The 56,776-nt window shown below is 35.5% G+C and carries 67 protein-coding genes, 1 tRNA gene and 4 riboswitches (1 of these 72 cut by a window edge); of the genes, 49 read left to right on the plus strand and 19 right to left on the minus strand.

Translation table 11 applies throughout. The features are described 5' to 3' along the window. Positions 1–66: 66 nt before the first annotated feature. The 3 genes from CER22_RS06615 to CER22_RS06625 all read left to right on the plus strand — a co-directional run bounded on the left by CER22_RS06615 (position 67) and on the right by CER22_RS06625 (position 2,135). Positions 67–138: transfer RNA gene (locus CER22_RS06615), tRNA-Glu, on the plus strand. Between the two features lie 131 nt (positions 139–269). Next, positions 270–689: a CBS domain-containing protein gene (locus CER22_RS06620; RefSeq protein ID WP_087985846.1), complete on the plus strand. Its 420-nt coding sequence runs from the start codon at positions 270–272 to the stop codon at positions 687–689. 294 nt (positions 690–983) lie between these two features. Then, positions 984–2,135 (plus strand): DUF3965 domain-containing protein, encoded by a 1,152-nt coding sequence (locus CER22_RS06625; protein ID WP_088061960.1) that lies wholly within the window; start codon positions 984–986, stop codon positions 2,133–2,135. A gap of 228 nt (positions 2,136–2,363) precedes the next feature. Here the strand turns inward: CER22_RS06625 and CER22_RS06635 are convergent, their stop codons facing one another. After that, positions 2,364–2,702 (minus strand): hypothetical protein, encoded by a 339-nt coding sequence (locus CER22_RS06635; protein WP_088061961.1) that lies wholly within the window; start codon positions 2,700–2,702, stop codon positions 2,364–2,366. 5 nt (positions 2,703–2,707) lie between these two features. Further along, positions 2,708–3,868: an SH3 domain-containing protein gene (locus CER22_RS06640; RefSeq protein WP_088061963.1), complete on the minus strand. Its 1,161-nt coding sequence runs from the start codon at positions 3,866–3,868 to the stop codon at positions 2,708–2,710. Positions 3,869–4,137: 269 nt separating this feature from the next. After that, positions 4,138–4,249: riboswitch (TPP riboswitch) on the plus strand. 60 nt (positions 4,250–4,309) lie between these two features. Continuing rightward, positions 4,310–4,412: riboswitch (TPP riboswitch) on the plus strand. Positions 4,413–4,494: 82 nt separating this feature from the next. On the opposite strand from CER22_RS06640, the gene tenA reads away from it, so the two are divergent. The 18 genes from tenA to kdpDN all read left to right on the plus strand — a co-directional run bounded on the left by tenA (position 4,495) and on the right by kdpDN (position 19,464). Further along, the gene (gene tenA / locus CER22_RS06645) at positions 4,495–5,190 is read left to right on the plus strand and encodes a thiaminase II (RefSeq protein ID WP_000666832.1); all 696 of its coding nucleotides are present in this window, start codon (positions 4,495–4,497) and stop codon (positions 5,188–5,190) included. Then, positions 5,159–5,908 (plus strand): ABC transporter ATP-binding protein, encoded by a 750-nt coding sequence (locus tag CER22_RS06650; RefSeq protein WP_088608403.1) that lies wholly within the window; start codon positions 5,159–5,161, stop codon positions 5,906–5,908. The genes tenA and CER22_RS06650 overlap by 32 nt, the downstream gene beginning before the upstream one ends. Beyond that, a complete protein-coding gene (locus tag CER22_RS06655) occupies positions 5,908–6,660 on the plus strand; it encodes an ABC transporter permease (RefSeq protein WP_088608516.1) in 753 nt (250 codons plus the stop codon). The genes CER22_RS06650 and CER22_RS06655 overlap by 1 nt, the downstream gene beginning before the upstream one ends. Beyond that, on the plus strand, positions 6,657–7,658 hold the full coding sequence (locus CER22_RS06660) for an ABC transporter substrate-binding protein (RefSeq protein WP_088608404.1): 1,002 nt from the start codon (positions 6,657–6,659) through the stop codon (positions 7,656–7,658). The genes CER22_RS06655 and CER22_RS06660 overlap by 4 nt, the downstream gene beginning before the upstream one ends. 10 nt (positions 7,659–7,668) lie before the next feature. After that, positions 7,669–8,289, plus strand: coding sequence for a thiazole tautomerase TenI (tenI, locus tag CER22_RS06665; RefSeq protein ID WP_000787186.1), 621 nt, complete (start codon positions 7,669–7,671; stop codon positions 8,287–8,289). Beyond that, entirely contained in the window at positions 8,282–9,391 is a 1,110-nt protein-coding gene (thiO, locus tag CER22_RS06670; RefSeq protein ID WP_000335169.1) for a glycine oxidase ThiO, read from the plus strand. The genes tenI and thiO overlap by 8 nt, the downstream gene beginning before the upstream one ends. A 15-nt stretch (positions 9,392–9,406) precedes the next feature. Continuing rightward, positions 9,407–9,610: a sulfur carrier protein ThiS gene (gene thiS, locus CER22_RS06675; protein ID WP_001049513.1), complete on the plus strand. Its 204-nt coding sequence runs from the start codon at positions 9,407–9,409 to the stop codon at positions 9,608–9,610. Between the two features lie 2 nt (positions 9,611–9,612). Then, on the plus strand, positions 9,613–10,383 hold the full coding sequence (thiG, locus tag CER22_RS06680; protein ID WP_000931990.1) for a thiazole synthase: 771 nt from the start codon (positions 9,613–9,615) through the stop codon (positions 10,381–10,383). Continuing rightward, the gene (gene thiF, locus CER22_RS06685; protein WP_001065458.1) at positions 10,376–11,395 is read left to right on the plus strand and encodes a thiazole biosynthesis adenylyltransferase ThiF; all 1,020 of its coding nucleotides are present in this window, start codon (positions 10,376–10,378) and stop codon (positions 11,393–11,395) included. The genes thiG and thiF overlap by 8 nt, the downstream gene beginning before the upstream one ends. A gap of 6 nt (positions 11,396–11,401) precedes the next feature. Then, entirely contained in the window at positions 11,402–12,223 is an 822-nt protein-coding gene (thiD, locus tag CER22_RS06690) for a bifunctional hydroxymethylpyrimidine kinase/phosphomethylpyrimidine kinase (RefSeq protein ID WP_002006945.1), read from the plus strand. Between the two features lie 85 nt (positions 12,224–12,308). Further along, a riboswitch (cyclic di-AMP (ydaO/yuaA leader) is annotated at positions 12,309–12,456 on the plus strand. A 93-nt stretch (positions 12,457–12,549) separates the two neighbouring features. Beyond that, positions 12,550–12,936 carry a hypothetical protein gene (locus CER22_RS06695; RefSeq protein WP_000424084.1) on the plus strand — a complete coding sequence of 129 codons (387 nt, stop codon included), beginning with the start codon at positions 12,550–12,552 and terminating at the stop codon, positions 12,934–12,936. 14 nt (positions 12,937–12,950) lie between these two features. Continuing rightward, complete coding sequence (locus CER22_RS06700; RefSeq protein ID WP_000866315.1) at positions 12,951–13,181, plus strand: hypothetical protein; 231 nt, start codon at positions 12,951–12,953, stop codon at positions 13,179–13,181. Between the two features lie 259 nt (positions 13,182–13,440). Continuing rightward, positions 13,441–13,586, plus strand: a riboswitch (cyclic di-AMP (ydaO/yuaA leader). A gap of 96 nt (positions 13,587–13,682) precedes the next feature. Beyond that, positions 13,683–13,787, plus strand: coding sequence for a SipW-dependent-type signal peptide-containing protein (locus tag CER22_RS06710; RefSeq protein WP_000887892.1), 105 nt, complete (start codon positions 13,683–13,685; stop codon positions 13,785–13,787). Then, positions 13,784–13,864 carry a K(+)-transporting ATPase subunit F gene (kdpF, locus tag CER22_RS06715; RefSeq protein WP_000214976.1) on the plus strand — a complete coding sequence of 27 codons (81 nt, stop codon included), beginning with the start codon at positions 13,784–13,786 and terminating at the stop codon, positions 13,862–13,864. Before CER22_RS06710 ends, kdpF begins: the two co-directional genes overlap by 4 nt. A gap of 19 nt (positions 13,865–13,883) precedes the next feature. After that, on the plus strand, positions 13,884–15,551 hold the full coding sequence (gene kdpA, locus CER22_RS06720) for a potassium-transporting ATPase subunit KdpA (RefSeq protein ID WP_088061982.1): 1,668 nt from the start codon (positions 13,884–13,886) through the stop codon (positions 15,549–15,551). 13 nt (positions 15,552–15,564) lie between these two features. Continuing rightward, positions 15,565–17,655, plus strand: a complete 2,091-nt coding sequence (kdpB, locus tag CER22_RS06725; protein WP_141555594.1) for a potassium-transporting ATPase subunit KdpB — start codon at positions 15,565–15,567, stop codon at positions 17,653–17,655. A gap of 16 nt (positions 17,656–17,671) precedes the next feature. Further along, positions 17,672–18,253: a K(+)-transporting ATPase subunit C gene (kdpC, locus tag CER22_RS06730; protein WP_088608406.1), complete on the plus strand. Its 582-nt coding sequence runs from the start codon at positions 17,672–17,674 to the stop codon at positions 18,251–18,253. Between the two features lie 56 nt (positions 18,254–18,309). Then, a complete protein-coding gene (kdpDN, locus tag CER22_RS06735; RefSeq protein ID WP_088608407.1) occupies positions 18,310–19,464 on the plus strand; it encodes a KdpD-like non-kinase potassium sensor in 1,155 nt (384 codons plus the stop codon). Positions 19,465–19,486: 22 nt separating this feature from the next. Here the strand turns inward: kdpDN and CER22_RS06740 are convergent, their stop codons facing one another. Beyond that, positions 19,487–20,668 (minus strand): MFS transporter, encoded by a 1,182-nt coding sequence (locus CER22_RS06740; protein ID WP_088061990.1) that lies wholly within the window; start codon positions 20,666–20,668, stop codon positions 19,487–19,489. 140 nt (positions 20,669–20,808) lie between these two features. Here CER22_RS06740 and CER22_RS06745 point away from each other — a divergent pair, with 140 nt between their 5' ends. The 8 genes from CER22_RS06745 (at position 20,809) to CER22_RS06780 (ending at position 26,467) form a co-directional block, all read left to right on the plus strand. Continuing rightward, a complete protein-coding gene (locus CER22_RS06745; protein WP_088608408.1) occupies positions 20,809–21,270 on the plus strand; it encodes a MarR family transcriptional regulator in 462 nt (153 codons plus the stop codon). A gap of 128 nt (positions 21,271–21,398) precedes the next feature. After that, complete coding sequence (locus CER22_RS06750) at positions 21,399–22,253, plus strand: patatin-like phospholipase family protein (protein ID WP_087985830.1); 855 nt, start codon at positions 21,399–21,401, stop codon at positions 22,251–22,253. A 200-nt stretch (positions 22,254–22,453) separates the two neighbouring features. Continuing rightward, positions 22,454–22,849 carry a hypothetical protein gene (locus CER22_RS06755; protein ID WP_137012262.1) on the plus strand — a complete coding sequence of 132 codons (396 nt, stop codon included), beginning with the start codon at positions 22,454–22,456 and terminating at the stop codon, positions 22,847–22,849. An 87-nt stretch (positions 22,850–22,936) separates the two neighbouring features. Continuing rightward, positions 22,937–24,010: an ABC transporter permease gene (locus CER22_RS06760; protein WP_088608409.1), complete on the plus strand. Its 1,074-nt coding sequence runs from the start codon at positions 22,937–22,939 to the stop codon at positions 24,008–24,010. 141 nt (positions 24,011–24,151) lie between these two features. Beyond that, positions 24,152–25,252: an FtsX-like permease family protein gene (locus tag CER22_RS06765; protein ID WP_088608410.1), complete on the plus strand. Its 1,101-nt coding sequence runs from the start codon at positions 24,152–24,154 to the stop codon at positions 25,250–25,252. Beyond that, the gene (locus tag CER22_RS06770; protein ID WP_088061998.1) at positions 25,253–25,903 is read left to right on the plus strand and encodes an ABC transporter ATP-binding protein; all 651 of its coding nucleotides are present in this window, start codon (positions 25,253–25,255) and stop codon (positions 25,901–25,903) included. It abuts the gene before it with no gap. Next, positions 25,891–26,139, plus strand: coding sequence for a hypothetical protein (locus tag CER22_RS06775; protein ID WP_088608411.1), 249 nt, complete (start codon positions 25,891–25,893; stop codon positions 26,137–26,139). Before CER22_RS06770 ends, CER22_RS06775 begins: the two co-directional genes overlap by 13 nt. Positions 26,140–26,194: 55 nt before the next feature. Continuing rightward, positions 26,195–26,467 carry a hypothetical protein gene (locus CER22_RS06780; protein ID WP_000576485.1) on the plus strand — a complete coding sequence of 91 codons (273 nt, stop codon included), beginning with the start codon at positions 26,195–26,197 and terminating at the stop codon, positions 26,465–26,467. A 62-nt stretch (positions 26,468–26,529) separates the two neighbouring features. Here the strand turns inward: CER22_RS06780 and CER22_RS06785 are convergent, their stop codons facing one another. Beyond that, complete coding sequence (locus tag CER22_RS06785) at positions 26,530–27,831, minus strand: NCS2 family permease (protein ID WP_088608412.1); 1,302 nt, start codon at positions 27,829–27,831, stop codon at positions 26,530–26,532. 203 nt (positions 27,832–28,034) lie between these two features. On the opposite strand from CER22_RS06785, the gene CER22_RS06790 reads away from it, so the two are divergent. From CER22_RS06790 to CER22_RS06800, 3 genes are all read left to right on the plus strand, one after another. Beyond that, complete coding sequence (locus tag CER22_RS06790; protein WP_088608413.1) at positions 28,035–28,901, plus strand: SDR family oxidoreductase; 867 nt, start codon at positions 28,035–28,037, stop codon at positions 28,899–28,901. A gap of 68 nt (positions 28,902–28,969) precedes the next feature. Further along, entirely contained in the window at positions 28,970–29,731 is a 762-nt protein-coding gene (locus CER22_RS06795; RefSeq protein WP_088062006.1) for a L,D-transpeptidase, read from the plus strand. A 103-nt stretch (positions 29,732–29,834) separates the two neighbouring features. Next, positions 29,835–30,086, plus strand: a complete 252-nt coding sequence (locus tag CER22_RS06800) for a hypothetical protein (RefSeq protein ID WP_088062008.1) — start codon at positions 29,835–29,837, stop codon at positions 30,084–30,086. A gap of 34 nt (positions 30,087–30,120) precedes the next feature. Here CER22_RS06800 and CER22_RS06805 read toward each other — a convergent pair whose 3' ends face one another. The 9 genes from CER22_RS06805 to CER22_RS06845 form a co-directional block, all read right to left on the minus strand. Beyond that, positions 30,121–30,336 carry a DUF1540 domain-containing protein gene (locus CER22_RS06805; protein WP_088062010.1) on the minus strand — a complete coding sequence of 72 codons (216 nt, stop codon included), beginning with the start codon at positions 30,334–30,336 and terminating at the stop codon, positions 30,121–30,123. A gap of 72 nt (positions 30,337–30,408) precedes the next feature. Beyond that, positions 30,409–30,861, minus strand: a complete 453-nt coding sequence (locus tag CER22_RS06810) for a thioredoxin family protein (RefSeq protein ID WP_088608414.1) — start codon at positions 30,859–30,861, stop codon at positions 30,409–30,411. Between the two features lie 12 nt (positions 30,862–30,873). Next, positions 30,874–31,293 carry a disulfide formation protein C gene (locus CER22_RS06815; protein ID WP_088608415.1) on the minus strand — a complete coding sequence of 140 codons (420 nt, stop codon included), beginning with the start codon at positions 31,291–31,293 and terminating at the stop codon, positions 30,874–30,876. 165 nt (positions 31,294–31,458) lie between these two features. Further along, positions 31,459–31,707, minus strand: a complete 249-nt coding sequence (locus tag CER22_RS06820) for a YhdB family protein (protein WP_001195461.1) — start codon at positions 31,705–31,707, stop codon at positions 31,459–31,461. Positions 31,708–31,827: 120 nt separating this feature from the next. Next, the gene (locus tag CER22_RS06825; RefSeq protein ID WP_048545771.1) at positions 31,828–32,337 is read right to left on the minus strand and encodes a PCYCGC domain-containing protein; all 510 of its coding nucleotides are present in this window, start codon (positions 32,335–32,337) and stop codon (positions 31,828–31,830) included. Between the two features lie 45 nt (positions 32,338–32,382). After that, complete coding sequence (locus tag CER22_RS06830) at positions 32,383–33,492, minus strand: GerAB/ArcD/ProY family transporter (protein ID WP_088608416.1); 1,110 nt, start codon at positions 33,490–33,492, stop codon at positions 32,383–32,385. A gap of 16 nt (positions 33,493–33,508) precedes the next feature. Then, entirely contained in the window at positions 33,509–34,591 is a 1,083-nt protein-coding gene (locus tag CER22_RS06835) for a Ger(x)C family spore germination protein (protein ID WP_060487580.1), read from the minus strand. After that, positions 34,588–36,105 carry a spore germination protein gene (locus CER22_RS06840; RefSeq protein ID WP_088608417.1) on the minus strand — a complete coding sequence of 506 codons (1,518 nt, stop codon included), beginning with the start codon at positions 36,103–36,105 and terminating at the stop codon, positions 34,588–34,590. Before CER22_RS06840 ends, CER22_RS06835 begins: the two co-directional genes overlap by 4 nt. Positions 36,106–36,232: 127 nt before the next feature. Further along, positions 36,233–36,829 carry a hypothetical protein gene (locus CER22_RS06845; RefSeq protein ID WP_141542708.1) on the minus strand — a complete coding sequence of 199 codons (597 nt, stop codon included), beginning with the start codon at positions 36,827–36,829 and terminating at the stop codon, positions 36,233–36,235. A 232-nt stretch (positions 36,830–37,061) separates the two neighbouring features. On the opposite strand from CER22_RS06845, the gene CER22_RS06850 reads away from it, so the two are divergent. The 3 genes from CER22_RS06850 (at position 37,062) to CER22_RS06860 (ending at position 40,522) form a co-directional block, all read left to right on the plus strand. Then, positions 37,062–37,622: a nitroreductase family protein gene (locus CER22_RS06850; RefSeq protein ID WP_000214808.1), complete on the plus strand. Its 561-nt coding sequence runs from the start codon at positions 37,062–37,064 to the stop codon at positions 37,620–37,622. Positions 37,623–37,736: 114 nt separating this feature from the next. Further along, positions 37,737–39,152, plus strand: coding sequence for a stage V sporulation protein SpoVR (gene spoVR, locus CER22_RS06855; protein WP_001202728.1), 1,416 nt, complete (start codon positions 37,737–37,739; stop codon positions 39,150–39,152). 107 nt (positions 39,153–39,259) lie between these two features. Then, the gene (locus CER22_RS06860) at positions 39,260–40,522 is read left to right on the plus strand and encodes a neutral/alkaline non-lysosomal ceramidase N-terminal domain-containing protein (protein WP_088608418.1); all 1,263 of its coding nucleotides are present in this window, start codon (positions 39,260–39,262) and stop codon (positions 40,520–40,522) included. A 128-nt stretch (positions 40,523–40,650) separates the two neighbouring features. On the opposite strand, the gene CER22_RS06865 is transcribed toward CER22_RS06860, so the two are convergent. Beyond that, a complete protein-coding gene (locus CER22_RS06865) occupies positions 40,651–41,124 on the minus strand; it encodes a MarR family winged helix-turn-helix transcriptional regulator (protein ID WP_088608419.1) in 474 nt (157 codons plus the stop codon). A gap of 143 nt (positions 41,125–41,267) precedes the next feature. On the opposite strand from CER22_RS06865, the gene CER22_RS06870 reads away from it, so the two are divergent. The 13 genes from CER22_RS06870 to CER22_RS06930 all read left to right on the plus strand — a co-directional run bounded on the left by CER22_RS06870 (position 41,268) and on the right by CER22_RS06930 (position 49,735). After that, the gene (locus CER22_RS06870; RefSeq protein ID WP_088608420.1) at positions 41,268–41,852 is read left to right on the plus strand and encodes a DUF3238 domain-containing protein; all 585 of its coding nucleotides are present in this window, start codon (positions 41,268–41,270) and stop codon (positions 41,850–41,852) included. A gap of 133 nt (positions 41,853–41,985) precedes the next feature. Beyond that, positions 41,986–42,570 (plus strand): DUF3238 domain-containing protein, encoded by a 585-nt coding sequence (locus CER22_RS06875; protein ID WP_088608421.1) that lies wholly within the window; start codon positions 41,986–41,988, stop codon positions 42,568–42,570. Positions 42,571–42,828: 258 nt separating this feature from the next. Next, positions 42,829–44,493, plus strand: a complete 1,665-nt coding sequence (cdr, locus tag CER22_RS06880) for a CoA-disulfide reductase (protein WP_088608422.1) — start codon at positions 42,829–42,831, stop codon at positions 44,491–44,493. 185 nt (positions 44,494–44,678) lie between these two features. Then, entirely contained in the window at positions 44,679–44,942 is a 264-nt protein-coding gene (locus tag CER22_RS06885; protein ID WP_000456206.1) for a metal-sensitive transcriptional regulator, read from the plus strand. An 88-nt stretch (positions 44,943–45,030) separates the two neighbouring features. Continuing rightward, positions 45,031–45,591, plus strand: coding sequence for a sulfurtransferase TusA family protein (locus tag CER22_RS06890; protein ID WP_088608423.1), 561 nt, complete (start codon positions 45,031–45,033; stop codon positions 45,589–45,591). A 38-nt stretch (positions 45,592–45,629) separates the two neighbouring features. Then, positions 45,630–46,760 (plus strand): MBL fold metallo-hydrolase, encoded by a 1,131-nt coding sequence (locus CER22_RS06895; RefSeq protein WP_088608424.1) that lies wholly within the window; start codon positions 45,630–45,632, stop codon positions 46,758–46,760. Between the two features lie 38 nt (positions 46,761–46,798). Beyond that, positions 46,799–47,026, plus strand: a complete 228-nt coding sequence (locus tag CER22_RS06900; RefSeq protein WP_088608425.1) for a sulfurtransferase TusA family protein — start codon at positions 46,799–46,801, stop codon at positions 47,024–47,026. Positions 47,027–47,050: 24 nt separating this feature from the next. Continuing rightward, positions 47,051–47,278, plus strand: coding sequence for a sulfurtransferase TusA family protein (locus CER22_RS06905; protein ID WP_000864996.1), 228 nt, complete (start codon positions 47,051–47,053; stop codon positions 47,276–47,278). Between the two features lie 66 nt (positions 47,279–47,344). Next, positions 47,345–47,704 (plus strand): sulfurtransferase, encoded by a 360-nt coding sequence (locus CER22_RS06910; protein WP_088608426.1) that lies wholly within the window; start codon positions 47,345–47,347, stop codon positions 47,702–47,704. A gap of 4 nt (positions 47,705–47,708) precedes the next feature. Next, positions 47,709–48,074, plus strand: a complete 366-nt coding sequence (locus CER22_RS06915) for a rhodanese-like domain-containing protein (protein ID WP_000382694.1) — start codon at positions 47,709–47,711, stop codon at positions 48,072–48,074. Positions 48,075–48,088: 14 nt separating this feature from the next. After that, the gene (locus CER22_RS06920; protein ID WP_088608427.1) at positions 48,089–48,385 is read left to right on the plus strand and encodes a rhodanese-like domain-containing protein; all 297 of its coding nucleotides are present in this window, start codon (positions 48,089–48,091) and stop codon (positions 48,383–48,385) included. Between the two features lie 72 nt (positions 48,386–48,457). Then, positions 48,458–48,937: a DsrE/DsrF/DrsH-like family protein gene (locus CER22_RS06925; RefSeq protein ID WP_000437728.1), complete on the plus strand. Its 480-nt coding sequence runs from the start codon at positions 48,458–48,460 to the stop codon at positions 48,935–48,937. Positions 48,938–48,970: 33 nt separating this feature from the next. Further along, positions 48,971–49,735 (plus strand): sulfite exporter TauE/SafE family protein, encoded by a 765-nt coding sequence (locus tag CER22_RS06930; RefSeq protein WP_088608428.1) that lies wholly within the window; start codon positions 48,971–48,973, stop codon positions 49,733–49,735. Between the two features lie 81 nt (positions 49,736–49,816). On the opposite strand, the gene CER22_RS06935 is transcribed toward CER22_RS06930, so the two are convergent. Both CER22_RS06935 and CER22_RS06940 read right to left on the minus strand, forming a co-directional pair. Then, positions 49,817–50,257 carry a hypothetical protein gene (locus tag CER22_RS06935; RefSeq protein WP_000642361.1) on the minus strand — a complete coding sequence of 147 codons (441 nt, stop codon included), beginning with the start codon at positions 50,255–50,257 and terminating at the stop codon, positions 49,817–49,819. Positions 50,258–50,405: 148 nt separating this feature from the next. Next, positions 50,406–51,614 carry an LCP family protein gene (locus CER22_RS06940; RefSeq protein WP_088062034.1) on the minus strand — a complete coding sequence of 403 codons (1,209 nt, stop codon included), beginning with the start codon at positions 51,612–51,614 and terminating at the stop codon, positions 50,406–50,408. Between the two features lie 314 nt (positions 51,615–51,928). Here CER22_RS06940 and CER22_RS06945 point away from each other — a divergent pair, with 314 nt between their 5' ends. Beyond that, on the plus strand, positions 51,929–52,927 hold the full coding sequence (locus CER22_RS06945) for a YhdH/YhfP family quinone oxidoreductase (protein ID WP_088608429.1): 999 nt from the start codon (positions 51,929–51,931) through the stop codon (positions 52,925–52,927). A 33-nt stretch (positions 52,928–52,960) separates the two neighbouring features. On the opposite strand, the gene CER22_RS06950 is transcribed toward CER22_RS06945, so the two are convergent. From CER22_RS06950 to CER22_RS06960, 3 genes are all read right to left on the minus strand, one after another. Then, positions 52,961–54,616 (minus strand): Na/Pi cotransporter family protein, encoded by a 1,656-nt coding sequence (locus CER22_RS06950; protein ID WP_048545730.1) that lies wholly within the window; start codon positions 54,614–54,616, stop codon positions 52,961–52,963. 510 nt (positions 54,617–55,126) lie between these two features. Beyond that, positions 55,127–56,116, minus strand: coding sequence for an NAD(P)-dependent alcohol dehydrogenase (locus CER22_RS06955; RefSeq protein ID WP_088608430.1), 990 nt, complete (start codon positions 56,114–56,116; stop codon positions 55,127–55,129). 182 nt (positions 56,117–56,298) lie between these two features. Further along, positions 56,299–56,776 carry the end of an MFS transporter gene (locus CER22_RS06960; RefSeq protein ID WP_088608431.1) on the minus strand. The gene runs 725 nt beyond the window's last position, so the window shows 478 of its 1,203 coding nt (coding positions 726–1,203); its start codon lies beyond the right edge, outside the window — the gene reads right to left on this strand; its stop codon occupies positions 56,299–56,301.

Genomic DNA, 56,776 nt, shown 5'->3' on the forward strand with positions numbered 1-56,776 from the left:
CTCAGTGGTAGAGCTATCGGCTGTTAACCGATCGGTCGTAGGTTCGAGTCCTACCTGCGGAGCCATGGCCCGTTGGTCAAGTGGTTAAGACACCGCCCTTTCACGGCGGTAACACGGGTTCGAATCCCGTACGGGTCATAAAAAAAAGAGTCAGCATATTGCTGACTCTTTTTTTATTTTGTGGAATCCTCCTTTATCAACTGATTTTCCTGAAATAAATAAAGGGATTTAGGAAAAGCTATGGTATGTATAAAAAGGAGGAGACAAAAATGACACGAGTGAGAGACTTTATGAGTACTGATGTTGTACATTGTACACCGCTAGACAATGTATATGAGGCTGCTGTAAAGATGAAAGAAGAATCGATTGGATTGATTCCGGTTGTTGAAAATGAGCAAGTTGTTGGTCTTGTTACGGATCGAGATTTAGTTGTTCGAGGGATTGCTGAGAAACATCCTGGATCTAATAAAATTACAAATGTAATGACAACAAACATTGTTTCAGTTTCTCCAGATGAACCTATTGAAAAGGCTACAGAGTTAATGGCACAGTATCAAATTAGACGATTGCCAGTAGTTGAGAGTGGTCAACTCGTTGGGATGTTAGCACTAGGAGATTTAGCTATAAAAGAATCGGCAGATGATCAAGCGGGATTTGCTTTAAGTGAAATATCAGAGCATACGGAATGAAGTGAGACTTTAATTAGTGGAATAAGTTACGTATAAAAATCAGATACATTATTCTAGTATATAGGGTTAAGCTAATATGTTAGCATGATGTATCTGAGCCATTATATAATAAGTATACAGTTAGTAATTTCAACAGTTTATTTAAATTTGTCATTCCTAATTTTAAATAAGAGAAAAAATGATATACTGATAGATATAAGTATTATGATAGATTTCGAATATAACAATATTTATTGTTAATGATGTAATAATGGATTAATATTTCCTATGTAGACAAAAGGGAAGGGGAATTATATGAGGGCTATACAGCGCGATCCAAATTGGAATTTGGTTACAGATACATATATAGAACCAAATAATTTCGCTGAATTATTTTCTTTACTTGTACCTTGTCATCCGAAAGGTGAAGGGAAAGAAAGAACTATATTAGTGTGGAAAGAAAAAGAATTTTATAAAGAAGAAAATTTAGCGGCATTTATCGTATATGGAATGGATAAAGCAAAAAATTTACCACAGTTTCATAAAGATGAAATTCCAACTTTATTACGTATTCTTCGTTTATGCCAAGAGATTGGCTGGTATGAAGAAGCAAATACTTTTATGGTAACTCAAGGCCTAGCTGAGTTTGTTCACACTTCATTGGAATATGAAACGTGGGATCTTTTGACACAAGCGGTTGCTTTAAACTATTTAATTATTAAATATCGTATTGGTGAATTAACTGATGAGGATGTAGCAATTTGGGATAGAGTTAAATTTAATGAGAAATGTATAACGGACTGTAAACATTTATTATCCCATAAAGAAGTATTAGAATTTACATTCTTTTATATGTGTAAGAGAGCTAAATCTCTATCAAAAGAGCAATTAAATAGTGATATGATGAGTCTAGCAATGTATTGTAATACTTTTGTATATGACTTATATACACATGACTTATTACGAAAATATCGTAAGTGTACAGACTTCCTATCATACTATGGACCTAGTCAAGCGGTGTTAGCTTGTCAAAGAGCTGTACTTTCTCAAATTTCAGATCGATTAGACCCACTCAAGACTACTCATGTAGATGATTATTTATATGTAATGAAAGATATGATGGAGCACATGACGATAGGAATAATGGATCGATATGATCATTTCATCGGAAAACTATTATCATATGTGCCATTTTTCGAAATGATTCAAGTTCCACAACATGCGTATTATTGTGAAGAATTATTGTATATTTGTAAGGGCATTGAATATAAAGAAGAAATATTACGCAATTATATATTTATACAATTACATGATTGTTTACCATCATTCTTTAAACTATTTCTTAAAAATAAGCGTTATGCAACAATTCATGATATTCTGTTCTATTGGTGTGATGATGAACAAAGAATGAGCTTAGAGAAAAAATATAATCTTAGCTTTATTTATGAAAAATATGCTTGCGGATAAAGAGCATTTTCTATATAAATTAAAAAGGATCTCAAGTTTATGTGAGATCCTTTTTTTATTAGTAAAGCAAGGAGAACGCAATTAAGACGAGAAATAACATTCCATAAAGGAGAAATTGTGCCGTATTACTTCCTTGTATACCAAAAAAAGTATTTATTTTTGTGTATAAATTCAATATATATTTTATCGGATTATCTTTGAAAGATCGGTACACAGTGTCTCCTCTTTCTAAGCTTCTTGTTCGTGTTTTTTGGTATTAGGGACATGAATGTATCTAGCTATGAATAATAAAACAGCCATAAAGAATACAGGAAATACGGTAGATAAATAAAAACCATTACTAATAATATTTGTTATTAGGGCACTTAATAGAAAGATGGCATTATATATATGAGCAATTTTTTGTTTTAGTTGTACTTGAAAGGATTCCATCATAATTTCTAAAGTAACAAAAGCAATGATAATAGATAAAAATACAGTGTTTGTATTGTAAATGATTAAACAACAGATTAAACCTAAAAAGGCGAAGTATTCAATTAAGAGAGGTATATTGATATTGCGTTGCATACAATTTACCTAACTAAATATGGCAGTGGGTTTACTGCATTTGTTTTTTCAAAATTCCATTCTCCATTGTGTAATTCAAAATGAAGATGTTGCCCGTATGAATGACCTGTGTTTCCCATATGACCTACTAATTGTCCAGCTTGTACTTGATCACCAGCTTGTACAGTGCGATCTTTCATGTGTGCATAGACTGTTGTATATAATTTCCCGTTTATTTGATGGGCGATGAACACAACATTGCCATAGCTAGCTGAATAATATGATTTCACAACTTTACCTGCAGCTGCCGCCTGGATTGAGACATTACCTTGAGCCGCAATATCTATACCATAATGCATTTGTTCCCAACGTATATCAAAGGTTGAGCTAATTCTTCCTTGAGTAGGGAATTTGAAAACTGCTGGAATGGAAGTAGGTTGAGCCGTTTGAGCTTGTGATTGCATTTGATTTTGCACCACATAATGTTTTGCCACGTATCCGTATCCTGTGCCAAAACGAATTTTATACCAAGTTCCTACAGTTTCCACTACTTGTATTTGTGTACCATTTTGTAATGAACCAAGTAGTGCACCACTTGTACTAGCGTTGCCACGTACATTAAGTTTAGGTGTTGCAACTGTGTATTTCGTATTAGTTTGAACTGTGATGCCTTTTACTAAAGGCTGTGAACCATTAGATACGAATGCTTTTTGTACGTAACCTGTTTTGCCATTATGTAAAATTTTATACCACTCGCCTTGTTCTTCTTGAATGGTAACGAATTTCCCATTTGGTAATACATCTAAAATTGAAGATTCTAAATTAGGTTCAGAACGAACGTTTAATGCATTGGCATTAACGATGTATTGATTATTAGATTGAAGTTTGTTTTTTAGTAGAATAGCATCTTTTTGTACGTAACCTACTTTATTATTAACAGATACTTTATACCAGCCATTAGTTGTTTCAAGTATGTTTACCTTCGTATTAAAGCGAATTGTATCAATTGATGAGCTATTTGCGTTATCTTTTGTATGTAAGGCTACTTGATCGACTTTGACATATCCAGTTTTCACATTAGATAATTGTTCAGCGTTGGCTGTTTGTACATTTGTTTCTCCCATAGAAGGAAGTAAAGAGGCAATTGCGACAGTAGTTGCTGTTAAAGCAGTAGCTTTCATATTCATATAATAGAGACCTCCTCTAGTTGTATAGTTGTAATTTTATTATAGTATAAAGATATAATATAGTGGGTGTATTCACATAAATGTAATATGAAATCAATATAAAAATAAATTTTTTGAGGATAATGATTCCTTTTTATCCAATTAATTAGGATAATAATTTCTAAGATAGAATATAAGTATTATATAGTTTTGTTATTTTGTTGACAATTGGGAAAATTAAAACAGTTGATGATGTCTTATTACGATGTTATACTGACAGTGTTAATTTCATAGTTTGCTAGGAGAGCTGGTGTTGCCAGCTGAGAGTAGGCCGTAAGCCTTTGATCCTTTTCATTACCTGATCTAGATTATGCTAGCGTAGGGAAGCAATTCGGACACTAATAATGAGTCCCCGTTTCTTTGCGTATAGAAACGGGGCTTTTTTGTTTGAAAATTTCATATTGAAACCACTAGGGGTGCTTGTTGTGCTGAGAGAGGAATAATCCTTAACCCTTACAGACCTGATCTAGGTAATACTAGCGAAGGGAAGTGGAACAACGAATAAATTATAATTTTATTTGCTGTAACCACTTCTTATTTAGAAGTGGTTTTTTATTTAGATATATAAATTGAAAGGGGATAGAGAAATGAAATTTTGCGATAGATTATTAGAAACTGTACAACCAGTTTGGGAGATGAGTCATAATCACCCGTTTGTAGTAGGTATGGGAGATGGCACGTTAGAAAAAGATAAGTTTCAGTATTATATTATTCAAGATTATTTATATTTGTTAGATTATGCAAAGCTATATGCGATTGGTGTTGTAAAAGCAACGAATCCACAAGTAATGGGGAAATTTGCTGAACAAATTGATGGCATATTAAATGGAGAAATGACGATCCATAAACAATATGCAAAAAGACTTGGTATTTCTATAGAGGAGATAGAATCTGCAAAACCATCTGCTAAAAATTTAGCCTATACAAATTACATGATGTCTGTATCTCAAAATGGCACACTTGCGGAATTAATAGCAGCACTTCTTCCATGTATGTGGAGTTACTGGGAAATTGGAAAGCGTTTAAACGATATTCCTGGAGCAAGAGATCATGAGTTCTTTGGTGAGTGGATTCAAGGATATAGTTCAGAAGAATACGGTAGCCTTTGTATTTGGTTAATAGATTTATTAAATGAAATGGCAGTTGGAAAGTCTGACAAAGAGTTAGATCGATTAGAGGAGATATTTCTATATTCCAGTCGATTTGAATATTTATTCTGGGATATGTCCTATCGTAAGGAGATGTGGGGATTTGAGGAGCAAGAACATACTACAGTTTCATAATGTTTCTTTTCATTATGATGAGAAAACAATCATCAATGAATTAAATGCTTCTATACAAGATAAAGAGTTTGTAAGTATTATCGGACCGAGTGGATGCGGGAAAAGTACTTTATTTCGCCTTATTACAGGTTTAGAAGAGGTGAGTACTGGACAGATAGAGCTGACAGAAACAAAGAGCCATCCTGTAGGCTATATGCCCCAAAAAGATATGCTCCTGCCATGGAGAACGATTATTGAGAATGCTGCCCTGCCGCTAGAGTGCCAAGGTGTACAGAAGAAAGAAGCGCAAATAAAGGCAAAGGAACTGTTACATAAATTTGGTTTACAAGGGTATGAGACAAAATATCCGAAAGATTTATCTGGTGGTATGAGGCAACGCGTATCTTTCATTCGAACTTTATTAACAGGCGGGGAGATATTGTTGTTAGATGAACCGTTTAGCGCGTTGGACGCTTTAACGAAGGCATCTTTGCAAGAATGGCTGTTTGAACAATGGAAAGAGTGGGAAAAAACAATTTTATTTATCACTCATGATGTGGAAGAAGCGTTGTTTCTTTCTAATCGAATTTTAGTAGTAGAGCAGCAACCGATAACTACTTTAACCGAGAGGGTTGTACCACTTGATTGTAATCGAACAAGAAAAGATTTATATAAGCCTGAAGTGTTAGCGCTTAAAGATGAGCTTCTTAGTATGTTACAAAGGCAGGTACTCGTATGATGAACCGGTTGAAGGAGCTATTACCTGCCCTTACACTTACTAGTATTTTACTTGCCTTTTGGGAAGTAGGCGCAAGAATCGTAGACGAAATGTACATTTTACCGTCACCGTCTGCAATTGTGATGAAGATATGGAAACTAAAAGATATATTATTTACGGTTCATTTGCCGGCAACCTTATCCGTCGTTTTAATAGGGGTGGCTATTTCTATCGTACTTGGGGTAGGGCTAGCGATGTTAATGAATGCGAGTAATTGGATGGAGAGAGCATTTTATCCACTATTAGTTGCCTCACAAACGATTCCGATTACAGCGCTTGCTCCGCTCTTCGTTTTATGGTTTGGATATACGATTTGGAGTAAGGTTGTTGTTACTGTTTTAATTACGTTTTTCTCAATTGCGGTCAATACGTATGATGGACTACGCAGTACGAAAAAAGAATGGGAGGAGCTATTAGTTACGTATGGGGCAACGAAAAAAGATGTTTTTCTTAAATTAAAATTGCCGTCTGCTCTTCCTTATTTTTTCTCAGCTTTAAAAATTGCAGTTCCGCTTAGTGTAATTGGGGCAGCAATTGGTGAATGGCTCGGTGCACAAGCTGGGCTAGGGTATTTCAGTAAAAGAATGATGACGCAGTTAGACGGCGCAGGTGTATTTGCACCCATTGTATTGTTATCATTATTAGCTATTTTCTTCGTCATACTTATTTCGATTTTAGAAAAGAAATTTATTAGTTGGAGGAAGCATGCATGAAATTTTTAAAACGCATCTTTGTGTTGACATTATTAGTTGCAATGATTACTGGATGTTCTAGTAATTCAGCGTCAGATAAGGGGAAAAAGGAAAAAGAAATAACGGTCATGCTTGATTGGTACCCAAATGCGGTACATAGCTTTATTTATGCAGCAATTGAAAAAGGCTATTTTAAAGAAGAAGGAGTAAAGGTGAATATAAAATTCCCTTCTAATCCGACTGATCCATTAACTTTAGCAGCTGCAGGAAAAGTAACGGTTGGCTTATATTATCAGCCAGATGTTGTCATGGCAAAAGCAAATGAACAAATTCCAGTGAAATCAATTGGAGCTGTCGTACGTTCACCATTAAATCATGTTGTATCGCTGAAATCAGCAGGCATTCAATCGCCAAAAGATTTAGAGGGGAAAACAGTTGGCTATTCTGGAACACCTTTAAGTGAGATGTATTTAAAAACGATGGTAAAAGAAGCTGGTGGTAATCCAGATACAGTGAAAGTAGTCGATGTTGGCTTTGATTTAGTACCGGCATTAATTACGAAAAAAGTGGATGCGGTAACAGGGGCATACATTAACCATGAAGTACCTGTTATGCGTCATGAAGGTCATGAACCAGCGTACTTTAACCCAGCAGATTACGGTGTACCGAATTACCATGAGCTTGTATTTGTAACAGGTGATAAAACGTTGAAAAAAGATAAAGAAGCGTTACAAGCCTTCTTACGTGGTACGAAAAAAGGCTATGATTTCATGAAGAAAAATCCAGATGAAGCATTAAATATTTTATTAAACCATCAAGAAAAAGAAAACTTCCCGCTTGTACCAGAAGTTGAAAAAGAGAGCATGAAAATTTTATTAGAGAAGATGGAAACGAAAGATGAGCCATTCTTATCGGATTCAAAAGAGTCATGGGAGAAACAAAATAAATGGCTGAAAGATAAAGGAATGACGAAAAAAATCGTTCCGGCCGATGAGTTATTCGAAAATATTTTAAAGTAGGCGAATGAATATGAAAAATGAGCTTCATGTAATCTCAAATGGTCACATGTCATTCGAAGAGTTAGTGAATGTAGCGATGCAAATTGAAAGTGAGGTTGACTATTTGCATATTCGTGAGCGTGAGAAAAGTACGAAGGATTTGTATGAAGGTGTGGAAAGTCTTTTGAAGAAAGGCTTTCCGGCATCAAAAATAGTGATAAATGATCGAATTGATATCGCTATTTTATTAAACATTCCACGCGTGCAGCTCGGATATCGAAGCGCAAATGTAAGGTCAGTGAAAGAAAAGTTTTCTTATTTGCATGTCGGCTATTCTGTACATTCTTTAGAAGAGGCGATCGATGCATTTAAGAATGGAGCGGATTCACTCGTCTATGGTCATGTATTTCCGACAGATTGTAAAAAAGGTGTACCAGCGAGAGGGCTTGAAGAGCTTTCAGACATTGCAAAGTGTTTATCCATACCGATTACAGCAATTGGAGGAATCACCACGGAAAACACTAGGGATGTTCTTGCTAACGGTGTCAGTGGTATTGCTGTTATGTCTGGGATTATAAGTAGTAGTAACCCGTATAGCAAAGCGAAATCTTATAAGGAATCAATAAGAAAGTGGGCGGAAAAACATGTGTAAGAAGTATGATGTAGCAATAATTGGCGGTGGTGTAATTGGTAGTTCAGTTGCACACTTTCTAGCAGAAAGAGGGCATAAAGTAGCGATTATAGAGAAGCAAAGAATCGCATCTGAAGCTTCGAAAGCAGCTGCTGGTTTACTCGGGGTTCAGGCAGAATGGGATGCATATGACCCGTTATTTGAACTTGCTAGAGAAAGCCGTGCTATATTTCCACAACTTGCAGCAGTTTTACGTGAAAAAACAGGCATCGATATTGGGTATGAAGAGAAAGGCATTTATCGCATTGCCCAAAATGAAGATGAGAAGGAAAGAATTCTTCACATTATGGATTGGCAGCAGAAAACAGGTGAAGATTCTTATTTTCTAACGGGAGACCTTTTACGAGAGAAAGAGTCGTTTCTATCGGAGTCAATTATAGGTGCTGTATATTATCCAAAAGACGGTCATGTTATTGCACCGGAGCTTACGAAAGCATTCGCACATTCCGCATCATTCTCGGGTGCTGATATATATGAACAGACAGAAGTGTTCGATATTCGTATTGAAAATAATAAAGTGACTGGGATTGTGACAAGCGAAGGTATTATCGCGTGCGAGAAGGTTGTGATTGCGGGTGGTTCATGGAGCACGAAGTTACTAGGTTATTTTCACCGCGAATGGGGTACATATCCAGTTAAAGGAGAAGTAGTAGCGGTAAGAAGTAGAAAACCACTTTTAAAGGCGCCTATTTTCCAAGAAAGATTTTACATTGCCCCAAAGCGTGGTGGACGTTACGTAATTGGAGCAACGATGAAGCCTCATACGTTTAATAAAACAGTGCAACCAGAAAGTATTACTTCTATATTAGAGCGTGCTTATACAATATTGCCAGCTTTAAAAGAAGCAGAGTGGGAAAGCACATGGGCAGGATTAAGGCCACAATCAAATCACGAAGCTCCTTATATGGGAGAGCATGAAGAAATAAAAGGTTTATATGCTTGTACTGGACATTATCGAAATGGCATTTTATTAAGCCCGGTTTCTGGTCAGTATATAGCTGATTTAATAGAAGGAAAGCAGGAGAATCATTTGCTAGATTCATTGCTTTCTAAACCGGTTTAGAAAGGGGATGGAAGTTTGAATTTAAAAATTAATGGTAATCAAATGAAAGTGCCAGAGAGTGTAAAAACAGTAGCTGAGCTACTTACACATTTAGAATTAGATAACAGAATTGTAGTAGTAGAGCGTAATAAAGATATTTTACAAAAAGATGATCATGCAGATACATCTGTTTTTGATGGAGACCAAATTGAGATTGTAACTTTCGTAGGAGGCGGTTGATTATGTTAAACATTGGACCATTTTCATTTCATTCTAGACTTTTATTAGGAACAGGAAAATTCCCTGATTTTGATGTACAGCAAAAGGCAATCGATGTATCTGAGGCTGAGGTTTTAACGTTCGCAGTACGTCGTATGGATATATTTGATGCAAAGCAGCCTAATTTATTAGAGAAACTTGATGTGAAAAAATATAAGTTATTACCGAATACAGCTGGAGCAAAAAATGCTGAAGAAGCTGTTCGTATTGCAAAACTAGCAAAAGCTTCGGGGCTTTGCGATATGATTAAAGTGGAAGTTATTGGTGATGATAGAACGTTATTACCTGATCCAGTAGAAACGTTAAAGGCATCTGAAATGTTACTAGAAGAAGGATTTATCGTTCTTCCGTATACATCTGATGATGTTGTATTAGCACGTAAATTACAAGAACTAGGTGTGCATGCAATTATGCCAGGAGCATCACCAATCGGTTCAGGACTTGGTATTGTAAATCCGTTAAATTTAAGCTTCATTATTGAACAAGCGACAGTACCAGTTATCGTTGACGCTGGTATTGGTAGCCCAGCCGATGCGGCATTTGCGATGGAATTAGGAGCGGATGGTGTGTTATTAAATACTGCTGTATCGGGAGCAAAAGATCCAATAAAAATGGCACAAGCAATGAAGTTAAGTATTGAAGCAGGACGATTAGGATTTGAAGCAGGTCGTATTGCACGTAAACGTTGTGCAACAGCAAGTAGTCCTTTAGAAGGAATGAGCGTAGTTGAATAATCGATATTCTCGCCAAGAATTATTTTCTCCAATTGGAGAAGAGGGGCAACGAAAGATAAGAGAAAAGCATGTACTCATTATCGGTGCAGGTGCATTAGGTAGTGCAAATGCAGAGATGTTTGTAAGAGCAGGTGTTGGCACAGTAACGATTGTTGACCGAGATTATGTCGATTGGAGTAATTTACAAAGGCAACAATTGTACGCAGAGAGTGATGTAGAAAATAATCTTCCGAAGGCTGTAGCGGCAAAAAAACGTCTAGCAGAGATCAATCGTGAAGTAAGAGTAGAGGCTCTCGTTCAAGATGTAACAGCTGAGGAATTAGAAGAGCTTGTTACAAACGTAGATGTAATGATTGATGCAACTGATAATTTCGAAACACGTTTTATTGTGAATGATATAGCGCAAAAACATTCTATTCCATGGATTTACGGAGCATGTGTAGGGAGTTACGGCCTTTCTTACACAATTCTTCCTAGTAAAACGCCATGTTTATCTTGTTTATTACAATCGATTCCGCTTGGCGGGGCGACATGTGATACAGCGGGCATTATATCACCTGCTGTATCTCTCGTCGTTTCTCATCAAGTAACGGAAGCTCTTAAATTGTTAGTGGAAGATTATGAATCACTTCGAGATGGACTTGTGTCGTTTGATGTGTGGAAGAATGAATATTCATGTATGAATGTGCAAAAGCTTCGTAAGCATAATTGTCTTTCGTGCGGAGAGAATGCGATATACCCGTATTTAAATAAAGAAAACACATCGAAAACAGCAGTTTTATGCGGGAGAAATACAGTTCAAATTAGACCACCTCATAAAGAGGAAATGGATTTTGAACGATACAAAGAGCTGCTGAATGATCGTGTGCATGATTTAAATGTAAATCCATATTTATTATCATTTTCTGTGGAAGAAAAGAGATTAGTTGCTTTTAAAGATGGTCGTGTACTTGTACATGGAACGAAAGATATAAGCGAAGCAAAAACAATTTATCATCGCTATTTTGGATAGAAAAGGATGAGTGGGATGAAAGTAAATAAAGCTTTAACAATTGCAGGATCTGATAGTGGCGGCGGTGCCGGCATTCAAGCAGATTTAAAAACATTCCAAGAGCTTGGTGTGTATGGGATGACGGCTATTACGGCAATTACTGCTCAAAACACGCTTGGCGTTCAAGGGGTATATCCAGTTTCGTTAGAAGGTATTACGGAACAGTTGAATTCAATTGGTACGGATTTAACACCAGATGCTGTGAAACTAGGAATGTTATTTAGCAGTGAAATTATTCAAATTGTAGCAGAACATATTAATAAATTTGGCTGGAATAATATTGTACTAGATCCTGTTATGATTGCTAAGGGCGGTGCATCATTATTACAACAAGAAGCAGTACAAGCATTAAAAGAATATTTATTACCAGTAGCAACTGTTGTAACACCGAATGTTCCTGAAGCAGAAGTGTTAACTGGAATGGAGATTCATAATATTGAAGATAGTAAGGAAGCTGCGAAAGTACTGCATGAATTGGGTGCAAAATATGTGCTTATGAAGGGCGGACATGCAGAGTATCAAGGTAATGAAGTAGTTGATTTACTCTTTAATGGTGAGCAGTTTATCGAATTTAAAAGTGAAAGAATTCCTTCAAAGCAAACGCATGGAAGCGGGTGTACATTTGCTTCAGCGGTTACAGCAGGGCTTGCTAAAGGATACTCAATTGAAGAGGCAGTTCAAGAAGCAAAACAATTTATTAGTATAGCAATTGAAGAGCCGCTGCATATTGGAAGTGGTCATGGACCGACGAATCATTTTGCATATAAAGTGAATAAAACGCGTGTATAAGTAAGTGGAAAGTCAGTTTTGTAACTGGCTTTTTTTCTGTTTACTTTTTCAAAATACAGGAGTAATATATCAGCCAGAATATATTTTTTGTAATACGCTGAGTCCAATTATATGGAGCGGAGGAACCAATTTGTGCAGTGTCACTAGGGGTGAATCTTTCAGTTTTGAAAGTAGGGCTACTCTCAAAGTCCGAATCCGACAGCTAACTTCGTAAGCGTCTTGAGAGAGGACGGTGCCATGATGGATACATCACTTCATCGATCTGATTAGTATAGGGGAATATCAATCTATGTTTGAGTTCTTTTATGCTAAGGAGGATGAGGTATATGGAATTAACACTTATTTGTGTTGGGGAAGAAAGCAAGGTAAATAGTTTAAGAGATTTAGTAGCATTTCAACATGAGTTAATTATTTTTACAGCAAATGAAGAGATAGCTGCTGAAGTTAGGAATTGTGGGTTTGATTGGACTTATAGCTGTAGTAAGGCACAAGATTTTACTAGTATTTGTGAGTGTATTAAGAAGGTGATTTTACTAGGGGATGAGCTTCCAATCATTAGTTTCTTCACAGAACACATTCGCTTTTCTTTTCAAGCACCTATTACTGTTGTTACAAAGAATAAACGATATCCAACGAGGCTCTATGAAACAATTGGAGCTACATTTGTCGTGTTTACGAATTGTGATAATATTTCTTTTTTATTTTTTGAATAGGGCGGGGGAAAAAGATGAAGGTGTTGTTACTAGGAGATATAGCGAATCGTTGGGCGGTATCAGTAGAACGAGTTCAAGAATTGGTGGTGCTTGATCCCATTTTTCCGAGGCCCTATATCATATTGCCATCGAAAGATGCTTTATATTTAAAAACAGATGTTATCGAATATGAGCAGCTACATGCAGAATTGTCACAAGTTTATATTCGTGGGAGAAATTTGCGCGCGTTTTTGCGTGGAGAATAAATAGTGAAAAAAAAGAGCGAATGCTAAGTGCAACAAGCTATGCACTTCATGTCATTCGCTCTTTTTGTTTCGTATTTAAAAGATCATTTCTGTGAAAAAGAAAGAAAAGACGAGAAAACAGATGAAATAATATTAATAACACTCAATGTAAGCGTTTAAATAGATGGATATTTTCTTATTTTAAGTAATTTGACTCTTTACAAGTTAAATATAGAGGAGTATATTTACTCTCATAAATCATTCGTAAAATTTCCAAAAAAACCTAAAATCGCTGAGTTCCAGAAATGGAGCGGGGGAACCAATTTTGTGCATCGTCACTTGGGGTGAATCTTTCAGTTTTGAAAGTAGGGCTACTCTTTAGGCCCGAATCCGACAGCTAACCTCGTAAGCGTTTAGAGAGGAGGTTTACTTTGTGTTGTTCATTTCGAACACTAAGTAGAGCTTAGTGTTCTTTTTTTAATAATTTAATGGTAAATTTTTACAGCGGGGAGAGGGGTAGCTATGTTAGATGTTGTAATGATCGGGATTTTTGTTGTGTTAGTCGCATCGATGGTAAGTCTTGCAAGTTGGTCAGATAAAGTTGTGAAAGAAGGGAAGCAATCATGACGGTTGCCTTATCGGTTATTGTTGCAGCAATTACTGTGTACTTAGTGTATGCATTATTAAATCCAGAAAAGTTTTAATTAGGGGGAATCATTCATTATGATTTGGGTCGCAGTTGTTATTACAATGCTGTTGTTTATTCTTGTGGCAAAGCCAATGGGGATTTATTTAGAGAAAGCCTTTCAAGGTAGTAAAAAGTTAGATAAAGTATTCGGGCCTTTTGAAAAACTTATTTTTAAAATTACGGGTGTAAAAGAATACAATCAAACGTGGAAACAGTACGCATTGTCATTAGTTTTATTAAATGGATTTATGATTGTTGTCGTATATTTCATTTTCAGACTACAAGGAGTATTGCCATTAAATCCAGCGCATATTGAAGGGATGGAGCCTACGCTTGCTTTTAATACAGCAATTAGTTTTATGGCTGATACAAACTTACAGCATTATAGCGGTGAAAATGGTTTATCTTATTTATCACAATTAATCGGAATTACATTTTTAATGTTTGCAGCACCAGCAACGACTTTAGCACTTGTAATGGCGTTTATAAGAGGGCTTGCTGGGAAGGAACTCGGTAACTTTTTCGTTGATTTTACGAGAGCTTTAACGAGAGTATTTCTTCCTATTGCGTTTGTTGCAGCGCTAATCTTTGTCGCACTTGGTGTACCACAAACGTTAGACGGGGCAGTTACAGCACAAACAATTGATGGGGCAAAGCAAAGTATATTACGTGGGCCTGTTGCATCATTCGTGTCCATTAAGGAACTCGGAAATAACGGCGGTGGATTTTTCGGAGCAAACTCTACACATCCTTTCGAAAATCCAGGGCAAATGAGTAATATTTTACAAATGATGCTTATGATGTTATTGCCAACAGCACTTCCATTTACGTACGGACGAATGGTAGGAAATAAAAAACAAGGTCGTATCCTTTTCGTATCACTATTCATGGTGTTTTTACTAGGATTTATAACGATTACTACATCTGAATTACATGGGAATCCAGCGTTAAATGGAATGGGCATCGAACATGTACAAGGGAGTACAGAAGGAAAAGAAGTACGATTTGGAACAGTATTTTCTTCCCTATACGCAACAGTGACGACAGCTGCTGAAACAGGAGCCGTTAATACGATGCATGATACGTTAACACCAATTGGCGGGTTAGTACCACTCGTAAATATGATGTTAAACACAGTGTACGGCGGCGTTGGGGCAGGTTTTGTGAACATTATTATGTATGCGATTATCGCAGTCTTTATATCTGGATTGATGGTTGGACGGACACCAGAGTTTTTAGGTAAGAAAATTGAAGGTAAGGAAATGAAATTAATTGCGGTAACGATACTATTTCATCCACTGCTTATTTTAGGGTTTTCAGCATTAGCTCTTTCAACAAGTTTAGGAACGGATGCCATTTCTCATTCTGGTTTCCACGGTTTAACGCAAGTGGTATATGAATACACATCGTCAGCTGCGAATAACGGATCTGGATTTGAAGGGTTAGCGGATAATACACCGTTTTGGAATATTACAACTGGCTTAGTTATGTTTTTAGGGCGCTATTTCAGTTTAATTACGATGCTAGCTGTTGCAGCTTCATTGAAAGAAAAGACGGTAGTACCAGAAACAGTCGGAACGTTCCGTACGGATAATAGTTTATTTGGCGGCATTTTCATCGGAACAATTGTAATTGTCGGTGCATTAACATTCTTCCCGATGTTAGTACTCGGCCCAATTGCAGAATTTCTTACATTGAAGTAATGGAGGGTAAATGATGAGACCGGTAGTAGTAAAAGAAAAGAGAGTAAATGAGTCACAAATACATGCTGTAGAAGATGAAGTTAGACAAGCGAAAACGATGGATCGTGATATCGTGAAACATGCGATGAAACAATCCTTTGCGAAATTGAATCCGAAAGTCATGATAAAGAATCCGATTATGTTTGTTGTAGAAATTGGATTTATCATTACGTTCATTTTATCGTTTCTTCCAAGTCGTTCTAGTAGTGTACCAGGATGGTTTAATATAACAGTTTCTCTCATTCTATTATTTACAGTTTTATTTGCTAACTTTGCAGAAGCGTTAGCGGAAGGACGGGGGAAAGCTCAAGCCGATTCTTTAAAACAGTCGAAGAAAGATGTGTTTGCAAATGTTGTAAAAGAAAATGGAGACATTGTTCAAGTTTCAGCAACTGATCTAAGAAAAGATGATGTTGTTATTGTAAAACAAGGAGAAATGATTCCGAGTGATGGGGAAGTAATTAAAGGATTAGCGTCTGTTGATGAATCTGCGATTACAGGGGAATCAGCTCCTGTAATAAAAGAAGCGGGCGGCGATTTTTGTTCCGTAACAGGCGGGACGATGGTCGTCAGTGATGAGATTACAATTGTCATTACGAGTAATCCTGGTGAATCATTTATTGATAAAATGATTTCGTTAGTAGAAGGAGCTGCTCGTCAAAAAACGCCGAATGAGATTGCTTTAAATACAGTATTAACAAGTTTAACGCTTATTTTCTTAATTGTTGTTGTGACGTTGCCGATTTTTACAAACTATTTAGGGTTTCAAATTGATACAGCTGTACTTGTAGCGTTGTTAGTTTGTTTAATTCCAACGACAATTGGTGGTTTATTATCAGCAATTGGTATTGCCGGGATGGATCGCGTGACAAAGTTCAATGTGTTAGCGATGTCGGGTAAAGCAGTAGAAGCTGCGGGTGATATTAATACAATCATTTTAGATAAAACAGGTACGATTACTTTCGGGAACCGAATGGCTCATACATTGCTTCCTGTAGGAAATGAAACGATTGAGCAAGTAGGAAAATGGGCTGCGATTAGTTCAGTTTTAGATGAAACACCAGAAGGTCGATCAGTTATAGAATATGTAAAAATGAAATCTATATCATATAATCGAGAAATTGCAGAACAAGGTGAGTTTGTTCCGTTTAAAGCAGAAACGAGAATGAGTGGTGTCGATTTACAGGACGGAACGAAAGTGAGAAAAGGTGCTGTAGGTAGCGTAATTGAATGGGTTAGGTCACAAGGTGGAACGATTCCGAAAGATGTAAATCAAAAAGCAGATTCCATTTCCAAAGAGGGCGGGACACCACTTGTAGTTGCAGTGGATAATCGTATTTACGGTTTAATTTATTTAAAGGATACAGTAAAGCCAGGTATGCGTGAGCGTTTTGAGCAATTGCGCCAAATGGGGATTAAAACGGTTATGTGTACAGGTGATAACCCGTTAACAGCAGCAACGATTGCAAAAGAAGCAGGGGTAGATGAGTTTGTTGCTGAGTGTAAGCCAGAAGATAAAATTGCGGTTATTAAAGCAGAGCAAGATAAAGGGAAACTTGTAGCGATGACGGGTGATGGTACAAATGATGCGCCGGCATTAGCGCAGGCTGACGTTGGATTAGCGATGAATAGTGGTACGACAGCTGCGAAAGAAGCAGCGAATATGATTGATTTAGATTCGAACCCGACAAAAATTATTGAGGTTGTAGGGATTGGTAAGCAATTGTTAATGACGCGTGGTGCGTTAACGACGTTTAGTATTGCGAATGATATCGCAAAATATTTTGCAATCATTCCAGCAATGTTTACACTTGCGATTCCGCAAATGGAAGCATTAAACATTATGAAACTAACATCACCACTGTCAGCGATTTTATCAGCATTAATATTTAATGCAGTTATTATTCCATTACTCATTCCATTAGCGATGAAAGGTATCGCATATAAACCGATGAGTTCGAATGCACTACTTAGCCGAAACCTACTTATTTATGGACTTGGCGGGGTTATTGTACCGTTCATTGGAATTAAAGTAATTGATATAATTGTCGGCTTGTTCATATAAGGGAGAGGGGAAAAAGATGGTGAAGAAACAAAGTATACTATCACCGATTGTCCGTATTACTTTTACATTTTTAGTGTTGTGCGGCCTTGTATACCCGCTTATTGTAACTGGTATTGCACAAGCGGTAATGAAGGATAATGCGGATGGAAGTCTAATATATAATGATAAAAATGAAGTGATTGGTTCTAAATTAATCGGTCAAAATTTCACAGATCCACGTTATTTTCATGGGCGTGTTTCTAGTATTGAATATAAGGCAGAAGCATCTGGTTCAAATAACTATGCACCGTCTAATCCAGATTTAGAGAAACGAGTAGAGAAAAGTATTGAAGAGTGGAAGAAACAAAATCGGGCTGTTCCGGTAACAGAAGTGCCGATTGATCTAGTGACGAATTCAGGTTCAGGGCTAGATCCTGATATTAGTCCGCAGGCAGCTTCTGTGCAGGTGGATCGTATCTCTAAATTAACGAATATTCCGAAAGAAAAGCTAAATCAGTTGATTAAAAATCAAACAGAAGGTGCTGCACTTGGCTTATTTGGAGAGAACCGCGTAAACGTTTTAAAGTTAAATTTAGAATTGCAGAAACTACTGAAATAGTAACAGTGCTACCTCAATCTAACGGATTGAGGTAGTGTTGTTTCGAAAGAAAGGTTGTGAGTGTGTTGTATGCGGATGACTATAAACCAACGTTTCAAAGGCGAACACCAGAAGATTATTTAGAATATATTCGTCAGCAAAACCGCGGGAAGTTAAAGCTATACGTAGGAGCGGCTCCAGGAGTAGGGAAAAGTTATAAAATGCTACTTGATGCTAGAGAGATGAAAAAGGACGGTATGGATATTGTAATTGGTTTAATTGAAACGCATGGAAGAAAAGAGACAGAAGACGCAATTGCTGATTTAGAAAAGGTTGCTTTAAAAGAAATAGATTATAAAGAGAAAGTGTTTTATGAACTCGATGTAGAAGGAATTATAAAACGTGCACCACAAGTAGTTGTTGTGGATGAACTTGCGCATAGTAATATTCCTGGATCTAAAAATAAGAAACGTTATATGGATGTACAGGAATTGCTAGACGCTGGTATATCCGTATTATCAGCGTTTAATATTCAACATTTAGAAAGCGTACATGACATTGTAGCTCAAATTACGAATGTTAAAGTGCGAGAACGTATTCCAGATTTTATTTTACAAAAAGCAAATGAAATTCAGCTCGTTGATGCAACCCCAGAAGTATTAAGGAAGAGATTAATAGACGGGAAGATATATAAGGAAGAAAAAATAGAGCAAAGCTTACAAAATTTCTTCACGCTTAATAATTTAGGGGCACTAAGAGAATTATCACTTCGGGAAGTTGCCGATGATATGGACGAGAAAATTAGCCAAACCGTTATAGAACCGATTGGTGTGAAAGAAAAAATTCTCGTTTGTGTACAATACAGTTCAACAGCAGAGAAGTTAATACGAAGAGGTTGGCGCATGGCGGATCGGTTAAATGCTGAATTGTATGTATTAAATGTTGAAAGGGAAAATATAGAGTCCCTTTCAGCAGGGAAAAAGCAAACGATTGAAGAGTGGAAGTTGCTAACGAATCAATTTGATGCGAGTTTTGTTTTAGAAGAGGCAAAAGGAAGAAAGCCAGCGGATGTTATTATTGAAGTCGCGAAAAGGCTACAAGTAACGCAAATTTTACTCGGACAATCAGCAAGAACAAGATGGGAAGAAATTCGAAAAGGTTCAATTGTAAATGAAATTATGAGGCAAACGAAGTATATTGATATTCATATTGTTGCGGATCAAAGAGTTTAGAATAGAGACCATTTGTAGGTCTCTATTTTGCTTTTTGTGTGGCAGGGAAGCGTAGCAGTTTCATCGCATATAAGATTATGAGTAGAAACATAATTGCACCTATGAAGAAAATCCAAAAGTAATTTTGATTAAATAAAAGAAATCCACCTACAAGTGGTCCTGTTCCCATACCGAGATAGCGAATAAAGTTGTACATACCGATAGCAGTTGCGCGTTCTTGTACGAATTCTTCTGTTAATAAAGTAGTGTGAGTTGGCATAGAAAGTCCCATACTAAAACCGTATAAAGATGTAACGATAATGATGAATGAGATATTGATGTTATATGTGAAAGAGAATAAAGTGACACATATAATATTGAAGAAACTAGTGATGAATAAAGCTTGCTTTGTTGTGAGGCGTTTTTGCAAAAGCTTGTAGCAATAACTTCCTAACATAATAGAAAGGGACATCGGTACAAATATAAGACCAATTTCACTTGCAGTTAAGTGAAATAAATTTGTTAAAATGCTCGGTAAAAAAATGAGGAAGCAAAAGTAAATACAAAATTGAATAAAGCCAATAAGAGTAATAGAAAATCCAGTTTTATTTTTTAAGATAAACCAGTAATTCTTTTTTGCTTGCGGTTGCTTAATTACAGTGGGTTTTGTTTCTGGAAGTAGTGAAATGTTTATAATTAATAAGAGAATGCCAAGTGTAGATAAAAACAAAAATACGTATAAATGGCCATTTATACTGCCGAGATAACCACCTATAAGAGGGCCAATTGCAGGTGCGAGAGCAAGTAACATTTGATACAGGCTCATCGCCTCTCCGCGTTCTTTTCCTTCAAATAAATCACCGATAATCGTTGCTGCAACTACAGGTATAGCCGCTATTCCTATTGCTTGAACAGCTCTAAAAAATAGAAATAAATAAACGTTCGCCGAAAAAGCACATCCGATTGAACCAATTGTACTAATGATTAAACTAGGGATAAGGATAGATTTTCTCCCTTTTGTATCAATTAAAGGTCCATATATGAGCTGCATAATTGCAAGAACGAATGTGAATAGTGAAACTGTTAAATTTACTAGATAAAGAGAAGTGTGAAAAGAAGCTTGAATCATAGGCAAGATAGGTGTGTAAATATTTTGAGCGAAGGAACCGAGTAAGGCACTCATACAGACAACGTATAAAATGAAATGTAGTTTGGATTTTTTCATTATGTTAACCTCCTTGTGATTTAGTTTCCTTGGAAACTAAATTTATTTTAACATGTTTTTCTCACTTGTAAATATGAAAAAATGATTTTAAAATGGTATATAGTTAAATTGTTTCTTTGGAAACTTAGGGGGCGAACGGATTGGATCATGCAACGAAACAAATGGAAATACTTTCGGACATTCGTACACTTTTGCATAAAAAAGAAGAACATTTGAAAGAACAAAATGAGAAATTTCTTCGTGAGACAGGTATAAGTGGTATGTCTTTATCTGAATTACATGTTATCGAGTGTATCGGAAAAAATGCTCTGATGAATGTAACTGCTATTACGACAGAAATGGGAATGACGAAGGGTGCAATCTCTAAAATTTGTACAAAGTTGTTTCAAAAGCAATTCGTTGAGAAGATGCAAATGTTAGATAATCAAAAAGAAATTTTCTTCCGCTTAACGGAAAGCGGAAATGAAATATATAAAGCTCATGATAAATTGCATAAACAAGCTGAAGAAAAGTGGCTATTACTTTTAGATGGATATACGAAAGAAGAACAAGATTTTATTCAAAGGTTTATAAAGGATGTCTCCGGTCATTTGGAAATATAATTGGAAGAAAAAACTCCTTTATTTCAAGACTTTTGAATATAATTTCTAAAAGAACTCATATATAATAGAAAAAGATACTTAACATGGTGAATAATTAAAGAGTCAATATATAAAGAGGAGAGAATAACATGCTTGAAAATACGGGGTTAGTATTAGAAGGCGGCGGTATGCGTGGTGTATATACGGGCGGGATATTAGAATACTTTATGGAACAAGATTTATATTTTCCATATGTAATTGGTGTATCAGCTGGTGCTTGTCATGCAGCGTCGTATCTTTCCAGACAAAGAAATAGAAATAAAACGGTCAATATTGATTATGCATCACACCCACAATATTTATCGTATAAAAATTTATGGAGAAAACGCCAATTGTTTGATATGGAGTTCATTTTTCATGAAATTCCAGAAAAACATGTCCCGTTTGATTTTGAAACATATTTTAATAGCCCAGAGCGTTTCCTTGTAGGAACAACAGATTGTGAAACAGGACAGTCTGTTTATTTTGAAAAAGAAGGAACGAATGATGATGCACTAAATTTATTACAAGCATCTAGTTCATTACCTTTCATTGCACCTGTAGTAAATTACCGTGGTAAGCAGTTATTAGATGGTGGGATTTCTGATCCAATTCCAGTTCGTAAAGCACAGGAAGATGGGTTTAAAAAATCAGTCGTTATTTTAACGAGAAATCATGGTTACGCGAAGAAAAAGTCAAAGTTTGGATGGGTGGCAGCGAAAGCATATAAAAAATATCCGAACCTTGTGAACACGATGTTGAATCGTTATGAAGTATATAATGAAACACTTCACTACATTGAAAAAGAAGAGCAAGCCGGGAATTTATTTGTTATTCGCCCAGAAGTGCCGCTTCAAGTAGATCGTATGGAAAAAGATACAGCAAAACTACAAAATCTATATGAGCAAGGCTATGAAGATGCAAAGAGACAGTTTGCAGATTTACAGTCGTTTTTACAAAAATAAGTATTAGACTGCGGGGAAGAGTTTCTCCGCAGTCTTTTTTGTATTGCTTGCTTATCCGTTACTTTTTAAAAATGTATGAATGTTTAAGTGTTTAAAGAGTTTGTAAAACATATGGGTGTCTTATTGAGGAGAATTTACTTGAGAGGTATTATGACGATGTAGCGCTACAAAAAACTATTTAATTTACGAGGTGATTGTTAATGAAGGGAAAGTTTTTTTCGATTACGACTTTAGTATTATTAGCAACATCAATCTCAACAAGTGCATTTTATCCAACTTTAAGTGGCCACAAAAGCGGTAACTTACTATCTTACAGAGCTCAAACGACTACGAATCAAAACGCATCTCGCTGTTCAGTAGCGATTTCTTTTATTAATTCAAAAGGAAGTTATTCATATATTGAAAGTGCTTCGGATAAATTAGGATCACATGAATCGGGAAGAGCATTAAATGCCACTGTTAGTAATGGCGCATATAACGCCTTTGGTGCAAAGGGGCTATATTCTGAGCATTATGCCAATGAGAATAATGACTATCAAGAAGATACACACAAAGGTACTTTTGATAGTAACGGTAACTTACGATTACAGTGGTAAAAAATATTAAATAGTTGTCTTTATAAATATTTGGATAAGGAGAAGGGGATGTGCATCATCTCCTTCTTATCTAAAAGGAGCAGAGACATGTATTTAGCTTTTAAAAATATAAAAAACAACAAACTGTTTTCAGTCATTCTTCTTATGTCATTTTTTATTTCGTTTCTTTCTATATCAGTAGCTGCGCTTTTAACAGAATCTAAACGAAATTTCATATCTGCTTTTCAAATCGGCTTTCCAGAAAAGAATCAAACGTTAACTGTTCCGATAGCGAATACAACTGAATTGGAAGCGATAATTCCTGTCATACAAGATATTTTTGTAAAAAGTGATATTTACGTAGAGCATTTAAAAGCATTAAATAGTTCAGGTGCAATAAAAATCGTAGCTGTGAATTTAAAAGATGATTATTATTGGAAGCCATATATTTCTGAAGGACAATATTTTTATCGTGAAAATGTAAACGATATGGTTGTTGGCGATCAAACGAATGTAGAGGACTTATATGAATTTGATGATACATATAAAAAAATAGGAACTATATCGAGAAAAGACAGTGACGTCGGTGTATCAGACATATACATCCCACTTCAAAATTTACCTACTATATCTAAAAAAGGTATTATCGCGAGTAAACAATTACAATTAACAGTTGTTAATCCTACATCATCTATTCATAACGAAATAAAAAAATTTATGGGTAGGAGTAAAGAAGTGCTTTCGGGAGATGTTCAAATACTGAATGAACGAGATCTTCAGGAACTACATGTGACACATATAGATCCAGCAAATAAGTATTATTATAAATTTATTCTTGTTGCAATTGTTTCTGGCATTTCTGCGGTTTTATTTTGGATTTATAAAAAAGAAAGAGAGATTTCATTAAAAAAAGCAGTAGGTGCTTCTAATATATCTATTTACTACGAACTATATATTCAAATTTTGTTTATTTCTCTAGTAGCGATGTTCTCAGTTTTTTTTACGCTAGAAATATTTTCGGGAACAATTCATACGTATTTTCAGACATACTTATTAAAACCGTTAACACTATATGTATTGATATATAATGTTGTTTTTATAATTTTTCTTACAATATTTGTTACTGTAATTCCAATCAAGCACATCATAAATATATATCCTTCAAAACATTTAAGAACGTAGGTGGTCGTCATGTTTTTTATATTTGATTCTATACGATCTATGAAAAAACGGTTGTTACCAAGTTTAATTATAGTAATTTCTTTAATTATTGCATTTTCTTCATCTATAGAATTTATTAGTAATCTGTCGTGATATCGAAAAATGATGACGGTAGCAAATCATTTATCGACTCATAAAAATTTCTATGAACTTTATGCGACGCAAGATATAACATTGTTTAGCGAAGAAAAAGCGAGAAATGATTATCAACAATTCATTCAAGGGTTATCTAATACGATACCAATAAAAAATACAACAAATTATTTGCTCCGTAACTATTCACTTAGCTTAAAAAAAGAAAATGGAACGATAAAGACTCTTATTATTGATAAAGATATTAATAAGTACTTTCATATCCGACTTTCACAAGGAAGGTATTTTGAGGAATCGGAATTTCATAAATCAGTATTTGATATTAGACCTGTTATATTAGGGGCTAATTATAAAGAGAAGGTATCTATTGGTGAGGTTATACCATCTGGAAAAATGAAGCTAAAAGTAATTGGCTTTTTAGAAAAAAATTCACCATTTACATATCCTCGGAGCGGTGAAATATCGGATAATCGTATTACATTATTAGATGACATGGCAATTTTACCAATTGGAACGGAAGAAATAGAGTTCTATAGTGTAGACCTGTTATACAATGGGTTAATTATAGAAACAAATGAGAATATAAATATAAATGAATTTCAAAAGAAAGTATTAAAGGTAACGGAAGGTAAGGGATATTCGTATTATGTTACAAATCCGAATAAATTGTTAGAAAACGAAAAGCAAGGTATTGATAATATGTCATACCCCTTATTATTAAGCGGTACAGTCTTATTTTTTTCATTTCTATCTATCGTATTAACATCAATGGCCGCACTTTATATGGAGCGTAAAAATATTTCTATTAAATCAGCGTTAGGTGCAAGTACTTTTCAAATATGTCTTCCATTTATTATTGAGTATATGTTGTTATTCATTTTATCGATATGTATAGGAATTATGTATTTTCAATGGGAGAATAGCGGAGTAATTGAAATTCAAAAAGAGCTAGAAAATAGTACCATATCTTTTTTTGGAACGTTACAAGTCTCTATAGAATCATTGGTTGTTATAGGTGCTCTATCAATTGCAATGATCCTCGTTATATATACAATCATTTATTTCAATGTACTAAAAATAAAAAATACATATATGAAAGAGGTGTTATAGATGATTCAGCTTGCAAATGTGGCTAAGGGATACGGAAAGAGTAATTTTAGTGCTTTAAAAGATATTAATCTTACAATAGAAAAAGGCGAAATGATAGCTATTATGGGACCCTCTGGTTCGGGGAAATCTACTCTCCTTAACATTATTGGCTTAATCGATAGCCCCTCTGCTGGAAAGTATTTTTTAGATGGAATGGATACGAGTACATTAAAGGCCAACTATCATAAGTATAGAAATAAGGAAGTTGGATTTGTGTTTCAGAACTTTTCGCTACTAGATGATTATACAGTTATTGAAAATGTAATGCTCCCGCTTATATATAGAAAAATCTCTCATACGAAACGTATACAAATATCAAAAGAAATGCTGGAAATGGTAGGGCTGGAGAGACATATTAACAAGTATCCTCACGAATTATCTGGAGGAGAGCAGCAAAGGACAGCGATAGCGAGGGCATTAGCACAAGATACAAAAATTATACTTGCTGATGAACCGACTGGTGCTCTCGATCAAGAAAACGGAGAAAAAATTATGAGCATTTTAAAAGAGGTTCATAAACAAGGAAAAACGGTGCTAGTTGTTACACATGATCAAAAGGTAGCTGCATACTGCCAGAGGACAATACGTTTACTCGATGGATGTATGGTATAATATGGATAAAAGTATGTGAAGAGGTGATACATATGGAAAATGTATATAAAGGTCTTAGGCATACTGGATTTACTATGATGTTTATTTTTAGTGGTGTATTTTTACTGCGCTGGTTCATTCATGATGAAATGCTACTGGATCAGCTTATTGGATTTAGTGTAGGGATGGTAATGGTTATTTCGTCAGTGTTCATTCAAAAGTACAGTAAAGAATTACAGGTGAATGAAAAATATTAATAAGTTTTAACTTCTTTTATATTGTTCATAGTTTAGGAATAGTGGAGGCTTTCGTATGATTTTCTTATTTGTAGTATATTTTGTGATCATTATGACATTAGTAATTACGTTTCTTCTTTCAAAAAAATCATATAAGAAGCCTATTATTAAATATATACCAACGTTAATATTGTTTATTTTAGCTTTCATTTCTTCTGTTATGTTTGTATTGAATAACGGAATGGGAGAGCTGATAATAGCGGTATTTTTAGGGATTGCAGCGATAGTGAACGGTCTTTTACTTCTTGTATTGAAAGTAGTTCGTGTGATTGTTGCAAAAGGAAAATAGAGCATCGAAATTCGATGCTCTATTTTTTTATACATAAAAAAAATCCCTCTTTATGAGGAATTTTAATGTGGTAAGAAAATCAATTGATAAGCGAACAAGATTCCGAATACATACACAAGTGGGTGAACAGAACGGAATTTACCTTTTGCCACTTTCATAAGTGGGTATGAAATAAATCCAAGTGCGATACCTGTTGCGATACTTGATGTAAGTGGCATGCTTAATATTACTAAGAATGCTGGGAATGCTTCATCAAATGTGTCCCAATCGATGTGGCGAACTGATCCCATCATAAGACTACCAACGATAATTAATGATGGTGCAGTAATAGCTGATACGCCAGAAACAGCACTTACTAATGGTCCGAAGAATGCTGCTAGTGCAAATAGAACAGCTACTGTAACAGTTGTTAAACCAGTACGACCACCAGCTGCAACACCAGCAGATGATTCAATGTACGCTGTTGATGGTGTTGTTCCGAACATAGAACCGATTGTTGCTGAGAATGAGTCAGATAGAAGAGCTCGTCCAGCTTTTGGAAGCTTTCCATCTTTCATAAATCCACCTTGTTGAGCAACTCCAAGTAATGTACCTGTTGTATCAAATAATGTAACAAGGAAGAATGAAAATACAACGCCGTACAATCCGTAGTTAATTACATCAGATACAGCAGTAATTGGATTGGAAACGATGATTCCTTCTGGTAATCCAGGCATTGATGTAACGCCGTTTGAGAACGATAATTGTCCTGTGAAGTAAGCGATAATACCAGTTAATAGCATTCCGATAAATAGTGCACCATTTACATTTAAAGACATAAGGACAATTGTAATTCCAAGTCCAGCTAATGCTAGTAGTACTGGAGCAGAGTGAAAATCACCAAGTCCAACTAAGTTTGCTTCATTTTTTGTAACGATACCTGTTAAACGTAAACCGATAAAGGCGATGAAAAGACCGATACCAGCAGTAATTGCATGTTTTAAGTTTTCAGGAATTGCTTCCATTAATTTTGTACGGAAAGATGTGAATGATAACAAAATTAAAATCATACCTGCTACGAATACAGCAGAGAATGCAATTGCGAAAGTCATGCCTTCATGAGCTTTTACAACAGAGTAAGAGAAGTAAGCATTTAATCCCATACCTGGTGCGATTGCGATTGGTAAGTTTGTAAAGATTGCCATAAATAATGTTCCGACAACAGCAGCGATAATTGTTGCTGTAAATGCTTGTTCAAATGGAACACCTGCATCCCCAAGGATGACAGGGTTTACGACAATGATATATGCCATTGTTAAGAAGGTAATAATACCTGCCATAATTTCAGTTTTAATAGAAGTTTTATGTTTTGAAAGGTTAAACATATAAACATCCTTTCTGTTTACGAATAATTTTCACAACAGTTATATATAATATTCGTTTTTTAACTATTTTGCAATAGTTTTGCATAAAAAGTTTACAACAATTCATATTTTGTGTCTTAAATTCGAATATTAATCGTAAAACGATGTGTGAATTTCAGTTTTTATTGTGCGCATATTATAAGGAAAAGGAGTTGAAAGAAGATATGCCACAGCAAAAAAACTTTGTAACAATGCCAGCGCAACATCAAAATAAACAACCTGGTATTGAATCGTTAATGAATCCTCTACCACAGTTCGAAGACCCAAATTATAAAGGAAGCGAAAAGTTAAAAGGAAAAAATATATTAATTACAGGAGGAGATAGTGGGATTGGACGCGCTGTTTCCATCGCTTTTGCGAAAGAGGGAGCAAATATTGCGATTGCGTATTTAGATGAGGAGGAAGATGCAAATGAGACGAAACAATATGTTGAGAAAGAGGGGGGGAAATGTGTATTGTTGCCGGGTGATTTAAGTAATGAACAGCATTGTAAAGATATTGTAGAAGAGACCGTTCGGCAGCTAGGTAGTTTGAATGTTTTAGTAAATAATGTCGCGCAGCAATATCCGCAGCAAGGGCTAGAGTATATTACAGCAGAACAGCTAGAAAAGAATTTTCGTATTAATATTTTTTCTTATTTTCACGTTACGAAAGCAGCACTTTCTCATTTAAAGCAAGGGGATGTCATTATAAATACGGCGTCTATCGTTGCGTATGAAGGAAATGAAACTTTAATTGATTATTCCGCAACGAAAGGAGCAATCGTAGCTTTTACAAGATCGCTTTCTCAATCGTTAGTGCAAAGAGGGATTCGTGTAAATGGTGTTGCGCCGGGACCAATTTGGACACCACTTATCCCATCGAGTTTTGATGAGAAGAAAGTCTCTCAGTTTGGAAGCAATGTTCCGATGCAAAGACCTGGTCAACCATATGAACTAGCGCCAGCATATGTATACTTAGCGTCTGATGATTCATCCTATGTTACCGGACAAATGATGCATGTAAATGGAGGCGTTATTGTAAATGGATAGTTTTCATTGATAAGAGCAAAGTAAAGTTAATTCCACTAATTATATTGAGCGCTAGGGGAGGGATATAGATGAAAAAATTATATTTCGTCATACTATTATTTTTCATCCTACCGGTTAGTGCTTTTGCTGATACAGATCATTTAATATTAGTGAATCTTACGACAAACCAGTTGTCTTTTTTTGAAAATGGAAATTATACAAAAACATTCCCCGTAACAACTGGAAGAGATCGTACACCTACGCCTGAAGGTAATTTTTGTATTATAACTAAATTTAAAAATAAAGAATACCATCGAAAAAAAATAGCTGGTGGTGCACCGAATAATCCTCTCGGTACGCGTTGGTTAGGTTTGGATAAAAAGGAGTATGCGATTCATGGAACAAATCGGGAATGGACGATTGGAAGCCGAGAGTCGAATGGCTGTATTCGCATGCATGACCGGGATATACAATGGTTATATGATCGGGTGCAATTACAGACGAAAGTAATCATTTCTCGTTTTCATACGAGCCCTGAATATGAAGCGAATAAGCTTGGTTACCGCGTTGTGAGCTGGAATGGTCGTAAAATAGAAGAAGAGCAAATTGGCATGCTTACGTTAGTAGACCGTGCTGATATATATTGGCAAGAACCAAATGGGCAGTTAACGAAAGTGAAAACGGTATTGCCGAACGAAAGATATGCAGTGTACTCAAAACGAAAAGATGGAATATATTATATAGGAAACAATTTGTATATTGTGGATGAAACAGGAGAAAAAATTCGTTATGAGCAAATTCCTGCCTCGACTTTAAGTAATATATATAAACGGAAATATAATGTTCCATAATGGCTACCGTATTACAGACGGTAGCTTATTTCTACTTCGAGTTTAACTGCAACTATTGTATTTTGCTGAATATAATACAGTACAGATAGGGGGCGGTTACATTATGAAAAGTGAATTTGCTTTTAAAGTTTTCTTAGTAACGACCTGTTTATTTATCGTGTATTTGTATGCGTTTCTCGTCTTTTCTTTTTATGTTCCATATTTTGATTTAATATTATTTTTCGGATTTATTTGGGCATTTGTGAAAGCGAGAGAAGGAGAGAAGAGTATATATCGGCGCATTACCTTATGTGGGACAGTTGTTCTCGTTATTTTGTACTTTTTTATCATGCATGATTTTTGGAGAGGAATGTAAAAAAAGCATACGAGTAATCGTATGCTTTTTATGTTTAATATTTTGGCTTAAATGTATGACAACAAGTTTCTACACTCGTTGCTACAGAACTTTCTAGCGTCTCGTTTGTTAAAACCGCACCTGTATACGAATCATTTGCATTCGAACCGGCCTCTTGTGCATCTGGTTGAACAACGATTGCACTTGCTTGACAAAAGTTACCTTGTCCCCAAAATGAGCAATTGGAAACAGAACATTTCACTTCTGGCATAAAACCCCCTCCTTATACATTAGTTTGGGATTTTACGCCCATTTCATGTGTAGAAGGAGTTTCCTTTTCGCATTATTTTTTTGTTTGCTCAAGCCATTCTTTTAATTTGTCTTTCGGTTGTTCACCACTAATACGGCTTACTTCTTTGCCATCTTTAAAGTGAATGATTGTTGGAGTTCCTTTAATTTTATATTCATCCCAAGGAGCATCTAGTTTTTCAATATCCATAACTTTCATATCAACGTTCAAGTCTTTAGCCATTGGTACTACGACAGGAGATAGCTTTTGGCAATGAACGCAAGATGTTTGATAAAAGTATACTGTTTCTTCTTTTTTCTCTTTTAAATTCTTTTGAAGATCTGAAAGAGAGATTTTGTTTGTATAGTAGTCAGGGCCATTTGTTTTACTATCAGTAGCATTATCAATTTTTTGACTAGTAGCATTTTTTTCTTCCATTTGTGTGACAGCGAAAATTGCTGCAAACAAAGCGATAATAATACCACCAAATATAAGCATTTTTTTCATTGTTTCATCTCCTTATTTGTTTTTTATTACAATAAAACTACATACAGCGATTGTAATAAAGCCGATAAGTGCTAAAAACGGGATTGTAATAAAACCAAACCAGTTTATGAATTCTCCGGTGCAGGATACACGGCCGCAAGCTGCTCCAGCAGCTGAAAATGCTGGGACTTTTTGAATTGCATAGTGATATAAAGAAATACAAGCACCGATACTTGCAATTGGTAAAGAATAACTTGCGATGCGATAATCTTTCTTTGCTACAGCGATACCAAGCCATAAAACGAATGGATACATAAAAATACGTTGATACCAACAAAGTACACAAGGTTCAAATTTCATGATTTCGGAAAAGTACAGACTTCCTAGTGTAGCGATAAAAGAAGCTCCCCATGCGGTAAGTAAAGCATATTCTTGCTTTTTTTCTCGTCCCATATTTTATACCTCTCTTATAATAGTTACATACTAAATTATAGTATGAAGTAGCACAGAAAAGAAAGAAAAAATATGTTTATCAATAAAAGTTTTATAAGGGGAAACTTTTATTGATATAAACATTTTAAAAAAGCGCTATTCTCATAAAGAGAATAGCGCTATATTTTACATTTGAATTTGCTCTACTTCTTCTATATGTGACTTTTGGGATGCATGGTCAATATATTGAAATAGGAGCTGCAATTGTTTATCAACTTCTGGCATTTCTTTACTGTATTGATAAGCGTGTAAAAAATGTTCAATACGCTTAGAAAATAGTTGATCGTTCGTTTGAACCATAAGAACGAGTAATTTATCCCAATTACAGCTATACGTGTAATAGAGAGCTTTGTCATAGTCGTTATATGTTTGCACTGTGTACCCTCCTTACTGAGGAGTTATATATAGTGTGTGACAAGCAAGGAGAAATACACTTGAAAGAATTTGTTAAGAAAAAAAGCGAATGAAAAGAAAAAACGAGGAATATCCCCGTTTTTAAGCTTTTGGCATTGGCGTAGGTGTTGGCTTGCCGTAGCCCTCTTTATATTTATTGTCGATATAGTTACGAATTTCGAGCGTTGATTTTCCTTTTTGTTTCATGGAAGCAGATTCAACCGCGATTTCTAAGCAATTGACGCAAGTCGTTGCATGGGAGTCCCAAACAACTTCACCATTCTTTTTCATTTCACGAATAAAGCAGTTTTTATTATTTTTATGTCCCACACTCTCACCGCAACCGCAGTAACATGGAATCCAATCTAATAGCTCTGCATTTTGCCCAGCGACAGTGTAGATATCTTTCATTTGTGGATCAAGCTTGTCTAGGAAGGTAGGAAGTGTGTCGACTCCTTTTGTTTTTTCTTGAATGTCAGCTTGCTGAGTGTGCGATGCGTGGTCATGCTCTTCTTTTGATTCAGATGATTTCTTTTCATTTGTACTAGTAGCTCCGCAACCAGCAAGAATTAAACTTAGTACTGCAAGTAAAGAAAATACATATTTCTTCATACGCTTGTCCCCTTTACAAATGTATTACTCAAATTGTATCAGAGATTATGGTGTATCGGTTGAAGATTTTTTCGACGGATTTTTGAAACGCCATCGTACTGAATGGAATAGAAATAAAATTGGGATATAAGCGTATACAATATATAAACCCGCTTTAGATAGTACTGTATTTAATGTGTTGATACTTTCACGATTTGTGAAAAATAAGGAAGCTGTAAAGACCATGAAAATAAAAAATGGTAATGTGAATGTAAAGGGAATATGGAATGAACGCTTCATCGTTTGACATGATGACCAAATGGTTAAACAAAGGTTTGGCAAAATAATTAAAAACCAAACGAAAATAATAATATATTCAAAGCGTTGAATGAAAGGGACTTTAATGATTTTTAACATTGTTAAAGTAGGCCAAATCGTGTGATTTAATTGGCCCTCGCTATAATACATAAAAGATACGATGGCTAAAACTACATAAATTAAGGTACTAAAAGCAATACCTGCATGAGCCCATCTTTTTAAGGATTTTCCTTTTTCAATAAATGGATAGAAGATTAAGATTGTCTCAAAACCAAGAAACTCTAACGCAGAGTGTTTTGCAGATATAAGCATGTCAAAAGGTGAATGTGTAAAAATAGGTAAAATATTGCGGAAATGTGCATATTTCATTGGATAAATTAAAAAGAATACAACGAAAATAGGAAGAACGACTCCCCAAAAACATATTCCCGTCACAGAGCGAAATCCTCCCTTTATAATATAGTAAGTCACTAATAAAAACATAAGGGTTAGTTTCCATAACTTAATGGTAGGGAAAATCCAAACTTGTATTACTTCCATATATGTACGAAGAACAGTAAGGCAAAATAATAAGCAATAAAGAGTAAAAATTACAGAAAATATAGAACCGATCCATTTTCCAAAGCTTGTTGTATGAATGCTAATTAAATCGCCATCTTTTTCTAACATTTTTAGCATGCAAAACAGTACAATATGAGTTGCAATACCTGCTATGATTAGAGATATCCAAGCGTCATAACCAGCATTTTTTAAAATTACCCGTTGATATCCTAGAATTCCTATTCCAATTTGAAGAGAATGTAACAAAACAAATGCAAAATATGGAGAGACAGTCTTTGTTTTATTCATTGTATGCATTGCTTATTTCACCTCACTATTCTCCAATTCCAGATTGTACAATGTTAATATCTAAATTTATATCCACAGCTATATTCGGGTACATATTTCGAATTTGGTTTATATTCCATTTTCTCGTATGGCTTCTAATTTCATCGCGTATTCCTAAAGGATCAATTCTCTTTTGTTGAAATTGTTTTATTAATTCTTCACAATCTTGTTCAACGTTTCGTTCAATTTGTTTTTTTATATAATTGATATTTGTTTTTTTTCTTAAATCAATCCAATTAGGGGAGTTTTTAATTAGTCCATTTAGTTTTAAATGGATTTTTACTTTTGGTATGTCACCAGTTTGATCAATATCATACTTGCTTTCCCCAGCTAAGTTTTGTATGACAACCATACCTTTATGTTTGTTCTTCTTTATCGCTGCTTCGTAACGTCCATTTTTCGTAGGGTTAATAAGTAATTTTGCTAAAACAGAATGTCTTTTATCTGTATACATAACGACTTTATCACCTTTTAAAAAAGCAAGTCCTTTGACAGCCACGGAATGATTATCGTCCATTTTAATATAAGGAACATACGCATCACATACAGAAGAGTAGTAATTATATAAAAAAATGTTTAATGTGGTTTGTGGAATGTTCTCGTTTCGTATATTTTGTTCAAGTAAATCAGCAATGTATAACGAACCATTTTTTTTTACATAATTTAAAAGCTCTTCAGCCGAGCCATCTACAATTGCTAGTTGTACATCACGCCCGATATTTGGGTCACGTTGTAAGTTAGTAATAATTTCCCCCATTCCTTGTTCTCCTAGATCTTTTCCAAATAGAACGACACGCATTTGACCTACAACTACATTGTGGGGGGATTTTGCATTTAATCGTGAAGCGATTGTTTCAAGTGAGCGGGCAGATGTTGATTGAGTTTCTGGTTTCGATTTTACACCATGTGTATACTCTGGAAATAAGATCGTTCCTTGGAATCTTTTGTTTTTTGTGATGTCAAATCCAGCAATATGAATAATACGCTGTGTATCCACTATATACGTTTGTGTACAGCCAGTTTGTAGAACAAAAAGGGGTATAATAAGGAACAATAAGAGTTTTTTCATTCATTATCACCATCACGTTTTTGCTTCGCTTTGTTTGGATTATAACGCCATTTAGATTTTGGTCTAAGGGAAGAAGGCCTTTGTGCAGTTTGGCTAAACGGTAAACGGAAAAAACCTTCCGCTGTACCTAAACCACGAAATGGATATAAAGGTAATAAATAAGGTGATCCAAGTGATTTTAATTTAATTAAATGAGCTAAAATAAACACAAACCCGACAATAAGACCTAATCCACCAAATGCACCAGCTAAAAGAATAAGCGGGAATCGTAACAACCGAATAGTAGAAGACATTTTTACAGTCGGCGTTGTGAAAGATGCAAGAGCGGATAAAGCAACTGCAATTAATAAAATCGTACTCGTTAAAGCGGCTTCAACAGATGCTTGCCCAATTACAATCCCGCCAACAATACCAATTGTTTGTCCGACTTTCGTCGGTAAACGTGCTCCCGCTTCACGAAGCAATTCGATTGTAATCTCTAGAAAGAGTGCTTCTAGAATAGGCGGGAAAGGTACGTTCGCTCTCGAGAAAATAATAGGTCCTAGTAAATCAGCAGGAATCATTTGATAATGATATGTTAAAGCCGCTGTATAAATAGCGGAGGAAAAAAGAGAAAATATAGCTCCGAAAAAACGGATAACGCGAAAGAACGATCCAATCATCCACGGTAAATAATAATCTTCTGGTGAAATGAAAAAATCTAGTAACGTTGTCGGTCCTAATAAAGCATATGGAGAGCCATCTGTTAAAATTAAAACTTCCCCGTTAATTAATGCAAATACTGCTCGATCTAATCGTTCTGTAGGTAATAGAACAGGGAATGGTGAATTGCTATTATCACTGATAAATTGCTCAATCATAGTCGAATCAAAGGGAACATCAAAGTCAATGTCTTCTAGTCGTTGTATTGCAGTGTTGATAAATTGTTCATTTGTAACCCCTTCAATATAAGCAACTGCTACTTTCGTTTTTGACATAGATCCAACGATAACTTCTTTGAAAATGAGTTGCTCCGTTACAATATTTCGGCGCAATAAGTGTATATTTGTATCAAGGTTTTCAACGAAACCGATTTTAGGTCCAATTACGCTATACTCATTTTCTGTATCGTTATATAATCGTGTTCCTAAAACAGTACTTTCGGCACGAATTAAAGCATATTGATCGGGATTCGAATTGCTTTTTAAGCGTACTAAAATATATCCACCTAATAATTTCTCACGAATATCATCAATAGAGGGAGAGGTAATAATATCTTCAATGGAGACAATATTACATAGGTCAGAGATATTTTGAATATGTTCTGATTCCTTTTTCATAGGAGTTAAAATAAACTGTTTAATAATAAGTGCTTCCACGACAGATTTATAATAAAACAAGCATAACGTTTCATCTTCAAGTACGTTATAAGATACAAAATCGCTAGATTCTTTCATGGTATGTATAAATTCTGGAATAGAACAAAGTGGTTTTGCCGTAGTCTTTTTGGATTTTTCAGATGAGAAACCGAACATTTTTATACCCCCTGACATATAGCATTTACTTATGTTAGTTTTTGGGAAAGGCGGGAATTTATACTTGAAAATTGAAAGTTCATAAAGAAAAGGAAGGGTATTGGGAATCCCTTCCTTTTTTGGCGTATTAATTTGTTTTCTTTTCCTTAATAGACTTCACTAATTTAATCATTTCTGCTCGTATATCTTCTTTTTTTACATTTAATTTTTCTGCAATTTGTTTAATGTCCATTCCGTCTTTTTTCATTTTTAGTACATCATCAAGAGGAGTGTTACTTTTTTGAGAGATGATTGTTAATACCGTGAGCTGACGTAATCCGATATTATAATCTTTCATTTTTTGTTTTAGGCCGTCTGGTGTAGATTTTTGCATATTTGCTAATTCTTGCAGCAGTGCTTTTTTCGTCTCTTTATTCATATGATGCTTTTTTAATTTACTTGGATCTACACCGAAATGCTGGGCTGTTTTCTCCCAAGATTTATTTTGCTTATAGTAAGCTAAAACGTCTTTTATTTCTTTTTTACCGATTCTTGCAATGTGAGCAGCTTTCCAAATTTCATGTTTGTTATAGCCGAGTTTTTCGAGCGACTGCATTTCTTCTTCTGAAATAGGCTTATGATGGTGCAATGTTATTTCTTTTGGCGTGGCAGCGAAAGTAGGGAAGACGGTTGCCCCGAATAATAATGTTGCCATAGTCATACTTACTGCGATTTTTTTGTACATATAAACTCCTCCTAGATGGATAATGTGGAAAACTGTACACATATCATTTCCATAAAATGTGAAATACTTGTGAACAAGTTAAGTTTTTTTATTCACAGTATAAAATGACGTTTTTGGAAGTTTTCCAACATAAAACATTGATTAATAGTAAAAAACTAAGGTATAATCGAAATTGAAAATCAATATCAATAACAAATGTATACATATAGATGAAAATAAGGGAGAGAAAAATATGACTACATATACTTCCATCGCAAATGTGATTAAAGAAAGACGCTCTGTACGTACATTTACAGATAAAGCTGTAGATAAAGAGTTATTAATTGAACTATTAAACGACGCAACATGGGCACCGAATCATAAACACCGTGAACCATGGAATTGTAAATTATACATTGGAGAAGGCCGCAAAAAATTAGTAGATGCAGTATTAAACTCTTTCACAGAAGAAGAAAGAGCGAAACGCGGCAAAATTTTATCAGATCGTTTCTTAAGCACGCCGGCACAAATTGTTGTTTATATTAATGAAGATCCACGTCAAATTCAACGCGACGAAGATTACGCTGCAACATGTGCATTTATGCAAAACTTCCAACTGCTTGCTTGGGAACGTGGCTTAGGTTGCGTTTGGAAATCAGGCGGATTAAACTACAATCCATTATTTATAGAAGGACTTGGTTTAACAAGAGGTCAACGCATCGTTGGAATTCTTCACCTTGGCTATTTCGATAAAGCACCAGAAGGAAAAGCTCGTACGCCGATTACGGAGAAGATGGAGATTATTGAAGGTTAATAGATGAGACATTCTCGTTTTTATGAGGATGTCTTTTTATTATGCAATCAATCCTCATGAAAGCTTGTTCCTCATCATACACTTTCTTAAGGGAAAGTGTAAGGAGGGAAAATAATGAGAGCAAGTGAAGATAAAGCGCTGCAATATGCGATTGCGGAAATTACGGAAATTGCGACTGGATTTGGGCTTGATTTTTATCCGATGCGTTATGAAGTATGTCCAGCGGAAATTATTTATACATTTGGTGCATATGGGATGCCGACGAGGTTTTCGCATTGGAGTTTTGGAAAGCAATTTTTCAGAATGAAATTACAATACGATTTAGGACTTAGTAAAATTTATGAACTCGTTATTAACTCTAATCCATGTTACGCCTTTTTATTAGATACGAATTCTTTAATTCAAAATAAATTAATCGTGGCGCACGTTTTAGCGCACTGTGATTTCTTCAAAAATAATATTCGTTTCTCTAATACGAAACGCGATATGGTGGAGAGTATGGCAGCGACAGCAGATCGTGTGAAGGCGTATGAACATAAGTATGGAAGAGAAGAGGTAGAAACGTTCTTGGATGCAGTACTTGCCATTCAAGAACATATTGATCCATCGCTTATGCGTCCGAAACTTGCTTGGAGTATTGGAGATTTAGAAGAGGATGTAGAAAAGAAAAAGATATCACAGTACGATGATTTATGGAATTTAGATGATCGAAACAAAAAGAGGGAACGACCTAATATGCATAAAAAGAAGAAAATCCCACCGCAGCCAGAAAAAGATTTACTCCTCTTTATTGAAGAATATAGCCGTGAGCTAGAAGAGTGGCAGCGCGACATATTAACGATGATGCGCGAGGAAATGTTATATTTCTGGCCACAGCTTGAAACGAAGATTATGAATGAAGGCTGGGCTTCCTTCTGGCATCAACGCATACTTCGTGAAATGGACTTAACATCTTCTGAAGCGATTGAATTCGCAAAGCTTAATGCAGGTGTAGTTCAACCATCAAAAACAAGCATTAACCCATACTACCTCGGTATTAAAATGTTTGAAGATATTGAAGAACGTTACAACAACCCGACAGAAGAAATGAAGCGACGCGGTGTAAAACCAGGATCTGGTCGAGATAAAATTTTTGAAGTACGTGAAATTGAGTGGGACGTATCGTTCTTAAGAAACTACTTAAATAAAGACCTCGTAATGAGAGAAGATATGTACTTATTCCAGCGCCAAGGAAAAGAATATAAAGTAATAGATAAAGAATGGGAACATGTGCGTGATCAGCTCGTAAATATGCGTACAAATGGTGGCTTCCCGTACTTAGTAGTAGAAGACGGGGACTACTTAAAGAACGGAGAGTTGTACATTAAACATAGTTACGAAGGGATCGAGCTCGATTTAAAATACTTAGAAAAAGTATTGCCATACCTTCATCAATTATGGGGAAGAACGGTGCATATGGAGTCGATTGTGGAGAGTAAGGGCGTTGTATTTTCTTATGATGGGAAGATGGTGCATCGGAAGTATGTGTGATGAAAAGAACGGACATAGAATGCTATGTCCGTTCTTTTTTATTTGGAACAAGGTTAAATATGCTATTCTTGAAAAAGGGAGTTACATAGAGAAATGGAGCGATTCAAATGAGCAAAATAGGGGTATGCAAGGTGGATATTACGCCGCCTGTCGGTATTGATTTTGTCGGATACCATAGAGAGACAGGAATAAATAATATTGAAGAGCGTATTTACGGGACGGTCTTTGTATTTGAAAAAAATGAAATGAAAACGGTGTTTATAAGTGTTGATAATATTGGGATGTTAGTAGAAGATACGAATGTTATTCGTGAGCGAGTAGCTAGTAGGCTTCATGTGCCATTTGAGCGAATAACAGTTGTTTATACACATACACACTCTGGTCCAGAAACAGTCGGTGAGCAACCTTTAGTAAATTCGTATAAAACGAGTTTAGTAAATAATGTAGTGCAAGGTGCGGTTACTGCGGATAACAACTTGAAGCTCTGTGAAGTTGGCTGGGGTGTTACGACAGGTGATATTGGGGTCAACCGAAGAGAGAGAACATCTGATGGAAGAGCAAAGATGGGAACAAATATAGAAGGTGTTGTAGATAAACGAATTGGTATGTTAGCAATAAGACATGCTGAAACGAAGGAGCTATCTGGAATTATTGTATTTTGTACTGCGCATCCGAATGTTTTAAAAGGTGATAGCGATGTATTATCAGCGGATTATCCTGGAATGACGAGGGAGATTCTTGAGAAAATCGTAAACTGTCCTGTTATTATTATGCAAGGAGCTGCTGGTAATGTAAATGCGAAGCATCGTGGTTCAAGGGAAGCATTAAAGAAAATGGCTTACACACTTAGTGGACATGTATTAACGATGTTGCCAATAGTTACATATAGCCCAATTGTAAATTTAAGAACAGTTTCGAGTATGATGCAAATGAAGTTGAAAGATATTCCAGAAATTCATGAGATACGAAGAATGGCTCAATTAGCGGAGAAGCAGTGGGGTGTGAACACGGATGAATGGTTTACTATCGTTTTAGAGAAATATAAGCAAGGTATTCGGCAGTTACGTATTGATTTGGAAGTTCAACTGTTTCAAGTTAATGATGGTATGTTCTCTGGTATACCGATGGAACCTTTTTCAGAAACTGCGTTAGAAGTGAAAGAGAGTCTTCAAAATGAACTAGCTTTCTTTGGTGGATATACGAACGGATATATTGGTTATTTACCTACAAAGGAAGAGTATGTATATGGTGGATATGAAGTGGAATTAAGTCCTGTCGTATATGGGCCAGCTACAAATTTGTTGATGCCACCGGAGGAGAATACGGCGAGTTTGATTGTGCAGAGAGTTATGAAATCATATAATGTTTAAAATATAGACTTTCATGTATTTAATATAAAATTTAAAAGAAACAATAATTATTAATAAAACTGTAAAAAACGAATCCATTTTGAAAAAGAATAATCAAAATGGATTCGTTTTTTATATGGAGTTTTTGTTTACCAAACAGGGCGTATATTTGATGATAATTTTCCTGTATTTTTTTTAGTAACGAATGTTGTTAAATCTTCTTTAAGCATTTGCATTCGTTCTGCACCTATGTTTTCAATCCATCGCTGTTCTATTTCAGCTATTATTTCTTCTTTTGCTTTCATTACTGACAAACCACGTTCGGTTAAAATAATGATCTTACCTCTTTTATCAGTAGGATGCGTTTTACGTGTAACGTAACCACTACTCTCAAGAGAATCTACCATTTTACTTACAGCTTGTTTGGAAATCCCTAAATACTCAGCTAGTTCTATACCAGTTGTTCCATTAGGAAGAATGCGTTTGAACATAAAACCATGTGCTGGCCTAATATCTTCAAATCCTAATTCACTTAATTTTTCATGTAGTTCAGTAATTAATGTACTGAAAGATAATGATAAAAGTGAAGTAAGGTCTAGTTCGTTAAATGTTGAATGATCCATGTATATAACCTCCGTAATTATAGTCAATTAAGTTGACTACATGTGAAACCTATTGTACTATACAGAATATAGTCAATCAAATTGACTATATTCTGTATAGTACAAATAATGATTTATATAAATAGAATCAATGGAGGTTTCACATGGTTAATATCGTTAAAATTAGAGGGAGTGTATTTGCACCATATGCATCGCTGGAACCTATTAAGGATTCTGCAACAGGAAGAGTGTTTGAATATGCTGGAGATGCACGTGAGTTTACACCATACGCTGTGAACACAAAGCGTTCAAGATTAGAACAAGAAGTGAATATTGATTTTTATAAAAAAGAAATTTTCACATATGCAGATGCTTGTATCGTCACTGTGAAGATTACAAATCCAGATGGCTCAATTGAGTATCAAAAAGGAGAAACAAGTACAGAAAGCATTGTATGTACAAATATTGTATGGAGTGAAGATGAAGTTTCATTTGAAATGAGAGCAAGTGCAAGTAATCCGTTAAACACGACAGCACCTGCAGCTGACTATTTTTTGACTATACGAGTTAATGAATGTGGTACTGTGCATGTTGAAGGTGTACACGATGGTTTCCCTTGCTATGAATTTTATAAACAAATAGACTTTGGTTTATTTGAATTAATATACACACATGATTTCAGAGAAACGGATGATACCCCAGCAGCACTAGCTGGAGAAATGGAATATAGTTTTAAAACGACAATCTAATAAATATAGCGCTATTTTTCAGAAGGAAGTAGCAAACGTTAAAAGAGAAATCTATTGATTATGGGACCGAAATTGTGATCTGTTTTACTCAATGATATGCAGTATTTAAAATAAAATTATAGAGGTGTTTCTTATGACTAATATCGTTAAAATTAGAGCCAGTGTATTTATTCCAATGTCTTGGACTGAAGCTAAGAAGGATATGGAAACGGGAAAAGTAATCCAATTCGAAGGTGATTCCCGTGAATTTACACCGTATGCGGTAAACGCTATGCGCTCTAGAGTTGAGCAAGAGGTAGTAGTGGATTTTTATAAAGAAGAAGTGTTTTCATATGCGGACACGGGTATTACGACAGAGAAGGTTACAAACCCAGATGGTTCGGTGAATAAAAGAACAGGAAAAGCGAGTACTGAAAATATTGTGTGTACGGATATTGAATGGAATTCTGATGGTGTGCAATTCAAAATGAGAGCAAGTGCAAGTAATCCGTTAAATGTGTATGCTCCTCCTGTGGACTATTTATTAACTGTATGTGTGAAAAAGGATGGTAGTATTAATATTCAAGGAGAACATGATGGTTTCCCTTGCTATGAATTTTATAAGCAAGTAGATTTCGGTTCATTTGAACAAATTTATACACATGATTTTAGAGAAACTGGTGATACACCTGAAGCGTTAGGTGGAGAAATGGATTATAGTTTTACAAAGAGTTTATAGGAAGTATGACAAATTACTTCATCCGTAAATGAATTCAGCCGTCAAAAATAAGTATTACTCCATACTACGCCGCCTTTAGGCATGGATTTAATCATACAGAAAGGAACCTGGAGATATCTAGGTTTTTTTGTTTCGAATTTGTGAACAAAAGATATATATATTGAAAATGATTTTTGTATATTTTATTATATACCCATACGGGTATAAGTTTTCTGTTTTTGATACATTAAGAAAATAAATAAGATGGAGGTTTGAAATATGTCTAGAAAAATTGTAGTAGTAGGTGGAGTTGCCGGCGGGGCATCAGTAGCTGCAAGGCTTCGTCGTTTAAGCGAAGAAGATGAAATTATTATGGTGGAGCGTGGTGAATATATTTCATTTGCAAATTGTGGCTTACCATACTATATTGGCGGTGTCATTACAGAAAGACAAAAGTTATTAGTACAAACTGTTGAAAGGATGTCAAAGCGTTTTAATTTAGATATACGTGTATTGAGTGAAGTGGTAAAGATAAATAAAGAAGAGAAAACAATTACTATAAAGAATGTAACTACAAATGAAACATATAACGAGGAATATGATATTTTAATTCTTTCACCAGGGGCAAAACCAATCGTTCCACCTATTCCAGGTATTGAAGAAGCGAAGGCGTTGTTTACGTTACGAAATGTACCTGATACAGATCGTATTAAAGCGTACATTGATGAGAAGAAACCACATCATGCGACGGTTATTGGTGGCGGATTTATTGGAGTAGAAATGGTTGAAAACTTAAGAGAACGAGGAATTGATGTTACTCTTGTAGAGATGGCAAATCAAGTAATGCCACCAATTGATTATGAAATGGCAGCATATGTGCATGAGCATATGAAAAAGCACAATGTTGAGCTTGTTTTAGAAGATGGTGTAGATGCATTAGAAGAGCACGGGACTGTTGTACGTTTAAAAAGTGGTTCAATCATAAAGACAGATATGATTATTTTAGCAATTGGTGTGCAACCAGAGAGCAGTTTAGCGAAGGATGCAGGGTTAGCACTAGGAGTTAGAGGAACGATAAAGGTAGATGAGAGTTTTCAAACGTCGGACCCGCACATATATGCAATTGGTGATGCGATTGAAGTAAAGGATTTTGTTACAGAAACAGAAACGATGATTCCGTTAGCGTGGCCAGCTAATCGTCAAGGTCGCATGTTAGCAGATATTATTCATGGTCATACGGATTCTTTATATAAAGGTACGATGGGAACTTCTGTAGCTAAAGTTTTTGATTTAACAGTTGCTGCGACGGGAGTAAATGAGAAAATATTAAAACGATTAAATATACCCTATGAGGTAGTACATGTACAGGCGAATTCGCATGCCGGATATTATCCGAATGCGACGCCAGTGTTAATAAAATTAATTTTTAATAAAGAAAGCGGAAAAATTTATGGGGCGCAGGCGTTAGGGCGTGACGGTGTAGATAAGCGTATTGATGTTATTGCAACGGCAATGAAGGCAAACTTAACCGTAATTGATTTGCCAGATTTAGAATTATCATATGCCCCGCCTTATTCTTCTGCAAAAGACCCAGTAAACATGGTGGGGTATGCGGCAAGTAATATAGTAGATGGTTTTGTGGACACAGTACAATGGCATGAGGTAGATCGTATTGTTGAAAATGGTGGATATCTTATTGATGTTCGAGAGCCTAATGAACTCAAACAAGGAATGATTAAAGGTTCTATTAATATCCCCTTAGATGAGTTACGTGATCGTTTGGATGAAGTACCGGTAGATAAAGAAATATATATTACCTGTCAACTTGGTATGAGAGGTTATGTCGCAGCGCGCATGTTAATGGAAAAAGGATATAAGGTAAAGAATGTAGATGGTGGCTTTAAATTGTATGGGACAGTATTACCAGAACGTGTTGCGTATTAATATTTTTTCATCTTCCACTTCAAAATTTAGTGGAAGATGAAAGCTTATGTATTAAGGTTTCACTTTTTGTTTTGTGAATATATAAGATAAACATTAAAAATAGGGGTTTACAAAATACCCTATAGGGTATAATATATTGTCATAGGTTATAAATAGTGACATAATGGTAATGAGGTGATTATAGAATGGAATATAATCAAGATATGAAAAATAGATTGAAACGTATTGAAGGTCAGGTTCGTGGTGTGCTTCGTATGATGGAAGAAGGAAAAGATTGCCGAGAGGTTATTACACAGTTAACGGCATCTCGTTCTGCACTTGATCGTACAATTGGACTTGTTGTTGGAACGAATTTAGAGCAATGTTTGCGTGAGCAGTTTGAAAGCGGTAATGGTTCAAATGAAGAGTTAATTAAAGAAGCTGTTCAATTACTTGTAAAAAGCCGATAATCTGTCAAACATAATTGTTGACAGATTTTCAAAAACACTTTAACATACCCCTACAGGTATATGTATATAAATTATGGAGGAATCGACTATGAGTATAAAAGTGGATATGAATCTAGATTGTAAAGGTTTGGCTTGTCCGATGCCGATTGTAAAGACGAAGAAGGCGATGGAAGGATTAACGTCAGGGCAAGTGATTGAAGTTCAGGCAACAGATAAAGGGTCTACTGTAGATATACAAAGTTGGACGAGTAAAGTAGGTCATCAATATATCGGGACGAAACAAGAAGGTGATGTATTGATGCATTACGTTAGAAAAGCAAATGAGCATGAAATGAATGAAATAGTGAAATATCCTCATACAATTACGAATTCGGAATTGGAAGAGATATTATTAAGTGGTGAAGAGTGTATTGTAGTAGATGTTCGTGAAGCGGCGGAATTCGTTTTTGGTCATATTCCATCGGCTGTTTCCGTGCCGTTAGGAGAATTAGACAGTGCAGCGTTAGATCAGAAGAAGCAAATTTATGTTGTTTGCCGAACTGGTAACCGTAGTGATGTAGCTTGCCACATGTTGAAAGAGAAAGGTTATGCAAATGTGAAAAATGTCATTCCAGGCATGTTAGAGTGGCAAGGTAATGTGGAAAAATAAAATTTTTTAAATAAAAATATACCTATGGGGGTAATGAGATGAACGTTAAACCGTTACAAGCAAAAGATGTTGCAGAGAAAGTTTTATTCGGAGAGTTATTTATTTTAGATGTTCGTAATGAGGCGGATTATGAAGATTGGAAAATTGAAGGAAAAGAAGTTACTTCAATGAATGTGCCGTACTTTGATTTATTAGAGGGTGTAGATCATATTGTAAGTGAACTACCTAAAGATAAAGATGTTTTAGTAGTATGCGCAAAAGAAGGGTCTTCTATATTTGTGGCAGAGCAATTAACAGAGGCTGGATTAGAAAATGTTTATTATTTATCTGGTGGTATGAAGGCTTGGAGTGAATATATAAAGCCTATAAAAGTTGGAGATTTAAAAGATGGCGGAAGTATGTATCAGTTTAACCGTCTTGGAAAAGGTTGCTTATCTTATATGGTCGTTTCAAACGGTGAAGCAGCAGTTATTGATGCAGTAAGAACAGTTGAAGCGTACGAAGAGTTTGCGAAAGAGCATGGTGTTACGATTACGAATGTAATGGATACACATTTACATGCAGACCATATTTCTGGCGGACGTAAGTTAGCGGAAAAAGTAGGTGGTACGTATTGGTTGCCGCCAAAAGATGCGAAGGAAGTTGTGTTCTCATATAAACCACTTGTTGAAGGATCTGTTATTACGGTGGGGGGTACTAAAATTGAAATTGACGCATTATACTCACCGGGGCATACGATTGGAAGTACGTCATTTATTGTAGATGATTCCTATTTATTATCAGGCGATATTTTATTTGTAGATTCAATTGGGCGTCCAGACCTTGCTGGGAAAGCTGAAGATTGGGTAAGTGATTTACGTACTACTTTGTATAGCCGATATAAAGAACTATCTCAAAACTTAGTTGTGTTACCGGCTCATTATTCAAAAATAAGTGAAATGGACGAGAGTGGCATTGTTAGTGCTAAATTAAAAGATTTATTTGCGTATAATGCAGGATTAAATATTGAGGATGAGAGAGAGTTTCGTAAAGTTGTAACAGAGAATTTACCACCTCAACCGAATGCATATCAAGAAATTCGTCAAACAAATATGGGGCGATTAAATCCAAGTCAAGACGAAGAGCGTGAAATGGAGATTGGTCCAAACCGTTGTGCTGTTCATAATTAATTCGGTTTCAAATGAAATAAAAACAGGAGGTATATAAGATGAAGGTGAAAGAAGTATTAGATGTAAAAGGATTAGCATGTCCAATGCCAATTGTGAAAACAAAGAAGGCGATGGAAGCATTACAATTGGGGGAAGTGTTAGAAGTACACTTAACAGATAAAGGTGCGATTAAAGATATTCCAGCATGGTCACAAAAAGGCGGTCATGAAGTGTTAAAGCATACAGAAGAAGACGGCGAATTAAAGTTCTGGATTAAGAAAGCTTAATTATAAAAATAGGAGGCATATAAGATGAAAGTGAAAGAAGTATTAGATGTAAAAGGATTAGCATGTCCAATGCCAATTGTAAAAACAAAGAAGGCAATGGAAGCATTACAATCGGGGGAAGTGTTAGAAGTACACTTAACAGATAAAGGTGCGATTAAAGATATTCCAGCATGGTCACAAAAAGGCGGTCATGAAGTGTTAAAACACACGGAAGAATCTGGTGAATTAAAATTCTGGATCAAGAAAGCATAGCAGTTCAATAACAAGTGGAAGATTACATCTTATGCTTATTATTGAAAGTAAAGAGGATAATCATATATGTTTTATATAGTTATATCTCTACTAGTATGGATGCTAGGAATTTTAGTAAAACGTTACATTCCGGTTTTAAACGTTGCATATATTTCGTTAGAACAAGTAAGGAAAATGGAAAGTGTTGTTGTAGATGTACGCAATTATACAGAGAGTCACAGTGATAACACTTCTAGAATTATGTGTATACCGTATGCGTATTTAAAACGGTATTATCATGAAATACCAAATAAGCCTTTGCATCTTATTGTTCATAATAAAGTGGATCGGAATTTAAGTGTTCGTTTTTTAAGAAAGAAAGGGTTCCATATTCAAAGCTATAGTTTATATTTGGACGGGAAAAAAGCACAAAAGGAGTTTAAATAGTTTTATGGATGTAAAGACAATATTAAATGTAATCTTAATTGTACTTGTATCGTGGTTTATTATTTCTCGCTTCTTACCAGTTAGAGGAGTAAAAAATATTTCAGGAAAAGATTTAAAACGGATGATGGGGCAAAAGAATAAACAATTTATCGATGTACGTACAGTAGGTGAGTATAGAGGGAATCATATGAAAGGGTTTCAGAATATCCCATTAAATGAGTTAGCTAGTAAAGCAAATCAATTAGATAAAAATAAGGAAGTAATCGTTATTTGTCAGAGCGGGATGAGAAGTAAGCAAGCAGCAAAGGTATTAAAGAAATTAGGATTTCAGCACGTTATCAATGTTTCAGGCGGTATGAATGGTTTGTGAGGAGGAAATTTAAAATGAAAGAAATGACAGTAAAAGAATTAGAAGAAAAATTGTTACGTAAAGAAGCAGTCAATATCGTAGACGTACGTGAAGTAGAAGAAGTTGCCGAGGGGAAAATCCCAGAAGCATGTAATATTCCACTAGGACTATTAGAGTTTCGTATGCATGAGTTGGATAAAAAGAAAGAGTATATTATCGTTTGTCGTTCTGGCGGAAGAAGTGCACGAGCAGTTCAGTTTTTAGAGAGCTACGGTTTTCAAGCAATTAATATGGTAGGTGGTATGTTAGCATGGGAAGGTAAAGGCGTATAGTACAGAGATACATGATTTGAGCCTTTTTATAAATGACAAAATACCCCTATAGGTAATCGGAGGGAGAAAAACATGGAACAACAGAAAAAAACAACAATCGTTTTATTTAGCGGAGATTATGATAAAGCAATGGCTGCTTATATTATTGCAAATGGTGCAGCGGCGTATGATCAAGAGGTAACTATTTTTCATACTTTTTGGGGATTAAATGCTTTAAGGAAAGATGAGCATGTGAAGGTGAAGAAAACTTTCATCGAAAAAGTATTTGGAAAGATGATGCCACGCGGTGCGGATAAGATGGGATTATCAAAAATGAATTTTGCAGGTATGGGACCAAAGATGATTAAAGGTATTATGAAAAAACATAATGCGATGCCTTTACCAGATTTAATCGATTTGGCGAAAGAACAGGGGATTAAACTTGTCGCTTGTCAAATGACAGTAGATTTATTAGGGTTAAAAGAGGAAGAGATTATGGAAGGGGTAGAGTTTGCAGGAGTAGGAGCTTATTTAGCAGATGCTTCGGATGGGAATGTAAACTTATTCATTTAATTCACCTTCTTTTTAGAAGGGAGGGGATGTAAGATGAGCTTAGTCGTATTACTTTTTATAATTGGGTTTATAGGATCGTTTATATCAGGAATGGTTGGAATTGGCGGTGCGATTATTAATTATCCGATGATCTTATACATTCCGGTATTGCTGGGGTTTACTGGCTATACGTCACATGAAGTAAGTGGTATTACAGCGGTTCAAGTATTCTTTGCAACTTTTGCAGGGGCATGGGCCTATCGGAAAAGTAATGATATGGATAAAACGCTAGTTGTGTATATGGGAGCTAGTATATTAATAGGAAGTTTCATAGGGAGTTTTGGTGCTAACGTATTAGCGGAACATACGGTCAATGTTGTTTATGCAGCGTTAGCAACAATAGCTGCTATTATGATGTTCGTACCGAAACGAAATAATGGTGATGAAGTGAAATATAATAAATGGTTAGCAAGTTTGTTAGCATTTATTGTAGGCGGAGCATCAGGCATTATAGGTGCTGGAGGTTCTTTCTTATTAGTTCCCATTATGCTGGTCATTTTAAAATTGCCGATACGTACAACAATAGCAACATCTATCGCAATTACGTTTATTTCCTCAGTAGGAATTATGACTGGAAAAGTAATAACTGGGCAAGTAGTTGTAATTCCAGCTTTTATTATCGCGATTGCAAGTATCTTTGCTGCGCCGCTTGGAGCGCGAGTCGGGAAAAAGATCAATCAAAAAGCATTGCAATATATGTTATCGATTTTGATTGTAGGTACAGCTATTAAGATGTGGATTGATATGATATTGAAATAAAAGGATGGTGCTGCTTGCAGCCCATCCTTTTATTTATGCCGCTATTTGAAGGTAGTAAACGCCCGATTGGTGAAGGCTGATTTATGCCCAAATAACTTTCATTAAGTTTTTATATTCGTCATTTGCTAATTTATATAGCATTCTCGTATGTTCAAAGACAAGTGCTGGATTAAAGTTTGGTTCTGAGAATGCAAGCGATGCTGAAATATCAATTGCATTTTGCTTGTTTAATGTGAATTTTGCAAATCGATAAGATGTGTTTAATTCATTGATAACATGCAAAATATCATTTGTTGATGTTGCATCAGGTACGTGAGCAACATTGAAGCAGTATATATCCACAGTAGGATGTTCGTTTTGGAAAGCAGCGATAAGTTGAATTTTTGCGCCAGCTTCTGTTTCTAAGCCTACTGAAAAATGAACAGAACCATCATTTTCATCTATATTTTCTTCCATGTATATATCGTTGGATTTTAAGTAGTCTTTAAAATCTGAGATGTTATGTTTTACTGCAGCTTTCATATGTATGAGCCCCCTGATAATTGGAATAGATTGCTACTATTTATTATAATTTAAAAATATTAAAAAAGATAGTTAGAAAGTTCTGATTTTTGATTTAGAAGAAATAAAAAGAAGCAGTACTCTACCTCCATAGAGAACTGCTTCTTTTTTATTCATTGTCGTTAGACGATGCTTCTGTATCTTCACTGCTATTTTTATTCTTATTTTTCACTTCATTGTTACTTGATTCGCGTTCACTTGAATTTTCAGACTTAGATTCTTTTGTTTTCTCTGTGCTTGTTTTCTTCGAATCAGAGTCTGTTTTTGTATATGCAGGTAATCCAAGGTGAGCGCGAAGCCCGTTTGTTACATTTGCTAATTCTTTTTTATCTGGATTGTAGTAATATGTTCGGCCGCCGCCAGCAGATTTGCTACATGTATCGTCACCTTTTTCCATATAGCAGTCTTCACCTTGAATTTGTAATTTCTCAATTTCCGAATCCGATCCGTACTTATAGAATGAAAGCATATCATCGAATGTTAAGTTCGTAACGAATTGGCCGTTAATATCATCAATGATGTTACCAACTTTTGTTACAGATCCAACGCTTGTTAGTTTCTTTAAAATAGCTTCAATAACGAGCTGTTGGCGTTGTCCACGCATTGCATCACTATCGATGTGGCGCGTTCTAGCAAGGGCAAGAGCTTCTTCACTATTTAGCTTTTGAACACCTTTCTTCAGGTGAATCGCATCAGCAGTATCATTACTATCTTGTTCAGTAAATTCAACTGGTACATCGACTTCAATACCACCTAAATCGTCGACAATTTTCATAAATGACTTGAAGTTAAACTTTACAAAGTAATCAACGGGAACATTCATTAATTTTTCAACTGCATCAATGCTTGCTTGGGGTCCACCATCTTTTCCGTTTTTAGTAGAACCGTATGCATGAGCGTGTGTAATTTTATCTTTTTTCTTTTCCACTGGGATATAAGTATATGTATCTCGTGGAATACTTAATAGTTTTACAGTTTTGCTATCTTTATTAAACGTTGCAAGTAGTAGTGCATCCGTTCTTATAGCTTCTCCATATTCTTTCCCGCGGACATCGCTTTCATCAACACCCATGATTAAGACGGAGACGTTATTTGTGATAGGTTTTACAGCTTTATCACGTAAATCAGATTTATCACCGCGCGCTAAATCGTGTGCGGCATTTCGAACAGCAGAAGATGCTTTATTTACTAAAAACCAAGTATAACCGCCACCTATTATTAAAAAGAATAGAATAACGCTTATAATAATTTTTGTTTTTTTCCTACTTTTTTTCGGTTTACTGCGTGTATTTTCTTGCAAAGATGGGTTTTGCTCCATTTCCTGTACTCCTTCATTTGGATTGAAATACGACACTCACATCCACTTATTATAATGAAATTTGACGAAAAAAGACATTACAAATCATTTACATTTCGTAAAAATTCAATATATTTATAAAAAGTCAGATTTTCTATATTTTATTTTTCAGATGTAGAATAAGTATAAGTTGTTTTAGTGGAAATGAAAACATGTATTGTGAGAAAGTGATAGAGAAGTAAGATTTGTTGAAATATAGCCAAGAAGAAATGAGTAGGTTTACTGGTTTCTTCTATATAATAAAGAAGAATTTTACGGATAAAGGAGCGGGCATAGTGAATCATACATCATTCCGAGCAATCGTTGTGAACGAAACAGAAAGTAAGCAGTTTGTAAGAAACATTGTAGAGAGAGAAGTAAGTAGTTTACCTGAGGGGGACGTATTAATACAGGTTCACTATTCTTCATTAAATTATAAAGATGCGCTTTCAGCCACGGGTAATAAAGGTGTTACGAGAACATATCCTCATACGCCAGGAATTGATGCAGCAGGAGAAGTTGTGAGTAGTGAAGGGGAAACCATTAAGGTAGGAGATCAAGTCATTGTAACGGGATATGATTTAGGTATGAATACTTCTGGTGGTTTCGGAGAATATATTCGCGTGCCAGCATCTTGGATCACCCCTTTACCAGAGGGAATGTCATTAAAGGAAAGTATGATGTACGGGACAGCAGGTTTTACAGCTGCTTTATCAGTATATAAGCTTATTGGAGCAGGCATAACGCCTAGTATGGGAGATGTTTTAGTAACGGGTGCCACAGGCGGCGTAGGGAGTGTAGCTGTTAGTATTTTAAGTAAGCTAGGATTTAACGTAGTAGGAGCGACAGGGAAAATGGAAGAGGAAGAGATGCTACTACGTCTAGGAGCGAAACAAGTGATTCATCGTACGGAGTTGAATGATGAATCAGGAAGACCAATGTTAAAAGGGATATACGCCGGGGTTATCGATACTGTAGGTGGACATATGCTAGAAACCGCTTTAAAAACGGTAAAGTATGGTGGTTGTGTAACGACATGCGGTAATGTGGCAGGGCAGGAGTTACAAACAACGGTATATCCGTTTATTTTGCGAGGTATAAGTCTTTTAGGAATAGATTCTGTGCAATGCCCAGTGGATGTGAGAAGAAATGTGTGGACGCTCTTAGCAAGTGAATGGGAAAATAATGAGTTACTATCTTATACAGAAGAATGTACATTGGAAGAGTTAGATGAAAAGTTTACACTTATATTGCAAGGAAAGTTAAAAGGAAGAACGGTTGTAAATATGAAATAAAAAAGAGACGCTAACTTAAGCGTCTCTTTTTTATTATAATGATTGTTTTAAATTGATTTTACCTTGTTCACCTAAAACACCATCAGCGATATTTACAGCGTGATCACCGATACGCTCTAAGTTACTTACCATATCAACGTAGATGATACTTGCATCACCTGAACAGCTACGTTCATTCAGACGTAATACGTGACGTTTACGAAGAACACGTTCCATTTGGTCAATTTTACGTTCTTTTGCAATAACCGTTTGAGCTAGTTCAGTGTCGAAGTTAGTTAAAGCATTGATTGCATCTTGTAATGTTGAAATTGTTAACTCAAGCATTTCATTTAATTCAGCTAGTGCTTCGTCTGATAGTGAAACACGATGTGAAATTTGGAAATCTACAAGTTCTACAAGGTTTTCTACATGATCACCGACACGTTCAATATCTCCAACGACACCTGCTAGCACCGAATGCTTTTCAGAGTCTGTAGGTGAAAGTGGTTTTTCTGATAGTAAAACTAAATACTCGATAATTTTTTTATCTAAATTGTTAATAGCTCCTTCTAATTGAGTAGCCATATCAGCGTGTTTTTTGTCTTGTGTATTTAAAAATTGATTCGCTTCTTTTAATCCGTGTAATGAAAACTCAGCCATACGGATGATTTCTTTTTGAGCTTCTGTTAAAGCAATAGCTGGAGATTGCTCAATAAAGATTGGGTTTAAATGTTGCGGTTTGAAGTTAATAGATGAATCTTCACCACGAATGATTTTTGTTACGATCCATGCTAATACTGCAATGAATGGGAACTGAATAATTGTATTCGTTACGTTAAATGTTCCGTGTGCAAATGCAATTGTCATTTCTGGATTTAAATTTAATGACGTTTGGAAATATTGAATTAAACTTGTAAATGGTATTAATATAATCGTAAAGATAAGGGTACCGATAATATTAAAGATAACGTGAACTAATGCTGCACGTCTTGCAGCAATTGAAGTACCGATTGCTGCTAATACTGCTGTAATTGTCGTACCGATATTATCACCGAATAATACAGGAAGAGCAGCTTGTAAATCAATAGCACCTTGACCGAATAGTTCTTGTAAAATACCGATTGTTGCGCTTGAGCTTTGTACAATTAAAGTGAACACTGTACCGACAATAATTCCTAAAATTGGATTGTCACTCATGCTAACCATTAACTCTTGGAATGCCTCTAAAGAACGAAGAGGTTTCATACCTGCGCTCATTAATTCTAAACCGAAGAATAACATACCAAAACCAAATACAACTTGACCTACAGAATGTACTTTTTTATTTTTAAAGAAGAATAGCAAAATTGCTCCAACTGCCATAACTGGGAGAGCGTATTCTCCGATTTTAATTCCGATAATAAATGCAGTAACTGTCGTACCGATGTTCGCACCCATAATAACACCGATTGCTTGTCTTAATGTCATAAATCCGGCACTTACAAGTCCGACTGTTAAAGCGGTTGTTCCTGAACTTGATTGGATTAATACAGTAACTAACATACCTGCTAGCACACCCATAAGTGGGTTTGTTGTAAAGCGATCTAAAATATCGCGAAGACGATCTCCAGCTGCTTGTTGCAGTCCATCGCCCATGTATTTAATACCGAATAAGAAAATACCTAATCCACCAATGAACTGGAAGATCATATCTTGAATATTGTATTCCACGCATTCCACTCCTTAAATTTCATGTACGATGTAATTATTAACTAAACCTTGAGGCACTGTAAACGGTTTATCAGTAAAATTTACACTAAATTTACAAAGTGATAAAAAGTTTACAAACCTTTAAAGAAACACCTGGATTTAATTGGTTTTTTAGATGATATATCTAATCGGTTTGTAAAGAAGTCACATTTGTCACACTATTTATTGATAGTAAAAATAGGTGAAGGGAAACTACCCAACTGGGTATGCGGATTGGAATTTTATTTTGTTATGATGATGGTTCTTTGCATATTTTTTGATTAAAGTTAGAAAAATATGTAGGGAAACGGGGGAGGTTTGAAATGGATTTATTTAATGAAAGTAAAAAACGATTAAATTATTTTAAACTGTTTTCTTTTGAGATGCTCGCAACAATAAAAAAGAGCAATTCGCATATGAATTTGCTCTGCCTTTTTATGTTAAAAACTTTCGGTGCCTTGCATTTTAACAATTATGCAAAGTGTTTTTTCTTTATTTAGAATCGTCATTATGCTCCATAGTTATGACGACATTTCCCCTCTTATGTCCTTTTTCAACATATATGTGAGCTTCAATAATTTCCTCAAAAGTGTATTGCCTATCAATGACCACTTTTATTTTACCGTCCTCAACAAGTTCTTTAAGGAAATTTAATGCTTCGGAAGTTTCAGGTGCGTTTTGACTTAATATGAGTTTCACGCGACTTGTCAATTTAGTCCAGAACATTTGAGCACTTGGTAACGGTTCAACAATATTTATATAGGTACCATCTTCCTTTAACATTTTAATACACTCTGAAAAGGAGCTCCTGTTTACCGCTTCAAAGATAACATCATAAGTTTCGTCTGTAGTAGGAAAATTTTTTGTGGTGTAATCAATTACTTCGTCAGCTCCTAGAGATTTGGCCAATTCTAAATTGGAGCTACTGCACACACCTGTAACTGTTGCGCCGAAATACTTGGAAATTTGTACTGCATAACTTCCGACACTTCCAGAAGCTCCGTAAATAAGAATGTTTTGACCGCTTTGAACGTTAGCTTTCCTAAGGAAAAACAAAGCTGTACGTGCTCCAATTGGGATGGCTGCGGCTTCTTCATAGGATATATTGGAGGGCTTCATGCACACTGCTCCAACTTCAGGTAGACAAATATACTCAGCATAAGAACCAAAATTTACTTGGGTAGCTGCAAAAACTTGGTCTCCTCTTTTAAATCGTGTGACGTCTTTTCCTACTGATTCAACTTCACCAGCCAATTCCATTCCAAGTATTTGTTTTTTCGGTTGCTTAAAGCCAAGTGCGATTCGAGCGGGTAGCCAAACAGAAGAGGCAACCGTAAAACTTCGTGAGCGAATATCTCCTGCTGTTACGGTTGTCGCTTTTATTTTTACTAGTATTTCATTGTCCTTAGGAGCAGGTTTTTCTATCTCTTTCAGTTGAAGAACGTCGGGGAGACCGTATTCTGTATATACTATTGCTTTCATTAATATTTCCTCCAATTCGTTCTATATGTTAATATCATACGAACAACATGAATAAATAGAACAGCGGTTCACTCTTCAATACAATGCAAAAAGCAGTGTGATTTTTTAGGAATCCACTGCTTTTTACAAATGTGTATACATGATTTTTTGGTCCAAGTACTTCGAAAAAGAACCCATTAGCATTACCCAACGGCTTTTTCTTTTGTTTTATCCCCTTGTTTTTGCTTCCGTAAGCTTGTGATGTAAATGAAAAGAAAAGCGATAAGTAATAGAGAGGAATATCGATATACAGTTGCATAGTTGGTAAAGTGTGCAATGAATCCAAATATAATTGCGCCAGCGCCAATGCCGAGGTCAAATGCTGAGAAGAATGTAGCTGTTGCGACTCCTCGTCGGTGTGGTGCTACTCGGTCGATCATCCATGCTTGTAGTGCAGGCTGAATCGCTCCAAAACCACTTCCGTAGCATGCTGCTGCAATAATTAAACTCGGAATTGTAGTTGTATACGACAATAAAATAATACCTGTAAACGTAATGATAACCCCTGGAATAATAACGAATGCATGACCTTTCGCATCGTATAACTTTCCAGAAAACGGACGAGTGACAGCGATTGCAAGTGCATTAAATAAGAAGAAGAGGCTTATATCAGCAATTCCG

The sequence above is a fragment of the Bacillus sp. K2I17 genome, assembly GCF_002209985.1.
Classification (GTDB): Bacteria; Bacillota; Bacilli; order Bacillales; family Bacillaceae_G; genus Bacillus_A; species Bacillus_A wiedmannii.

Bases quoted from the DNA above. Each gene is read 5' to 3' on its own strand.
- CER22_RS06845 (WP_141542708.1), bottom strand. From the start codon at position 36,829: ATGTACAAAAAAATCGCAGTAAGTATGACTATGGCAACATTATTATTC.
- CER22_RS06640 (WP_088061963.1), bottom strand. From the start codon at position 3,868: ATGAATATGAAAGCTACTGCTTTAACAGCAACTACTGTCGCAATTGCC.
- CER22_RS06620 (WP_087985846.1), top strand. From the start codon at position 270: ATGACACGAGTGAGAGACTTTATGAGTACTGATGTTGTACATTGTACA.
- CER22_RS06850 (WP_000214808.1), top strand. From the start codon at position 37,062: ATGACTACATATACTTCCATCGCAAATGTGATTAAAGAAAGACGCTCT.
- CER22_RS06805 (WP_088062010.1), bottom strand. From the start codon at position 30,336: ATGCCAGAAGTGAAATGTTCTGTTTCCAATTGCTCATTTTGGGGACAA.
- thiD (WP_002006945.1), top strand. From the start codon at position 11,402: ATGAGTGGGATGAAAGTAAATAAAGCTTTAACAATTGCAGGATCTGAT.
- CER22_RS06700 (WP_000866315.1), top strand. From the start codon at position 12,951: ATGAAGGTGTTGTTACTAGGAGATATAGCGAATCGTTGGGCGGTATCA.
- CER22_RS06860 (WP_088608418.1), top strand. From the start codon at position 39,260: ATGAGCAAAATAGGGGTATGCAAGGTGGATATTACGCCGCCTGTCGGT.
- kdpF (WP_000214976.1), top strand. From the start codon at position 13,784: ATGACGGTTGCCTTATCGGTTATTGTTGCAGCAATTACTGTGTACTTA.
- CER22_RS06810 (WP_088608414.1), bottom strand. From the start codon at position 30,861: ATGAAAAAAATGCTTATATTTGGTGGTATTATTATCGCTTTGTTTGCA.
- CER22_RS06785 (WP_088608412.1), bottom strand. From the start codon at position 27,831: ATGTTTAACCTTTCAAAACATAAAACTTCTATTAAAACTGAAATTATG.
- CER22_RS06695 (WP_000424084.1), top strand. From the start codon at position 12,550: ATGGAATTAACACTTATTTGTGTTGGGGAAGAAAGCAAGGTAAATAGT.
- CER22_RS06915 (WP_000382694.1), top strand. From the start codon at position 47,709: ATGGATGTAAAGACAATATTAAATGTAATCTTAATTGTACTTGTATCG.
- tenI (WP_000787186.1), top strand. From the start codon at position 7,669: ATGAAAAATGAGCTTCATGTAATCTCAAATGGTCACATGTCATTCGAA.
- CER22_RS06910 (WP_088608426.1), top strand. From the start codon at position 47,345: ATGTTTTATATAGTTATATCTCTACTAGTATGGATGCTAGGAATTTTA.
- CER22_RS06920 (WP_088608427.1), top strand. From the start codon at position 48,089: ATGAAAGAAATGACAGTAAAAGAATTAGAAGAAAAATTGTTACGTAAA.
- CER22_RS06775 (WP_088608411.1), top strand. From the start codon at position 25,891: ATGTATGGTATAATATGGATAAAAGTATGTGAAGAGGTGATACATATG.
- CER22_RS06760 (WP_088608409.1), top strand. From the start codon at position 22,937: ATGTATTTAGCTTTTAAAAATATAAAAAACAACAAACTGTTTTCAGTC.
- spoVR (WP_001202728.1), top strand. From the start codon at position 37,737: ATGAGAGCAAGTGAAGATAAAGCGCTGCAATATGCGATTGCGGAAATT.
- CER22_RS06940 (WP_088062034.1), bottom strand. From the start codon at position 51,614: ATGGAGCAAAACCCATCTTTGCAAGAAAATACACGCAGTAAACCGAAA.
- CER22_RS06895 (WP_088608424.1), top strand. From the start codon at position 45,630: ATGAACGTTAAACCGTTACAAGCAAAAGATGTTGCAGAGAAAGTTTTA.
- kdpC (WP_088608406.1), top strand. From the start codon at position 17,672: ATGGTGAAGAAACAAAGTATACTATCACCGATTGTCCGTATTACTTTT.
- CER22_RS06825 (WP_048545771.1), bottom strand. From the start codon at position 32,337: ATGAAGAAATATGTATTTTCTTTACTTGCAGTACTAAGTTTAATTCTT.
- CER22_RS06790 (WP_088608413.1), top strand. From the start codon at position 28,035: ATGCCACAGCAAAAAAACTTTGTAACAATGCCAGCGCAACATCAAAAT.
- CER22_RS06890 (WP_088608423.1), top strand. From the start codon at position 45,031: ATGAGTATAAAAGTGGATATGAATCTAGATTGTAAAGGTTTGGCTTGT.
- CER22_RS06660 (WP_088608404.1), top strand. From the start codon at position 6,657: ATGAAATTTTTAAAACGCATCTTTGTGTTGACATTATTAGTTGCAATG.
- thiO (WP_000335169.1), top strand. From the start codon at position 8,282: ATGTGTAAGAAGTATGATGTAGCAATAATTGGCGGTGGTGTAATTGGT.
- CER22_RS06930 (WP_088608428.1), top strand. From the start codon at position 48,971: ATGAGCTTAGTCGTATTACTTTTTATAATTGGGTTTATAGGATCGTTT.
- kdpA (WP_088061982.1), top strand. From the start codon at position 13,884: ATGATTTGGGTCGCAGTTGTTATTACAATGCTGTTGTTTATTCTTGTG.
- CER22_RS06755 (WP_137012262.1), top strand. From the start codon at position 22,454: ATGAAGGGAAAGTTTTTTTCGATTACGACTTTAGTATTATTAGCAACA.
- CER22_RS06800 (WP_088062008.1), top strand. From the start codon at position 29,835: ATGAAAAGTGAATTTGCTTTTAAAGTTTTCTTAGTAACGACCTGTTTA.
- CER22_RS06925 (WP_000437728.1), top strand. From the start codon at position 48,458: ATGGAACAACAGAAAAAAACAACAATCGTTTTATTTAGCGGAGATTAT.
- CER22_RS06835 (WP_060487580.1), bottom strand. From the start codon at position 34,591: ATGAAAAAACTCTTATTGTTCCTTATTATACCCCTTTTTGTTCTACAA.
- thiG (WP_000931990.1), top strand. From the start codon at position 9,613: ATGTTAAACATTGGACCATTTTCATTTCATTCTAGACTTTTATTAGGA.
- CER22_RS06750 (WP_087985830.1), top strand. From the start codon at position 21,399: ATGCTTGAAAATACGGGGTTAGTATTAGAAGGCGGCGGTATGCGTGGT.
- CER22_RS06710 (WP_000887892.1), top strand. From the start codon at position 13,683: ATGTTAGATGTTGTAATGATCGGGATTTTTGTTGTGTTAGTCGCATCG.
- CER22_RS06875 (WP_088608421.1), top strand. From the start codon at position 41,986: ATGACTAATATCGTTAAAATTAGAGCCAGTGTATTTATTCCAATGTCT.
- CER22_RS06780 (WP_000576485.1), top strand. From the start codon at position 26,195: ATGATTTTCTTATTTGTAGTATATTTTGTGATCATTATGACATTAGTA.
- CER22_RS06865 (WP_088608419.1), bottom strand. From the start codon at position 41,124: ATGGATCATTCAACATTTAACGAACTAGACCTTACTTCACTTTTATCA.
- CER22_RS06935 (WP_000642361.1), bottom strand. From the start codon at position 50,257: ATGAAAGCTGCAGTAAAACATAACATCTCAGATTTTAAAGACTACTTA.
- CER22_RS06635 (WP_088061961.1), bottom strand. From the start codon at position 2,702: ATGCAACGCAATATCAATATACCTCTCTTAATTGAATACTTCGCCTTT.
- CER22_RS06765 (WP_088608410.1), top strand. From the start codon at position 24,152: ATGATGACGGTAGCAAATCATTTATCGACTCATAAAAATTTCTATGAA.
- CER22_RS06885 (WP_000456206.1), top strand. From the start codon at position 44,679: ATGGAATATAATCAAGATATGAAAAATAGATTGAAACGTATTGAAGGT.
- CER22_RS06770 (WP_088061998.1), top strand. From the start codon at position 25,253: ATGATTCAGCTTGCAAATGTGGCTAAGGGATACGGAAAGAGTAATTTT.
- CER22_RS06815 (WP_088608415.1), bottom strand. From the start codon at position 31,293: ATGGGACGAGAAAAAAAGCAAGAATATGCTTTACTTACCGCATGGGGA.
- CER22_RS06740 (WP_088061990.1), bottom strand. From the start codon at position 20,668: ATGAAAAAATCCAAACTACATTTCATTTTATACGTTGTCTGTATGAGT.
- cdr (WP_088608422.1), top strand. From the start codon at position 42,829: ATGTCTAGAAAAATTGTAGTAGTAGGTGGAGTTGCCGGCGGGGCATCA.
- CER22_RS06905 (WP_000864996.1), top strand. From the start codon at position 47,051: ATGAAAGTGAAAGAAGTATTAGATGTAAAAGGATTAGCATGTCCAATG.
- CER22_RS06955 (WP_088608430.1), bottom strand. From the start codon at position 56,116: ATGAAAGCAATAGTATATACAGAATACGGTCTCCCCGACGTTCTTCAA.
- tenA (WP_000666832.1), top strand. From the start codon at position 4,495: ATGAAATTTTGCGATAGATTATTAGAAACTGTACAACCAGTTTGGGAG.
- CER22_RS06830 (WP_088608416.1), bottom strand. From the start codon at position 33,492: ATGCATACAATGAATAAAACAAAGACTGTCTCTCCATATTTTGCATTT.
- CER22_RS06655 (WP_088608516.1), top strand. From the start codon at position 5,908: ATGAACCGGTTGAAGGAGCTATTACCTGCCCTTACACTTACTAGTATT.
- CER22_RS06795 (WP_088062006.1), top strand. From the start codon at position 28,970: ATGAAAAAATTATATTTCGTCATACTATTATTTTTCATCCTACCGGTT.
- CER22_RS06840 (WP_088608417.1), bottom strand. From the start codon at position 36,105: ATGTTCGGTTTCTCATCTGAAAAATCCAAAAAGACTACGGCAAAACCA.
- CER22_RS06625 (WP_088061960.1), top strand. From the start codon at position 984: ATGAGGGCTATACAGCGCGATCCAAATTGGAATTTGGTTACAGATACA.
- kdpB (WP_141555594.1), top strand. From the start codon at position 15,565: ATGAGACCGGTAGTAGTAAAAGAAAAGAGAGTAAATGAGTCACAAATA.
- CER22_RS06870 (WP_088608420.1), top strand. From the start codon at position 41,268: ATGGTTAATATCGTTAAAATTAGAGGGAGTGTATTTGCACCATATGCA.
- CER22_RS06900 (WP_088608425.1), top strand. From the start codon at position 46,799: ATGAAGGTGAAAGAAGTATTAGATGTAAAAGGATTAGCATGTCCAATG.